The organism is bacterium, from assembly GCA_035307765.1.
GTDB lineage: Bacteria > Sysuimicrobiota > Sysuimicrobiia > Sysuimicrobiales > Segetimicrobiaceae > Segetimicrobium.
The window spans coordinates 1-57,671 of the sequence record DATGHU010000028.1 but is presented as its reverse complement, the minus strand read 5'-3'; the positions used below and the strand labels follow the sequence as shown (position 1 = coordinate 57,671).

The window sequence follows — 57,671 nt, the reverse complement described above, 5'->3', positions numbered from 1 at the left end:
TGCCGACGTCGATCGTCGCGCGGTCGGGGACGGCCTCGACCGAGCCCTGTCCGACCACGGCGATCGCTTGGCCGGGGGACGCCATCCCGCGACCGGCCGGCGCGGGTCCCTGGGCCCTTGCCGGCGGCACCACGGCTGAGGTCCCCGTGAGAAGGACCGCGACCGCCAGCGCCGCCAGGCGCATCCCTGTCGTGTTCATAGAACACCTCCGGAGAATGGGGCTCCCCCTCATACGGGGGGCTCGGACCACATGTTCCGCAAGACCGACCGAGAGAGGCCGGCACGGGTGCTGGAGGGAAGCGCGGCGGATGACACGAAGCAACGGCACGCCGATTCCGGTCCCCACGCCCGCATCGGGGGGAGCATTCCGGGCGGCCCGCCGCGGAGCCCCGCCCGACCGCGGCCGACGAGACCGGTAGGTCTGGTCCATGGAGGCAGGCATGTTCGCGCTCAATTTTTACTCGAGCGTCTTTACCCAGGCGCTTCGCGACGGCCGGAAGACGCTGACGATCCGCCTGGGTGACAAGCGCGACAAATACCAGGACGGGCAGCTGGTCTGGGTCACGGTGGGGAGCCGGTTTGGGACGAAGCAGCGGATCTTCACCGGGATGATCGATCGGGTGGAGATCAAGGCGCTGCGGGAGGTGACTCCGAGGGAGATCGAACGGGAGAACCCCGCGTCGAGGGAGCACGCCGGCCTGATGGAGTTTCTCTCCAAGATCTACGGGCGCCCGGTCGGCATGGACGATACGGTGACCGTGATCCACTTCTCGCGGGTTACCGAGCCCAAGGACGAGTAAGGCCGACGATCGCCCCAGGCGACGTTCGGGATCCCCTCCCGCTTGGCCCGTCCGGCACCCCGGGCCCAAACCCGATGATGGTGGAGTGCGTGCCAAACTTCAGCGAGGGGCGCCGGAGGGTGGTCCTCGACGCGCTGGCGGCGAGCATCCGGGCGGTTGCGGGTATCCGCCTCCTCGATGTGTCGGCCGACCCCGATCACAACCGGTCGGTGTTCACCTTCGTCGGCGCGAGCGCGGCCGTGCTGGACGCCGCGCTGCGCAGCGCGGCGGTGGCGGTGGAGCGGATCGATCTCCGTACGCACCGCGGCGTGCACCCACGCATCGGGGCCGTCGACGTGATTCCCATCGTGCCGCTGGTCGGGGGGGGGATGCCCGAGTGCGTCGCGCTGGCCCATCGATTGGGCGGGGTGTTGGCGGAGCGCCTGGCGCTGCCCGTGTTCCTCTACGGCCAGGCGGGCCCGCGCACCCTGGCCCAGGTGCGGCGCGGGGGATTCGAGCGCCTGCAGGGGGCGATCGCCGAGCCGGAGCGGGCGCCCGATCTGGGGCCGGCGCGGGTGCACCCCACCGCCGGCGCGGTGGCGGTGGGGGCGAGGGACATCCTGATCGCTTTCAACGTCGACCTTCACAGTCCCGACGTCGCCGCGGCGCGGGAGATCGCCCGCGCCGTGCGCGAGTCCTCGGGCGGGCTCCCCGCCGTCCAAGCGATGGGGGTGTTCCTCCGGACCCGTGGGGTGGCGCAGGTGTCGATGAATCTGCTCGACTACCGGCGGACTCCTCCGCTCGCCGCGTTTCAGCGGGTCGAGGCCGAAGCGGCGCGCCGCGGCCTCACCGTCGAGGCGGGCGAGCTCGTGGGGTGCGCGCCGCGGGAGGCGCTGCCCCCCGAGCCCTTGGCCGCGCTGCGCCTGCGCGGCCTGCGCCCGGGACAGATCTTCGACCCGCTGCGGATGGCGCAGGGGCTGGACGGATCCCCCGGCGCCGGCGCGCACGGGCGATGACCTCCCAGGCGGCGCGGGTCGGACCGCTGGGGCTGGAGTTCGGCCGCCGGACGTTCGTCATGGGGATCATCAACATGGCGCCGGATTCGTTTGCCGGGGACGGCCTCGCCGGCGATGCGGGGGCCGCGGAGGCGCGCGGGCAGGCGATGCGGGAAGCGGGGGTCGACCTGCTCGACGTCGGCGGCCGTTCGACGCGGCCGGGGGCGCCGCCGGTCGAGGTGGCCGAGGAGATCCGCCTGACGATCCCGGCGATTCGGCGGCTGGTCGGGATCGGCGTGCCCGTGAGCGTCGACACGTTCTCCGCGCGGGTCGCCGGGGCGGCGCTGGAGGCGGGGGCGGTGCTGGTGAACGATGTGTCGGCCCTGCGCGGCGACCCGGGGATGGCGCGCCTCGTGGCGCGCGCGGGGGCGCCGGTCGTCCTGATGGATTGGGACCAGCGGGCGGAAAGCGCCGACGCGGTCGGCGAGACCGTGGCGTTTCTCCGCGCGCGGATTGCGGCCGCCGCAGACGCGGGGATCGCGGAGGCGCAGACCCTGGTGGACCCGGGGTATGGGTTCGGGCTCACGGTGTCGCAGAACATGGAGATCCTGCGACGACTCCGGGACCTGACCGTGCTGGGCCGTCCCATCCTGATCGGGACCTCGCGCAAAGGGAGCATCGGGAAAGTGTTGAACCTTCCGGTGCATGAGCGCGTCGAGGGGACGGCCGCGACGGTGGCGGTCGCGATCATGAACGGGGCGGACATCGTGCGCGCGCACGACGTCCGGACCATCGTCCGGGTGGCGCGGATGACCGACGCCGTCGTGCGGGGGACGCCCCCGGCCGCGGGAGGCGCGTAGGCGGTGCCCGATCGGATCGTGCTGCGCGAGATGGCGTTCTACGCCTACCACGGGGTGAGCCCGGAGGAACAGGAGAAGGGACAGGTCTTCCTCGTCGACGTGACGGTGGAGACCTCGCTGCACCGCGCCGGGCACAGCGACGAGCTCTCCGACACCCTCGACTACCGGGACGTGTACGGGCGGGTGCGCGACGTGCTGGTGGGGGAGCGCTGCCGGCTGCTCGAGGCGGTGGCCGAGGCGGTCGCGCACCGCCTGCTGGAGGTCGCGCGGGTGGAGGCGGTGACGGTGCGCGTCCGGAAGCCCCACGTGCAGCTGGGTGGACCGCTCGCCTACGCCGCGGTCGAGGTCACGCGGCGGCGGCGGGCATGATCGCGGCCCCGGCCGCCGGGTCCCGCGCCCCCCTCCGGCGCGCGATCCTCCTGGAGTGGGTCTCCATGGCCTGGATGCTCGCGGAAGGCGGCGTGGCGGTCGCCGCCGGCGTGGCCGCCCGGAGCCTGTCCCTCGAGGTGTTCGGGCTGGACAGCTTGATCGAGCTGATATCCGGCGCGGCGGTGCTGTGGCGGCTGCTGGTCGAGGCCCGGTCCGCTTCCGATCAGGACGCCCGGCGCGTCGCCGCGGCCGAGCGCCTCTCGGCCCGTGTGGTCGCGGGATGCCTGCTCGCGCTTGCCGTCTACATCCTGATCGGGGCCGCCGAGCGTCTCCGGAGGCCGGTTGGGGTCGCACCCGGAGCGTGGGGGTTCGCGGTCTCGCTGGCGGCGCTGCTCGGCATGCCGTGGCTCTCCTCGGCGAAGCGGCGGGTCGCGCGCGTGCTGGGGAGCGAGGCGCTGCGCGAGGACGCGATGGGGAACCTGGCCTGCGGCTTGATGGCCGGGGTGGTGCTCGTCGGCCTCGCGGCGCAGCGGGTGGGGCTCGGGTGGGCCGACCCGGGGGCGGCCCTCCTGCTCGGGGCGCTGGTGCTGCGCGAAGGATGGGAAGCGCTGGGGCGCGCGCGGGAAGGGGACGAACCCGCCTCCGTGTTCCTGGGCCTCGGCTCCAACCAGGGCGACCGTGCGCAGATGCTGGCGCAGGCCAGGGCCCTCCTGGACACTCCCGACCTGCGCGTCGTCGCCGCCTCGCATCTCTACGAATCGCCTCCCTGGGGAAAGACCGATCAGCCCTGCTTCCTCAACCAAGTGGTGCAGGTCCGGACGGCCCTCCCCTCCGCGGCGCTGCTCGCGCGCTGCCTCGAGGTCGAAGCGAAGCTGGGCCGGGTGCGGACCGTCCGCTGGGGACCGCGGACGATCGACATCGACATCCTCGTCTACGATGCGCTCGAGCTGGCGACGCCGGACCTGGTGATCCCGCACGCCGAACTCCGCCGCCGAGCGTTCGCGCTCGTCCCCCTCGCCGAGCTGGTCCCCGGGTTGCGGCTGCCCGACGGCGCGTCGGTGGAAGCCCTGCTCGAGGCGCTCCCGGATCGCGAGGCCGTGCGCGTCTACCGCCCGAGCCCGACCGCGGCGGGGGGCGATCGATGATCGACCGGTTCGCCGACCTCGGCACTCGCCTGATCGGCCGCTACGTCCGCTGGCACGAGTCCCTCCCGTCGACGAACGACCTGGCGGTGCAGCTGACCGAGGTCTCAGCTCCCGAGGGCACCGTCATCCTGGCGGACGAGCAGACCGCCGGCCGCGGCCGCCGCGGGCGATCGTGGACGTCCCCCCGCGGCGGCATCTGGCTGTCCGTGATCCTCCGCCCGGAGCTCCCCCTGGAGCGCGTCCCGCTCCTGGGCCTTGGGGCGGGGGTCGCGACCGCCCGGGCGATCCGCGAGCTCACCGGGCTCCCGGCCCGCGTGAAGTGGCCGAACGATGTCCTCGTCGACGGCGGCAAGATCGCCGGCATCCTGGCCGAGGCGACCGCCGGCGCCGAGTGGGTGGTGGTGGGCGTCGGGATCAACGCGAACATCGCCCTCGCGGCGCTCCCGGTGATCGAGGGGTACCCCGCCACCTCGCTCCAGGCCCTGCTCGGCCACCCCGTGGATCGGGAAGGGCTGATCCGCGCCGTGCTGCGCGAACTGGACCGCGCGTACGCGGAGCTGAAGTCCGGCGGGACCGGGCCGACGCTGCGGCGGTGGCGCGAGACGACCGACACCCTCGGCCGGTCAGTCCGCGTGGAGATGCCCGACGGCGCGATCGAGGGGACCGCGCTCGATCTCGACGAGGCGGGAGCGCTGCTCGTGCGGCTCGACGGCGGCGAGATCCGGCGAGTCGTCGCCGGCGACCTGCGGCTGCGGGAGCCGGGCCGGTGACCGCCGGCGCCGCGATCACCGACGTGCCGGGGATCACCGTCGGCCACGCCACCGATCTGGAGCACCTCACCGGGTGCACCGCGGTGCTGTGCGGGGAGGGGGCCGTCGCCGGCGGGGCGGTGCTGGGCGGTGCTCCCGGGACGCGCGAGACCGATCTGCTGCGACCCGAGAACCTCGTGGAACGGGTTCACGCCGTGCTGCTCTGCGGGGGGAGCGCCTTCGGCCTCGCCGCCGCGGACGGGGCGGTCGAGTATCTCGGGGCCCGCGGGATCGGGTACCCGACGTCCCGGGCGCGGGTCCCGATCGTGCCCGCCGCGGTGATCTACGATCTGGACATCGGCAGCGCGGACACCCGCCCCGATGCGGCGATGGGGGCGGCCGCCTGCCGGGCGGCGCGGGCGGGACCCGTCGAAGAGGGGTGTGTTGGGGTCGGCACAGGGGCGATGGTGGGGAAGCTCTTCGGGGTCCGGGGGGCGATGAAGTCCGGCGTCGGGACCTGGGGCACCCGGGTCGCCGGCGGGGCGGTCGTCGCGGCGATCGTGGTGACCAATGCGTTCGGCGATGTCGTGGACGTCCGCAGCGGGCGGATCCTGGCCGGCGCGCGGGATCCCGACCGCGGGCGGTTCGCCGGCACGACCGCGTATCTGATGGCCCACGGCCTCGGGCGCGGCTCCGGCTTCCACACCACGTTGGGGGTGGTGGCGACGGACGCCGCGCTGACGAAGTCCCAGGCCACGCGGCTCGCGCTGCTCGCCCACACCGGCCTTGCCCGCGCCGTCTCGCCATCCCACACCTCGCTCGACGGCGACACGTTCTTCGTCCTGAGCAACGGGGAGGTCGCATCCGACTGGCTCGCCGTGCAGGCCGCGGTCCCCGAGGTCGTCGCCGAGGCGGTGATGCGCTCGGTGATGACGGCGCGGACGCTCGGCGGCGTCCCCGGCCTCGCCGGGTAGCACCGCCCCGCGACCTTCGGCCGGAGTCGGGGAGGGCGCCGCGCTTTGACGGGGGCGCGCCGATCGGCTACGCTACGGATGGCCGGCATCCCCCCGGGGAGCCGGACCCCCGAGTCTGCCGCAGGCTCTGTCCGGTACTGCCCTGCAGACTGGAACGGAGGATCCCCCGCATGCTGCTCGCCGTGAACGTCGGGAACACCCAGATTAAGCTCGCGCTCTACCGCGGCCGCGGCCGCGTGGCAAACTGGACGATCGCCACCGATCGGGATCGCACCGCCGACGAGTACGCCATGCTCTGGCAGCAGCTCTGCCGGCACGCCAGCGTCGACTTCCCGGACATCCGCGCGGTGGCGATCGCGAGCGTGGTCCCGCCGCTCGCGGCGACGTTCCGGCAGCTCTGCCAGACCTATCTCGGGTGCACGCCGCTGGAGGTCGGCCCGGGCATCCGCACCGGGATGCGGATCCTCTACGACAACCCGCCCGAGGTCGGCGCGGACCGCATCGCCAACGCCATCGCCGCGTACGCGGCGTACGGCGGTCCCACGATCATCGTTGACTTCGGCACCGCCACGACCTTCACGGCGGTCTCCCCGGACGGCGACTTCCTGGGCGGGGCGATCTGTCCCGGGATCGGGATTTCGCTCGACGCCCTCGTCCAGCACGCCGCGCAGCTGCGCAAGGTTGAGATCATTCGGCCGCCGTCGATCATCGCCCGGAACACCATCGCGGCGATTCAATCCGGGGTCCTGTACGGCTTCGCCGGTCAGGTCGATGGGATGGTCGGCCGGATGCGCCAGGAGCTGGGCGGACGGGCCACGGTCGTCGCGACGGGCGGCTACGCCGCGCTGATCGCCTCGGAGACGCCCTCGATCGCGCACGTCGATCCGCTGCTGGCCCTCGACGGCCTGCGCATCCTCTCCGAGCGCAACGCCAGCCCGGAGGGGGCAGGAGAGGCCGGAGGGAGGGTCTAACAGTCGACGGGATGAAGCGCGTGGTCAGTGTCAGTTTGGGCAGCAGCACTCGGGACAAGCGGGTCGAAACGGACATCCTCGGCGAGCGCTTCATCATCGAGCGGATCGGGACCGACGGGGACACCGCCCGCTTCCGGACGCTGGTGCGCGAGCTGGACGGGCAGGTGGACGCGATCGGCATGGGGGGCATCGACCTCTTCCTCCGCGCGGGCGGGTCGCGGTATCAGATCCGCGACGCCGCCCGGTTGATCCGGGGGGTGACCCGGACGCCGGTGGTGGACGGCGGCGGGATCAAGAACTCGTGGGAGAAGTACCTGATCCTCGACTACCTGCCCCGCGAAGCCGGGATCTCGTTCGCCGGTCGCCGGGTGCTGCTGGTGAGCAGCGTCGACCGGTACGGGATGGCCGAGGCGTTCGTCGAGGCCGGGGCGGTGACGCTCTTCGGGGATTTCTACTTCGCCCTCGGCCTTCCCATCCCGATGCGCACGTTGGGGACGGTGCGGCTGCTGGCCGCGTGCCTGCTGCCGATCCTCACCAAGCTGCCGTTTCAGCTGCTTTACCCCACCGGGGGGAAGCAGGAGCAGAACACGCCCCGCTACCCGCGGCTTTTTCAGTGGGCCGAGGTGCTCGCCGGCGACTTTCACTTCATCCGGCGATACATGCCCGCCGACCTGGCGGGCAAGACGGTCCTGACCCAGACGGTGACGCGCGAGGACACCGAGGAGTTGCGCCGGCGCCGGGTCCGGACGCTGATCACGGTGTCCCCGGAGATGGAGGGGCGCTCGTTCGCCACGAACGTGCTGGAGGGGATCGTGCTGGCGCTGTCCGACGGGCGGCGCGAAGAGCTCCGGCCGGAGGACTACGTGCAGTGTCTCCTGCGCGCCGGGTTCCGGCCGCGGATCGAATCGCTGCAGCCGGCGTAGGCGCGGGAGGGAAAGAGGCGATGAGCGGCAGGCGGGCGGCGCGCGGCGCATGACGGCTTCCCTCGGACGGTTTGCCTTCATCCTGCATCCGCTCTACGTCTCCCAGTATGCGCAAAAATTTCCGATCACCCGGTTCCTGCCCGCCCGCCTGGTGGAAGCCGCCTTCCGCGCCGTCCCCCCGTTCGAGGCCTCGCACATCACCGGGATCCAGTCGAGCACGGGGGCGGCGGCCGAGGGGTGGTTCATCGCTCTCCCCTGGACGCCGCGGGTGCTCCTGGCCGCTCCACCTCCATTGGTCTACCGCCGCCTGATTCAGGCCGGGCGCATCGCCGAACGCCTGGGGGCCGGCATCGTCGGCCTGGGCGCCTTCACGAAGGTGGTCGGCGACCGGGGGATCACGGTCGCGAACGCCCTCGAGATCGGCGTCACCACCGGCAACAGCCTCACCGTCGCCACCGCGATCGAGGGGGCGCTGCTCGGCGCGCAGCGGATGGGGATCGACGTCCCCGCGGCGGAGGTGGCCGTGATCGGCGCGACCGGATCGATCGGCACCGCCTGCTGTCGGATCCTCGCCCGGCAGGTGGGCGGGCTCGTCCTCGCCGCGCGCACGCGTCCCCGGCTGGACGCGCTGGCCGAGCGCCTCCGCGGGGCGGGGCGCGCCCGGGTCCGGGTGACCACCGACGTGCGGCGGGCGGTGGGGGTGGCCGACCTGGTGATCACGGTGAGCACCGCCACCGACGTCCTCATCGAGCCGGAGGACCTCCGTCCGGGGGCGGTGGTCTGCGACGTGGCGCGTCCGCGAAACGTCTCCCGGCTCGTCTACGACCGTCGGAGCGACATCCTGGTTATCGACGGGGGGGTGATCGAAGTCCCGGGGCCCGTGGAGTTCGGCCTCGACTTCGGGTTCCCGCCGCGCTCGTGCGAGGCGTGCATGGCGGAGACGATCCTCCTCGCGCTCGAGCGGCGTTACGAGGACTACACGCTCGGCGCGGATGTGGGGCTGGACAAGGTCGACGAGATCCACGCGCTGATGCGTCGGCACGGGTTCCGGCTCTCGGGGTTCCGGCGGTTTGAGCGAAAGATTTCCGACGATGAAGTCGACGCGATCCGCCAGGCCGCGCGGGCGGCGCCCGCCCCGGGGACGGTCTCGCTCGGACTTTGACAACCCTATCCGCTTCCGCTATACTACCTGGCGTCACAGACGATGCCGAGACTGAGGGGATTCCCTCAGTCTCGTCCCCTCTTCAGAGGGGCACGATTTCCACCTAGGTGGACCGACCGGTATGGGCGAGAAGGAAACCATCCTAACCCCGGAAGGGCTTCGCAAGCTGGAAGAGGAGCTTGAAGTCCTCAAGACGGTCAAGCGCAAGGAAGTCGCCGAGCGGATCAAGCAGTCGAAAGAGTTCGGCGATCTGATGGAAAACTCCGAGTACGAGGACGCCAAGAACGAGCAGGCCTTCATCGAAGGCCGCATTCTCACCCTCGAAGGCATGCTGCGGAACGCCAAAGTGATCCACAATCACGAGGTCCGCTCCGACTTGGTCACGGTCGGGAGCACCGTCCAGGTGACCGACGAGGGGGGAGAGGAGCTCACCTACACGATCGTGGGGTCCCCCGAAGCCGATCCCCTGCACGATCGGATCAGCAACGAATCCCCGGTCGGGCGGGCGCTCCTCGGCCGCCGTCGGGGGGAGAAGGTCACGGTCAAAGCCCCGGCCGGGACGATTCGCTACACGATCAAAGCGATCAAGCGCTGACCGACGTTCCACCCTCCCGACGTTCCGTCCCTCCGCCGCCACCGTCCCGTATCAAAGGGTTGACTTTCGCTATCGGAAGATAGGATCTATCGGTGTCCGGGCTCTTCGGCCGAGGGGAATCATAAAGAATGCGGGGGCCGCGTGGCGTCGGGCGGCCGCTTCCTGCAGGAGTCAGACCGGACACGAAGAAAAGAAGAGCACGGGCCGCCGCAGCTTGCGAACCGGCAGCGGGGAATGGTCGGGGGAGGGGCCAGCGTACTTCTTTATGAGCCGGTAACGTCGGTTCCGTAGAAGGGGACAGTCCTTCACGCTCTGCCGGGCCCCGGGGGTTCCTGCGGTCGCGGCCTCCGGGGAAGAGAACAGTCGGATGGCTGGATTCGTAGAAGCAGGAGGTCGTCGGGACCACCGGATCGCGTCGCACACAGCCTGGCAGGGAGGAGGTCAGCCGCGAGATGTTTGAACGGTTTACGGAGCGAGCCCGCCGCGTCATCATCCTCGCGCAAGAGGAAGCCAAGCGGCTGAACCACAGCGCGGTTGGGACGGAGCATATCCTGCTCGGCATCGTCCGCGAAGGGGAAGGGGTCGCCAGCAAGGTCCTGGAGTCCCTGAACATCAGCCCCGAGCGGGTGCGCGCCGAGATCGAGAGCGCGATCGGCCGCGGCGAGCGGACCCCGCACGAAGAAGTGACGTTTACGCCGCGTGCCAAGAAGGTCTTGGAGCTGGCGCTGGATGAGGCGCGCCGGCTCGGCCACAACTACATCGGCACGGAGCATCTGCTGCTCGGCCTGATCCGCGAGGGCGAGGGCGTCGCCGCGCGGGTGCTCGAGGCGATGGGCGCCGATCTGGAGCGCGTGCGCTCGCAGGTGGTGTACCTCCTCGGCGAGGAGGGGACCGCCTCCTACACCAAGCAGGCCAGCAAGACCCCGACGCTGGACGAATTCGGACGGGATCTCACCAAGCTGGCGCGCGAGAACAAGCTCGATCCGGTGATCGGCCGGGAGCGGGAGATCGAGCGGGTGATCCAGGTGCTCTCCCGCCGCACCAAGAACAACCCCGCCCTGATCGGTGAGCCCGGCGTCGGCAAGACGGCGATCACCGAGGGGCTCGCGCAGCGGATCGTCCGCGGCGACGTGCCCGAGGTCCTCCGGAACAAGCGCGTCGTGCAGCTCGACCTGGCCGCGCTCGTCGCCGGCACCAAATACCGCGGCGAGTTCGAAGAGCGGATGAAGAAGGTGATGGAGGAGATCCGCAAGGCGCAGGGCGAGGTCGTGCTCTTCGTGGACGAGCTGCACACCCTCGTCGGCGCGGGGGCGGCGGAAGGGGCGATCGACGCCAGCAACATCCTGAAGCCGTCGCTGTCGCGGGGGGAACTGCAGTGCATCGGGGCGACCACCCTTGACGAGTACCGCAAGTACGTGGAGCGGGACGCGGCGCTGGAGCGCCGGTTTGCCCCCATCCTCGTGGCCGAGCCCAACGTCGATCAGACGGTGGAGATCCTGCGCGGCCTGCGCGAGCGGTACGAGGCGCACCACGGGGTGAAGATCAGCGACGAGGCGCTCGTCGCGGCCTCGATGCTCGCCGACAAGTACATCTCGGACCGGTTCCTGCCGGACAAGGCGATCGACCTGATGGACGAGGCGGCGAGCAAGATCCGCCTCCAGGCCAGCTTCCTTCCCCAAGAGGTCCGTCAGGCGCTCGACAAGGCGGAGCGGGTGCGGCGCGAAAAGGAAGAGGCGATCAAGGGTCAGGATTTTGAGAAGGCGGCGAGCCTGCGGGACAAGGAGAAGGTCCTGCGGCAGAAGCTTGAGGAACTGGAGAGTTCCTGGAAGACCGACAAGGGGCGCGACATCACGACGGTCTCCGCTGACGACATCGCGGATATCGTCTCCAGCTGGACCGGCATCCCGGTGATGCGCCTGGTCGAAGAGGAGACCGAGAAGCTCCTGCGGATGGAGGACTCGCTCCACCACCGGATCGTCGGCCAGGACGAGGCCGTGCACGCGGTCTCGCGTGCGGTTCGTCGGGCGCGCGCGGGATTGAAGGACGCCCGGCGGCCGATCGGCTCGTTCGTCTTCCTCGGGCCGACCGGCGTGGGGAAGACCGAGCTGACGCTGGCGCTGGCGGAGTTCCTGTTCGGGGACGAGGGCGCGGTGATCCGGATCGATATGTCGGAGTACACCGAGCGGCACACCGTCTCCCGGCTCGTCGGGGCGCCCCCCGGGTACGTCGGCTACGAAGAGGGCGGACAGCTGACCGAGCAGGTTCGGCGGCGCCCCTACTCGGTCGTCCTGCTCGACGAGATCGAGAAGGCGCACCCGGAGATCTTCAACGTGCTGTTGCAGATCCTGGAGGACGGCCGCCTCACCGACGCGCAGGGGCGGACGGTCGATTTCAAAAACTGCGTGATCATCATGACCAGCAACGTCGGCGCGCCGCAGATCCAGCGCGACTCGGGGTTCGGGTTCCGCGGCACCGAGAGCGAGCAGCTGGAGGCCGACCGGAGCTACGACCGGATGAAGACCCAGGTCATGGAGGAGCTGCGCCGGACCTTCCGGCCGGAGTTCCTCAACCGGGTCGACGAGATCATCGTCTTCCGCCCGCTGACGCGCGAGCAGATCACCTCGATCGTGAACATCCTGATGGAGCGCGTGAAGCGGGAGATCCGGGGACAGGGGATGTCGCTCGTGATCACGGAGGGAGCGCGCGAGCTGCTGGCCACCGAGGGGTACGACCCGCAGTACGGGGCGCGGCCGCTCCGGCGGGCGATCCAGCGGCTGGTGGAGGATCCGCTCTCCGACGACATGCTGCGCGGGAAGTTCCACGCCGGGGACGAGATCGTCCTGGACGCGCGCGACGGCACCGTGGTCTTCGAGAAGCGGCGCGAGCCCGTGGCGGCGGATACGGCGACCTAAGGCGCACGTGGAGCACGAACCGACGGCGGCCCGGGCGGTGGCGCCCGGGCCGCTCTATATCAGAGGCGGGCGGGGGCGGCGGTGAGGCGGCGCAGGGACGGCGGCAGCGGGGGTGGGGGACGCGTCGCGTACGTCTGCCAGGAGTGCGGGTACGAGTCCACCAAATGGCTCGGCCGCTGCCCGGCCTGCGAGGCGTGGAACACGCTCGTCGAGGAGCCGACCGCCCCGTCTCACGGCGGCGCGGCGCGCCCGCGCCCCGGCCCCGCCGGAGCCCCCACGCCGATCGCGGAGGTGGCGCTCGACCAGGAGTCGCGGCTCGAGGTGGGGATCGGCGAGGTCGACCGCGTCCTGGGCGGAGGGCTGGTGCCGGGGTCGCTGGTGCTGCTCGGCGGCGATCCGGGGATCGGCAAGTCGACGCTGGCGCTGCAGGTGGCGCAGCGTCTCGCCGCGGCCCGCACGGTGCTCTATGTCTCGGGGGAGGAGTCGGTCCGGCAGACGAAGATGCGGGCGGCGCGGCTGGGCGTGGACGCTCCACGCCTGCTGGTCCTCGCCGAGACCAATCTCCAGGAGATCGAAATGCAGGTGGCCCAGGTCGCGCCCAGCCTCTTGGTGATCGATTCCATCCAGACCGTGTACCGCCCCGACCTGCCGGCCGCGCCGGGCAGCGTGGGCCAGATCCGGGAGTGCACCGGCGATCTGCTGCGGGTGGCCAAGGCGGAGGGGGGGCCCGCCGTGCTCATCGTCGGGCACGTCACCAAGGAGGGCGCGATCGCCGGCCCGCGGGTGCTCGAGCACATGGTGGACACCGTGCTCTACTTTGAGGGGGAGCGCCACCATGCCTATCGGCTGCTGCGGGTGACGAAGAACCGCTTCGGATCGACCAACGAGATCGGCATCTTCGCCATGAGCGGCCGCGGGCTGGCGGAGGTGTCGGATCCGTCGGCGCTGTTCCTGTCCGAGCGGCCGCTCGACGCGCCGGGGTCGGTGGTGGTCTGCGCGGTGGAGGGGTCGCGGCCGCTGCTGCTGGAGATGCAGGCGCTCGTCACCCGGACCCCGTTCGGCTTCCCCCGCCGGACGGCCGCCGGGGTCGACACCAACCGGATGCTGCTGCTCCTGGCCGTCCTGGAGAAGCGCGCGGGGCTGCACCTGGCCACCTACGACGTCTACGTCAGCGTCGCCGGGGGCGTGCGCGTGGAGGAACCGGCAGCGGATTTGGGGGTGGCGGCGGCGGTCGCCAGCTCGCACCGCGAGCGTCCGACGGATCCCGGGACGGTCGTGGTGGGCGAGGTGGGACTCGGCGGCGAGGTGCGGGCGGTGAGCCGGATCGGCAGCCGGATCGCCGAGGCGGCGAAGCTGGGGTTCCGGCGGGTGATCCTTCCGAGGGCCAACCTCGCCGGGGTCGACGACGCCGGGGGGGTCGAGCTCGTCGGCGTGGCCCAGATCCGGGAAGCCCTCGACCTGCTGTTGGGATGATCCCGCGCCCGGATGAGGCGGGCGCGCACGCTTAGGTGAGGTTGAAGATGCCGAGCGTCTTGATCCGGCTGTGCTGCTTCTCCTGGATCTGGTCCAGCTGGAGGTCGAGCAGGCTGCACAATCCGGCGGTGTAAAAGAGCGAGCTGCCGATCTCGGTTTCGAGCGCCTCTCGGCACCGGTCGCACAGCGCGCCGGTGAGATGGGTCTCCAGGTAGCCGCGGATCTCGGCGAGGCTGACTTCGGCGGGGAACTGCTGCTTGCTCGCGTCGATCGAAATGCAGCCGCACGTGGTCACGGCCTTGACGACGGCGCGGTTCACGCGGGCGGTGGATTCTTGCAGCTTGCTCAGAACGTCGAGAATGCTGCGGTGGCGGATCAGATACGCATCGACCTGGTCCTGGAAAGACGGCTTCGTCTCTTTCATCGATGCCCGCCCCCTTCCGGATCCCCGTACGACGAACGGCCCAATTATATGAACGTGGTTGCGCGGGTGTCAAGGAAAACCACCGCGGCGGCACCGCACCGTCGATCGTCGGTGCGGCGCTTGCGCGGCGAATGGGCGTGGTATAATGAAACGTCCTGCGCGACCCGCGAAAGCCGTACGAGCGTTGACACCGGTGGACGGCGATGATTCGATTTGTTCGATCAATCGGCCTGATCTTCGGCTCCGTCATTGGCTATCAGATCGCCGACTTCGTGTACCGCGAGATGGTGCGCGGCGGAGTGCATCTGGCGGGCGGGCAGGCGGGGGCGCACGCGGGCGGGACGCTGCTCGGCGCGCTGCTCGGCTGGCTGTTCGCGCCCCCGCTGCGGGGTTGGTTTGTGTCCACGATGACGTGGATCCTGCACCACCTCGGCGGGGTCCCGCTGCGGGATGTCTTTGCGGGCGCGGGCGGGCTGATCCTGGGGCTGGTGATCGCATTTCTCGTCAGCATTCCGCTCCTGCGCGTGCCGATCATCGGGCCGTACATCATCCCGCTCACCGCCGTGTTCGTCTTCGGATATTTGGGCCTCCATCTCGGCATCCAGCGGCGCGAGGACTTCCTCGCCGCGTTCCCCCGGCTCGCCGAGCGGCTGGGGTCGCGCGACCGGCGGCTTCGGTTGAGCAGCATCCCCAAGCTGCTCGACACGAGCGTGATCATCGACGGGCGGATCGCCGACATCGCGCAGACGGGGTTCTTGGAGGGACCGCTGCTCGTCCCCCGGTCGGTGCTGGCGGAACTGCAGCGGATCGCCGATGCCAGCGACCAGATCCGGCGGAACCGGGGGCGGCGGGGGCTCGACATCCTCAACCGGATGCAGCGGGACAAGCAGGGGGTCCAGATCTACGACGAGGGCGATGAGTTCGCCAGCGGGCCGGTGGACGCGCAGCTCGTCCGGGTGGCCCGGGCGACCGGGGCCTGGATCGTCACCAACGACTACAACCTGAACAAGATCGCCGAGCTCCAGGGGGTCCGCGTGCTCAACGTCAACGAGCTGGCGAACGCGATCAAGCCGGTGATGATCCCGGGCGAGGAGTTGTCCGTCCACGTCATCAAGGACGGCAAGGAAGCCGGCCAGGGCGTGGGATACCTGGACGATGGGACGATGATCGTGGTCGAGGGCGGCAAGCGGCACATCGGCGAGACCTTGGACACGATTGTGACGAGCGTCCTGCAGACCGTCGCGGGGCGAATGATCTTCGCGCGCCCCAAGGTGCTCGAGAAGGACGGCGCCGGTCGGTGAGCGGCGGGGTGCGGGCGGCGGCCGTGGTCCCGGCGGCCGGGCGCGGCGAGCGGTTCGGCGGGGCGGTTCCGAAATCGCTCGTGGTGTTGCGCGGACGGCCCCTCGTGCAGTATGCGCTGGCCACCCTGCAGGATGTGTCCGAGATCGAGGCGATCGCCGTGGTGGTCCCCGCCGAGGCGGTGGGCACCGTCTCGGAGATGACCCGGCGCGCGGGGTTGACCAAGGTCACCGCGGTGGTGCCGGGCGGAGCCGACCGGCAGGCGTCGGTGGAATGCGGCCTGCGGGCGCTCCCGCCGGGTCCGGATCTCGTCCTCGTCCACGACGGCGCTCGGCCGTTCCTCTCCCGCGCGCTGGCCGCGGAGGTGCTCGTCGCGGCGGCCCGCGACGGATCGGCGACGGCCGCGCTGCCGATCGGCGAGACCGTGAAGCGGGGGGAGGGGGAGTGGGTCCGGGAGACCCTCGACCGGGCCTCGCTCTACCGGGTGCAGACCCCGCAGGCCTTTCGCCGCTCGCTCCTGGAGCGGGCGCACGAGGCCGCGGCGCGGCAGGGGTTCCGCGGCACGGATGATGCGGGGCTGGTCGAACGGATGGGGAGCCGGGTGAGGCTCGTCCCCGGCGACCCCACCAACCTGAAGGTGACCGTGCCGGAGGATCTGCGGTTGGCCGAGGCGCTGTTGGGGGGGAGCGGGGACGCGGCGCGCGCGCCCCGCGTCGGCGTCGGCTTCGACGCGCACCGGTTTGGGGACGGACGCCGCCTGGTGCTCGGCGGGGTGGAGATTCCGCACCCCCGCGGGCTGCTCGGGCACTCCGACGCGGACGTGATCGTGCACGCGGTGATGGACGCGCTGCTGGGCGCGGCGGGCTGCGGGGATATCGGGTACCACTTCCCGCCGACCGACCCCACCTACAGGGACGCGGACAGCCTGGCGCTCCTGGCGAAGGTCCGCGCGCTGCTCAGCGAAGGCGGGTGGCGGCCGGTGCACGTGGATGTCGTCGTGCTCGCCGAGGCCCCCCGGCTGGCCCCGTACGTGGCGGCGATGCGCGCGGCGATCGGCGCGGCGGTCGACCTGCCCGCGGGCAGCGTGAACGTCAAGGCCACGACGATGGAGGGGTTGGGGGCGATCGGCCGGGAAGAGGGGATCGCGGCGCAGGCGGTGGCCAGCGTGGAGGCGCTGCCGTCTTCGGAGAGGGGCGGGTTCCGATGACGATTCGGACGCGGTCGGAGGGGGCGGCGCATCGGTCCGCGCACACCCACCTCGTCCTGATCGAGCGCCGGGCGCTCTGCGAGCCCATCGTGGTCGAGACCGACCCGGAGGGGCTGAGGTCCCGGCCCACCGGGTTCTGGAGGGGCTCCGTCTTCTACCGCATCGTCCGCGTCCTCGAGCGGCGGTGGGAGCGCGGCGAATCGTACCTGCGGGTGCTCGCGGACCGGGGGTGCTTCGACCTGCACCGCGTCTCCGACATGGATCCCTGGACCTGGCGGACGCAGGGCCGATGGGAACTGATCGCGGAGCTTGCGGCGGTGCCCGTGCACCGGTCGCTGTTCTAACCGGGACGGCCGATGGCGCTGCGAATCTACAACACCCTCACCCGGCGGGTCGAAGAGTTCACGCCCCTGCACGCGGGCGAAGTCCGCATGTACGTCTGCGGCCCGAACCTCTACGGACCGTCCCACGTCGGGCACGCGCTCTCCTTCCTGGTTTTCGATGTGATCCACCGCTATCTGGAATACCGGGGCTACCGGGTGAAGCACGTCCAGAACTTCACCGACATCGAGGACCGCATCATCCAGACCGCGCAAGAACAGGGGACGACGGTGGCGGCCCTGGCCGAGCAGTACGCCGCGCGATTCCTGCGCGAGATGGACCAGCTGGGCGTCCGTCGGGCCGACCATTATCCCCGGGCCACAGAGGTCATCCCCAAGATGCTGGAGATGATTCGCGGCCTCGTCGATCGGGGGGTCGCCTACGCCGTGGAGGGGGACGTCTTTTTTCGGGTGACGGCGTTTCCGGCCTACGGACGGCTCTCCGGCCGATCGCTCGACGAGATGCAGGCCGGCGCCAGGATCGACGTGGACCCCCGGAAGGCGCACCCCATGGACTTCGTTCTGTGGAAGGCGGCCAAACCCGGGGAGCCCTCGTGGGACAGCCCCTGGGGGCCGGGCCGGCCGGGATGGCACATCGAGTGCTCGGCGATGTCGATCTCCCTGCTCGGCGATCAGCTCGACCTCCACGGCGGAGGGCAGGACGTGGTCTTCCCGCACCACGAGAACGAGATCGCCCAGTCGGAGGCGTACACGGGCAAGGCCCCGTTCGTCCGGTTCTGGGTGCACAACGGCCTCCTCCGCCTCTCCGAGGGGCAGGAGAAGATGACCCGCCATCTCGGGAACATCGTGACGATCGAAGAGGCGCTCAGGCGGTACCACCCCGACGCCATCCGCGTGTTTGTGTTCTCTTCCCACTACCGCAGCCCGACGCTGTGGAGCGAGGAGTCACTGGCAGCGGCGACGCACGGCGCGGAGCGGCTGCGCACCGCCGCCGAGCACGTGGACACCACGCTGCGCCGGGCCGGGTGGCGGGGCGGGGGAGCGGTCCCGGCCCGCGCGGGCGATGCGGCGGCCGCGGGCGGTTCCGCAGAGGTAACGCGCGCGGCCGCGGCGGCGCGCGAGGCGTTCGAGCAGGCGATGGACGACGACTTCAACACGCCGCGGGCGCTCGCCGCGATCTTCGATCTCGCCACGGCCCTCAACCGGGGGGCGGATGTTCTGGCCAAGGCCGCCGCGCCGGCGCCCCCGTCGATGCTCGGCGCGCTGGCCGGGGGAAGTGCCTTGCTCTCGAGCCTCGCCGGCGTGCTCGGGCTGCGCCTTACCGTCGCGGTGACCCCGGAGCAGCGCCGTGCGCTCCACGGGCTGGCCCGGGAACTGGTCGCGAAGTGGCCCCAGCTTTTCCCCGCCGACCATCCGCTGCTCGCCGCGCTTCGGGCGGGGGACGGCGCCTCCGCCGACGAGCTGATCGAGTTCGTGGCCGGCGGCCGGACGCAGGCGCGCCGCCAGCGGGATTGGGCGACGAGCGATGCGATCCGCGCTCGCCTCCAGGCCCTCGGCATCCTCCTCGAGGACTCCCCGACCGGGGTGACGTGGCGGGTGCGCTGACCCCTCCACCCGCCGACGCCGACGCCTCGCTTCTCGGGCGGCGGGCGGTGCTCGAGGCGCTCCGCGCCGGGCGGCCGGTCTCGCGCGTGCTGGTCGCCCGCAGCGCGGACGTGCGGGGACCGCTGCGGGAGATCGTGCGCGAGGCCCGGGCCCGCCGCGTGGTGGTCCAGATCGTTGACCGGCGCCGCCTCGATGCCCTCGCGCACGGGATCGTCCACCAGGGAGTGGCCGCGATGATCGCCGCGGCGCCGACGGTCAGCGTCGACGACCTCCTCGCGCGGTCGCGCGCCCGCGGCGAGCCGCCGTTCCTGATCGCGCTCGACGGGGTCGAAGACCCCCACAACCTTGGGGCCGTGATCCGGACCGCCGAGGCCGCGGGGGCCCACGGCGTGATCATCCCCCGACGCCGCGCCGCCGGGTTGACCCCGGTGGTGGCCCGGGCGTCGGCGGGGGCGCTGGCGCACTGCCCGGTGGCCCAGGTCGGCAACCTCGTCGCCGCGCTCGAGCGCCTGAAGGGCGAGGGGGTCTGGGTGGTGGGGGGGGATGCCGCCGGATCCGAGCGCTACGATGCCGCCCCGCTCGATCCCCCCTTGGTGCTCGTCCTGGGCGGGGAAGGGCGGGGGCTGCACCGCCTGGTCCGCGAGCGCTGTGATCGCGTCGTGCGCATCCCGCTGCGCGGCCGGGTGGCCTCGCTCAACGTGTCCGTCGCCGCGGCGCTGCTGCTGTTCGAGGTGGCGCGTCGCCATCGTGCCTCCGGGGAGGGGGCCCGCGCGAACGATCGTGTTGACTTGACTTAGCCGCGTTCGTATAATATGAGTAACTTGCGGCAGCGGCCACAAGCAGCGCCCAGCGGGGCCGCCGTGACTGCTCGACACGATCGAGCAATCCAGCGCCCCGGCGAACACGATTCGATGCCACGGTCCGTGCTACGGTAGGGATCGTTTGTAACAGCGGAACACTCGGGGCGGAGGCGAGAATGGTAGTTGCCCGCAAGCCAGTCGTACCCATCTACCAGGAAATGGTAGATGAACAGCTTGTCGATTGCGCAAAGAGCGGAGACGAATTCGCCGCCGAGTTTCTCATCAATAAATACCGCAACTTCGTCCGGGTCAAAGCCAAGGCGTATTTCCTGATCGGGGCCGATCGCGAGGACATCATCCAGGAAGGGATGATCGGCCTCTACAAGGCGATCCGGGACTTCCGGCGCGACAAGCTCTCGTCGTTCCGGGCGTTCGCCGAGCTGTGCATCACCCGGCAGATCATCACGGCGATCAAGACCGCCACCCGGCAAAAGCACATCCCGCTCAACTCGTACATCTCCCTCAACAAGCCGATCTACGACGAGGACTCCGACCGCACCCTGCTCGATGTCATCAGCAGCATCAAGGTCTCCGACCCGGAAGAGTTGGTGATCAACCAAGAAGCATCGCTGATGATGCGCGAGCGCATCCGGAAGAACCTGAGCGACCTGGAGTGCCGGGTGCTGACGGCGTACCTCGAGGGCAAGTCCTACCAGGAGATGGCGACCGAGCTGCACCGCCACGTCAAGTCCATCGACAACGCCCTGCAGCGGGTGAAGCGGAAGCTGGAGCGCAACCTCGAAGGCGAAGAAGAATAGGTAGCGGCGCGTCGGTCACGCGGCCCCCCCAACCGGGGGGGGGCCGCGTGTGCGTTACCCGCCGATCTGCGACATGATCCGCCGCTGTGGGATGACGCCGCGCGCCAGCCCGTGTCCCCACGGCTTGCGGTAGGCGGCGGCGCGGAACCGCTCCCGGATCTCCTCGTAGCTCGCCCCGGCGCGCAGCGGCGTGCGCAGGTCCGCCTCGTCGTCCCGCAGGAGGCAGAGCCGCAGGCGGCCCTCGGCGGTGAGACGCACCCGCCCGCACTGGGCGCAGAACGGCTGGCTCACCGAGCTGATGAACCCGAGCGTCCCCGGGGCGCCCGCCAGGCGGTAGGTCCGCGCCGGGTCGTAGCCGGTGACGTCGATCGGGGTGAGCGGGCCGAGGGCGGCTTCGATCCGTCCCATTGTCTCCCGGCTCGGGACGTACGCGTTTGTCTGGAACCCCGCCACGCTGCCGAACGGCATCATCTCGATGAACCGCACGGCCCAGGGGCGGGTCAGGGTGAGCCGGGCGAGGTCCGCGACGGCGTCCTCGTTGAAGCCGCGGACGACGACGGCGTTGACCTTGACCGGCTGCAGCCCCGCGGCCTCGGCGGCGGCGAGCCCGTCCAGGACGTCGTCCAGGTTTCCCCAGCGGGTGATGGCCCGGAACTGCTCGCGGTCGAGGGTGTCGAGGCTGACGTTGATGCGCCGCAGCCCGGCGGCGGCGAGCGGCTGCGCGAGCTCGCGGAGACGGACCCCGTTCGTGGTCATCGCCAGATCCTCGATGCCCGACACCTGCGCGATCCTGGCGGTGAGGCCGACGATGTTGGACCGAACGGTCGGCTCCCCGCCGGTGAGCCGGATCTTCGTGACGCCCAACTCGGCCGCGACGCGGACGAGCACCAGGATCTCGTCGTCGGTGAGGATCTCGTCGCGCGGCTTGAACTCCACCGCCTCCGGCATGCAGTACACGCAGCGGAGGTTGCAGCGGTCGGTCAGGGAGACCCGCAGGTCGCGGATCTTGCGGCCGTACTGGTCGCGCATGCCTTCGCCCGGGGCTGCGGCCGGCTGGTGCGGATGTCGGGAAACGATCGTGGCCATCTCGGTAGTCATTATAGCAGTTTGCGCTCCGCCGCAGGCGCTCGATGGGAAGGACCCGTTGCGCGCGGCGCGAAGTGGGGGCCGTGACTCCCCCGGGCGTGCGCGTGCGGGATCTTCGGGTCGGCCAGCGGGCCAGCCTGTCCAAGACGATCACCCAGGCGGACATCGAGCAGTTCGCGGCGCTTTCCGGCGACCGCAACCCCCTGCACCTCGACGAAGCGTTTGCGCGCACGGGCCGGTTCGGCCGGCCGGTCGCGCACGGGATGCTTCCGGCGGGGGTGATCTCCGCCACCCTCGGCACGGTCCTTCCCGGCCCGGGGGCGATCTATCTCAGCCAGACCCTCAAGTTCCTCAGGCCGGTCTACCCGGGAGATACGGTCACCGCGACCGTGGAAATCACGGCGATCAGGGCGGACAAGGGGATCGTCACCCTCCGCACCGGGTGCGCCAATCAATCGGGGGAGGTCGTGCTGGAGGGCGAGGCGGTGCTGCTCGTTGGGCGTTGAGGAGATCCGCGCGGTGTACGCGCGGTTGGCGCCCCGGTACGACCGGGAGCAGTGGGTCGCCGAGCGCCTGCTGCTCGGCCGGCTGCGGCGGCGGCTGCTGTCCAGGGCACGCGGCCGAGTCCTCGATGTGGGGGTGGGGACGGGCGTCAACCTCCCGTACTACGCCGCGACATGTCCGATCGTGGGGGTAGATCTCAGCCGGCCGATGCTGGAACGCGCGCTGGCCCGGGCGGTCCGGCTGGGGCGCCCGCTCGCCGTGGAGGTGATGGACGCGGAGGCGCTGGCGTTTCCGGATCGGACGTTTGACACGGTCGTCTCGACGCTGACGGTCTGCACGACCCCTGACCCGGTGCGGCTGCTCCGCGAGCTGGCCCGGGTCTGCCGCCCCACCGGGCGCGTCCTGCTGCTGGAGCACGGGCTCGGGACGGTCCCGGCGCTCAACTGGGTGCTCCGCCGCTTCGCGCCCGTCCATCTCGCCCGCTGCGCCTGCCATCTGACCCTGGAGGTGTCGGCGCTCCCCGCTCGAGCCGGTCTCGAGATTCGCGGCCTGGAGCGCGCGTGGTTCGGCGTGTTCACGTTGATCGAGGCGGCGCCGGGGATTCTACCGCAGGAGGGCTGAGGGATGACGTCGCAGGGGCTTGTGGATCGGGTGGCGCTGGTGACGGGAGGAGCGCGCGGGATCGGTCTGGCCTGCGCGTCGGGGCTCAGCCGGGCCGGCGCGGCCGTGGTGATTGCCGACCGGCTTGACCGGGAGGGGGAGGAGGCGGCCCAGGCGCTCCGGGCGCACGGGGGAAAGGCGGCGTTTCTGACCGCGGACCTCGCGCGGACGGCCGAGATCCCCCGGGTCGTACGAGAGGCCCACCGCGCGTTCGGCCGGATCGACGTTCTGGTGAACAACGCCGGCATTCTCAACCAAACGGCGACCGAGGCGCTCTCCGAGGATCGGTGGGACCGCCTGATGTCGATCAACCTCAAAGCCGTTTTCTTTGTGACCCAGGCGGTGCTGCCGCTAATGGTCGAGCAGGGCGGCGGCTCGATCGTCAGCATCTCATCGCTCGCCGCCCGGGTCGGCGGGATCGCCGCGGGGATCGATTACGCGGCGAGCAAGGCCGGGGTAATCGGGCTGACCCGCACGTTGGCCCGGCAGTATGGGCCGAAGGGGATCCGGGTCAATGCCGTGGCGCCCGGCGTGATCGCGACCGAGATGACCCGGCCGTGGCCGGAGGAGGTGCGCCAGGACTTCGTCACCCGCACCCCGCTCCGCCGTCTGGGCACCCCGGAGGACGTGGCGCGCGTGGTGGTGTTTCTCGCGGGCCCCGAGTCGGCGTTTATCACCGGCACCACGATCGACGTGAACGGCGGATTGTTCATGGCCTAGGCGATGAGCCGGATGCCGATGGGTGTTTCGCCTGCCGATCGCCTGTCCTTGCCAGTCCCCCCGGGCGCTGTTAGACTACGGGTTGGAGCCGCCCTCGTAGCTCAACTCGGTAGAGCACCTCACTTGTAATGAGGGGGTTACCGGTTCGAATCCGGTCGAGGGCTCCAACAGAAACCAGGACGGACACGGCGTTGCGAGTTCCGTGGCCCTAACCCTGCCGCGACGCCTCTCGGGCGGAGGGCATCACCCCCGGTCGGCGGGTCGGCAGGATGGTCGTGGCGACACCGGCGAGTATTAGGGCCATGCCAGCATAGCGCATCGGGCTGAATACCTCACCTAAGATGACCGCGGACGACAACACTCCTGCGCAGGGAGCAAGGAGAGCGAACGGTGCCACCACCGCGGTCGAGTAGCGCTGGAGCAACCGGCCCCAGATGGCATAGGCTAGGCTGGTGGCCGCGGCCCCGAGGTACACGACCGCCGCGAGGCTCACCCATGATGCGCTAGAAACCGCCGCCAGCAGGGTCTTGTGCTGATCGGACAGGCCCGACACGATGATCGCGGGCAGCGGGGGAACAAGGCTACACCAGGCCACCAATGAGAACATGGGGACGGTAGGCGTGCGTTTCACGAGTACGTTTCCCACGGCCCAACTGAACGCCCCGGCGAGCGCCAGGCCGAGCCCCGCGATCTTGAGGTCAGATCCAACCGTCAGTCCGATCAATACCAAACCCGCACAGGCGATCGCCATGCCCGCGCACTGTCGAACGCCGGGGACATCCCGAAGGAACACCGCCGCGAGCAGGACGGTGAAGAACGCCTGCGTCTGCTGGGTCACCGAGGCGAGTCCCGGAGGCATCCCCTGCCCATAGGCGAAGAACAACAGCAGGAACTGTCCCGTGAATAGGGTCATCCCGATCAGCACGATCGATCCCCATGAGATCTTGGGTCGAGGCACGAGGAAAACGGGAAGGCAGGCGATGAGAAACCGGAGCGCGGTGAGTTGCGGGGCGGTGAAGCCTTCCAGCCCGAACTTAATCGCAACAAACCCGAACCCCCAAATCACTGACGTGAGGGTGGCCAGGGCCATGTCACTCCCGTTCATTGGCCACCCGCTGAACTCGAGGTTCGCGTACCCGGCTTGTTGGGATCCGCGCGAGGACGCGTGTCTCCTCGCCTCGCAAGACGCCGGGCCCAAGCCGTGGGTGCGCGGTCAACCGTGTCACGTTCGGGTAGAGGTGGGGAGGAGGTCACGCCGCGTGCACCTGGGGTTGGGACCCAACACGATCGCTCGCGGCCGGATTACGGGTGGCCGATGTAGTCCATACGGCCGCCGTCCACCGTGAGGATCTGAGCGGTAATAAAGCCGGAGTGCGGCGCCGCCAGGAACGCCACCGCGCGGGCGATATCGTCGGGTTCTCCTGGCCGGCCGACCATGGACCGCTCGCTGATCCGTGTGACGATGTCCCGGTACTCTTGCTCGGTGCGACCCTGCTTCACCATGTCGGTGAGGATGAACCCCGGGGCCACGGCGTTGACGGTGATGCCGGACGGTCCGAGTTCCATGGCGAACCGCCGCGTCAACATCGACACCGCGGCTTTGGTGGCCGCGTAGAACGTGCTGCCGGGCAGGGTCGTGCCGTGGCTGGCGATCGAGGTGAGGTTGACGATGCGTCCGTATCGGCGTTCCCGCATGCCCGAGGCCACGGCGCGCGTGACGTGGATCAGCCCGTCGACGTTGGTTCGGCGCATGCGCTCCATCGCGGCCGGGTCGAAACTTTCGAGCGTGGCGCGGTAGGACACACCGGCGTTATTGACCAGGATGGACACCGGCCCCAGCTCATCCGTGGCGCGGTCGATCATCTGTTGGACCTGCTCGACGTCGCCGACGTCCGCCCGCACCGCGACCGCTCGACTGCCCGCGGTGCGGATCGCGTCCACCACGGCAGCGGCCTCTTCGGCACGGGCCACATAGTTGACGCAAACCGCGGCACCCTCCCGTCCTAGGCAGCGCGCGATCGCCCGCCCCAGGCCGCGGGAAGCTCCGGTCACCAAGGCGGTCTGACCGCTCAGTCGCATTTGGGTGGTGACTATTCGTGTGCACCTGGAGCGGCGCCTGCTGGGGCCATGCGTCTGGCACCCGGCGAGAGCCAAATCGCCATGGCCTGTGAGACTCAATTGTGGGGCCGCGGCGTCGTGAATACATACCGTCCGGGCGGAACCCGGCGCCGATAACGGCGCGGTCACACCGGACAGAAGATGGCGATCGGAGAGCCGGCCCGCGCGGAGGAGAGGATCGGGTCTCATCGTGGGCGTATATCACCTGGAAGCGCCGGGCGGCCGCTCCGACCCCGATGTCGGCCGTCGGTGAGCTCAGGCGAGACGGGAAGCGGGCGAAGGTGATCCCCGGGGAAGGCTCTAGGAGGATCTGATGTTTCTCACGCGGGGGGCAACCCGCAACCCGATCTTCGTCCTGATGGCGAGCATCGCCGTCGTGGTGCTCAGCCAGATCGCATTTTCCCGCCTACCGACCGACCTCTTCCCGAAGATTACCATTCCCGTGATCACCGTGGTGACGAACTACAGCGGCGCGAGCCCGGAGGCGGTCGAGCGCACGGTCACCTATCCGATCGAGCAGGCCGTCACCCGGGTGGCCGGGGTCCAGCAGATCCTGGACACCACCCGGCAGGGGAACAGCGACATCGATGTGTGGTTCAACTGGGGGACCGATCTCAACACCGCTGAGGTCGAGATCATCCAGAACGTCCAGCGGGTGATGCGGTCGCTGCCGACCGGGGTCAGCCAGCCCTATGTCGCAAAGTTCGATATCTCCAACATCCCGGTCGTCCAAGTGGTCGTGGGGGGCGGGGGGCTCGACGCCCGGCAGTTGTACGATCTTGCCTTCAACACCATCGAGCCGCAGCTGGAGCGCCTCCCCGGGGTGTCCCAGGCGTTCGTTAACGGCGGCCTGGTCCGCCAGTTCAACGTCAGCGTGGACCCCCACAAGTTGGTCGCCACGGGGCTGACGCTGCAGAACGTTCAGGATGCGCTCACCCGGTACAACGCGCTGATCCCGTCCGGGAGCCTCCGGAACACCCGGATCGACTACCAACTGAACGTCCCCACGCTACTGCAGAACGTTCCCGCGATCCAGAACGTCGTGATCAAGACGCCGCAGGGGGTGCCGGTGCACATCCGGGATGTGGCGCAGGTCGCGGACGCGGCGGCCGACCAGACCCAGATCGTGCACGTCGACGGCAAACCCGGCGTGGTGATGTTCGTCAGCCGGCAGCCGGACGCCAACACCATCCAAACCGTCAACGCCCTCCGCGCGGCGCTCCCGCACTTGACCGGGCTGCCGCCCGGGGTAACTCTGTCCGTGAGCTTCGATCAGTCGCGCTACATCCGCGCGGCGATCACCACCCTCGGGCACGAGGCGCTGATCGGCGCGGGCCTGACCTTTCTCGTCGTGCTGGTGTTCCTGCGGAGCTTCTGGAGCCTGTTCATCGTCGGGCTGGGGATCCCGCTCTCCGTGGCCAGCGCGCTGCTGCTGCTCTATTTCACGGGCCAGACGCTGAATGTCTTCACCCTCGGCGGGCTGACGCTGGCCATGGGGCGGTTGGTCGACGACGCGATCGTCGTGCGCGAGAACATCACGCGCCACCTGACCATCCCCGGGCGGACCGTGCTCGAGGCGGTGGTCACGGCGACCCAGGAGGTGGGGCTGCCGGTCCTGGCCTCCACGGCTTCCACGATCGCGGTGTTCTTCCCGGTGGTGTTCCTGAGCGGCATCGCCGAGCGGCTGTTTGTGCCGATGGCGCTGACCATCGTCTTCGCCCTCGCCGCGTCCTATCTGGTGTCGATGACCATCGACCCGGTGCTGAGCACCCGGCTGCTCCGCGTGGCGGGCTCCGAACCGGCGCCCCTGGCCAACGGGCCCCTGGCGCGCTTCAACCGCTGGAGCGAGGGGCTGATGGAGCGGCTCGACGGGGGGTACCAGGCGGCCCTGGGGTGGACGCTGCGCCACCGGGGGCCGGTGCTCGCCGGGATCGCGCTGATCTTCGTGCTCTCGCTCGTGGCGGCCCGGGGGATCGGCACGGAGTTTTTCCCGGCGACCGATGAGAGCCAGTTCCAAATCAACCTCGAGGCCCCCCAGGGGACGGCCGTGGCGGTGACCTCCGTGCTCGCCGAGCAGGTCTCCGGGATCATCCGGGACATCATCCCCGCCCAAGATCTCATCACCATCTATACGAACTCCGGCATTCCCTCCTCCGGCGGGGGATTTGGCGGGAACGCCGGGTCGAACACCGCGAACGTCCAGGTGCGGCTGGTGCCGCCCACGCTCCGGCGGCAGTCGACCGATCAGCTGACGAACGCCGTACGGCGGGGGTTGCAGGGTAAGTTTCCCGGCGTGCAGATGTTCCTGCGCACCGGGGGGCTGCAGAACCGTGTCGTCAACTTCGGGTCCGCGGCGCCGATCGACATCCAGCTGCTCGGGTACGATCAGCAGGTCGGCGCCCAGTTCGCCCGTGAGGTGGCGAACATCGTGACGGCGATCCCGGGGACCGCCGACGTGCAGGTCACGCCCCGGGGAGCGTACCCGAACTTTACGGTCGGGGTGAACCAGGAGAAGGCGGCGCAGCTCGGGCTCTCGCCCACGGCGATCGCGAACATGATCAACACGGCGATGTCGGGGAACGTCGGTACCGCCAGCCAGTACATCGACCCGGTCAGCGGCAACGAATACAACATCGTCGTGAAGCTGCTGGACCAGTACCGGACGCACACCGAGGATCTCGGAAACGTCCCGCTGGCGGCGCTGGCGGATCCGGGGCCGGGGTCCACGCCGGCGCCCGGCCCCATGGTGCCCATCCGGCTGCGCGACGTCGCCCGAATCAGTTTGGGCAGCGAGCCCCTGGAGATCGACCGGAAGAACGAACAGCGTGTGATCGACGTCACCGCGAACGTCATCGACCGCCCGCTGGGGACGGTGTCCCAGGAGATCGTGGCCCGCCTGGGGAGCCTCCCGTTCCCCGCCGGGTTCTCCTACCACATCGCCGGACAGACCGAGCAGCAGGGGAGCGCTTTCGGCAGCCTGGGGTTGGCGCTGGCGCTGGCCTTGATGCTCGTCTACATGATCATGGCGTCGCAGTTCCAGTCGCTGCTGGACCCGTTCGTCATCATGTTCACGGTGCCGATGGGGATCATCGGCGTGATCTGGATGCTTCTGCTGACCCACACCACGCTCTCGATCATGTCGTTCATGGGCGTGATCACCATGGTGGGGGTCGTGGTGTCCAACGGCATCCTGCTCGTCGATTACGCGAACAAACTGCAGGATCGGGGGCTGGCGGTCGCGGACGCGGTGCTCAAGGCGGGCCGAATCCGGCTGCGCCCGATCCTGATGACCGCCTCGGCGACGATCCTCGCCATGATCCCGATGGCCGTAGGGCTCGGCGAGGGCAGCGAGACGAACATGCCACTGGCGCGCGCCGTGATCGGCGGGTTGAGCGTCTCAACCGGACTGACCCTGCTCTTGATCCCGACCCTCTACGTCATCTTCGAAGAGCGGTTCCCCCGCCGATCCCAAAAGGCGCCCCGCCCGGTCGACCCCCGGGCGTGAGACCTCTCGCGCCCCGCCCGCGCCCCTGAGACGGGTGGGGCGGTTTGATGGCTCTCGCGCCCTTACCTGTCCGCGCCGGAGCGATCGGTCCACCATGAACCATGCGGACAGGATCGGTTCAAATCCGCGGGTGCCGCGCACGTCTCCCTCGGGCTCGGACCCGTGACGGCCATGGGCTTTCGCGCCGTGGCGGCGTGGTGGGCGGTTGGGATCTGCCTCATCGCGGCCCACACGGCGTGGCAGCTCGACCAGGTGGTCCGGACGCCCATCCCGGCGCGGTACGATTACGATGAAGGAGTGTACGCCGCCACCGCCGATGCGGTCGCGGGCGGCGACCGCCTGTACCGGGACGTGTTCCTCAGCCAACCCCCGGTGCTGATCGTGGCGATGCGCGGGATGTTTCGCCTCCTCGGTCCTTCCTTAGTCGCGGCGAGGGGCACGGTCGTCCTCTCCTCGGCGGTTTACCTTCTGGCCATCCTGACGCTGCTCTCGACTCGTGGATCCCCCGGGGGAGGGGTCCTGGCCGTGTGTCTCCTCCTGGGGCGCCCGACCTTCCTGACCATGTCGCACACGGTCGAGATGGAACTCCCGGGGGAAGCACTCGCCTGCACGGCGCTCGCCCTGGCCGTGATGGGCCGCCGTCGTGGATGGGGGTGGTGGGCCGCGGCCGGCGGCGCCGCCACACTCGCCTCCATGACCAAATTGACGGCGGTGACCTGTCTGATCCCCCTCGCCGGTGCCGTGGCGCTGGAGCGTAGGGAGGGGCTCCCGGGGCGGTGCGCCGCGGTGGGGGTGGGAATCCTCGCCGCCGCGTTCATGCTCATTCCGGTGGTTGCCCTGCCGGGATTCCGGGATCAGGTCTTCGGCTTCCACCTCCTGCTGGCGCACGCGCTCCACCAGACGGCTTCGGCCCACGCCGCCGTGCTCGGGCGGTTCCTCCTGGCGGAGTGGCCGCTGAGCGGCCTGGGACTCCTGGGAACGTGGTGGGCGGTGAGGGAGGGCCGGTGGCTGGAGCGCGCCCTGGTCGTCTGGCTCGCGGCCGACTGCGGGGGCCTCATCGTCTTGACGCCGTTGTGGGATCATCACCTCCCGATCCTCTTCTCCCCGCTCGCGTTGCTGGCGGGCTTGGTGCTCGGTCGGGTCGCGGCCTGGGCGACCGCTGGGGGCCCGGCGTGGCGCCCCGCGCGGTATGCCGCCGTCGCCGTCGGGGGGATCGGGTTCTTGGCGGTTGCATTGGCAGCGATGCCGCCGATGCACGCCTCCGCGGAGCTCGGTCGGGCGGTGACACGGCTGGCGGGAGCCCTCCCCACGAACGGGAAAGTCCTGAGCGATGACCCGATGGTGGCCTTTTTGGCTCACCGCGCGCTCGCGGCCCGGTTGATCGATACGTCCCTGACGCGCATCTGGGTCGGCCAGATCTCCGAGGGGCAGCTGGCCGCGGCGCTCCGGGAGGAGCGGACCGCCGCGGTGGTCCTGTGGCGGGGCACCTTCAGGCAATATTTCCCCCGGTTCACCGCCGCGGCCGTCCGCCTCTTCCCCATTGAGGCTCGCAGCGGGCGCGGGCGGGTCGTCCTGCTGATGCGGGAGGCCGCGCCAAGCCGGCCCTGATCTCCTGCGATCCTCCGGCTAACTTCCGTCGGTGTTCCCCCCTCTGCATGACACCTCGTGGTCTAATCCGGCCACATCCGGGGCAGTGAATCTAGTGAGAGGGCTCAGGAGGTGAGCGTGATGCGGACGATGTGCGTGCTCGCGGCCTGCACGATGCTGTGGACGATGTCCGTCGGCGTTGTCGGCGCCCGCGCTGCCGGAGACGAGATTCCCCCAACGGTCGGAAGCACCATGTGCCTCACCCCCATGACGGCGGTCTTCCTGTCCGGGGGCGCCTGCCCCGGTCGTCCGGCCTCTCTGAACGGCGGCGGGCAGGGCCTCACCCGAGAGTAACGACCAGGGGCGCGGCGCCGCAGATCGTCGGCACTCGGCTCTCGAAGGTCTCGTGTCAACCAACGTTTCCAAGAACCCCGATCGCCCGGAGTCAGGCACAAGCGACGAACCAGGCACGTGATCACTGCAGGCCTCGCAAAATCAGGAGGTGGAGTGGATGCGGATTGTGCCGTTGGCACTCGCGGCGATGATCGCCGGTATGGGACTGGGATTGGGATTCGTCGGAACCGCTCAAGCGCACGGGGGCGGCGGCGGTGAGATCGTGGTGCCGGTGCTCCAGACGTACAGTGCCTGTCAGGTGCAGCCGGCCATCGTGGAATCCTCGGCCTGCAACGATTCGGAGGGCCATTAGGGCTCGACGTTTCGCCGAAAGGTTCCGCTAGATCACGCGGGGCCGCGACCCGGCCCGGCGTCGATGCGTCCGCAGGCCCTCAGGGAGATCCCCTGAGGGCCTGCGCTGCTCCTGCCGGGGGTGGGAGGGGCGAGGCAGGTGGCGTACAGAGATGCGCCGAACACGCCCGGTAGCAGATGCGCCCAGGGGGAGGTGGAGAATGAGGCGCTTCTTGGTCGGAACGTTGGTGTGTGTGTTGTTCGGTGCGTGGGCCGGGGTCCCCGGCGGATTCGCGGCGAACTATGGGCCTCAGCAGACGGTGGTCATCGCGCATGACATCACCGACGCGGTCACCCTGGATCCGAACCTCGCCTATGAGCTCTCGGGCACGGTGACGGACCACCAGCTGTACTCGAACCTGGTGACGTTCGTGCGCGGGAACCTCACCCAGCCGCGGCCGCAGGTTGCCCAGTCCTGGGACGTCAGCCCGGATTCTCGGACCTACACCTTCCACCTGAAGCACGGGGTCGTGTTCAGCAGTGGAAACCCGCTGACGGCGGACGATGTGATCTACACCTTCCAGCGGGTGGTGAACCTGCCCAAGGATCCCGCGTCGTGGCTGATCACCCAAATGGGGGTCGACGACAAGAGCGTGCTGAGCGCCGTTAAGGCGACGGACCCCTACACCCTGGTCGTCGCGCTCCCCAAGCCGTTCAGCCCGGGGGCCTTCCTCTCGATCATGGCGAACCCGGTGACCGGGATCGTGGACAGCAAGACGGTGAAGGCGCACGTGCAGAACAACGACTGGGGCAGCAACTGGCTCAACGACCACTCCGCCGGCAGCGGCCCGTACGAGCTCGTCAAGTGGGAGCGGCAGGTCACGATTGAAATTGAAGCCAACCCGCACTACAACCTCGGGCCCGCGCCTTCGATCAAGCGCATCATCTTCTCCAACATCATCGAGAACACGGTGCAGCGGGAGATGTTGGGGCGGGGGGACGTCGACATCGCCTGGGACCTCTCGGCGTCGCAGTTGGACGCGCTCAAGCACGAGGCGAAGTTCTACGTCGCCCAGACGCCGGACCTCTCCATGCAGTACCTGGGGATGGACGTCAAGAACGTGCCGGCGTTTGGGAAGCCGGCCGCCCGGCAGGCCGTGAAGTACGCGATCGACTACGATGGGATCATCCACGACCTGCTGAACGGAAACGGATTGCCCCTGCAGGGGGTGATTCCGAAGGGATTGTTCGGCTACGACGCCGCGCTCCCGTTCAAGCACGATCCGGCCAAGGCTAAGAGCCTTCTGTCGGAAGCGGGGTTCCCGAGCGGCTTCACCGTCGAACTCCTCACCGGGACCGGGACGGCGGCGGGTGGGGTCTCCCTGGGCGACCTGGCCGCCAAAATCAAGAACGACCTGGGGGCGGTCGGCATCAAGGTGAACGTCCGCCAGATCGCATCGAGCGAGATGCTCAAGACCTACCGGGCGCAGCAGGCGCAGATGGTCCTGCTGGGCTGGTACGTCGACTATCCCGACCCCGACGACTTCGCCAAGCCGTTCGGCGACTACACCCAGAAGTCGCTGGCCTGGCGGCTCAATTACGCGAACGACCCGCTGGCCAAGCTCGTCGATCAGGCGGCGGGGATGCAGAACACCCCCGAGCGGGCCTCAATCTATAAGAAGGTGAACGACATCGAAGCGCAGGACGGCCCCTTCGCCGTCCTCTATCAGCCGATGATCTCGTTCGGAGTTTCGAAGCGGATCCAGAATCTGGTGTTCGACCCGGTCAACTACTTCGACTTCCTCTCGATGACGAAGCAGTAGGGAGGCACCGGGGGGCGGGTGGCGGCACCCGCCCCCCTTGAACGCCCGTCCGATGAACCTCCTGCGGTACGTGGCGCGCCGCGCCGCGCTGACCGTGTTTGTCCTCTTCGGCGTCACCCTGATCACCTTCGTCATCTCGCACGTCGTCCCGGCTGATCCCGTCGTCGCCTACCTGGGTGAGCATGCGCCTCCCGCCTTGGTGGAAAAGGTGCGGCACCAGATCGGCTTGGACCGCCCGCTCCCGGTGCAGTACGCCTACTATCTGAGGGATCTGTTCCACGGGAACCTCGGGATCTCGATCATGGACAACCGCCCGGTCAATCAGGACCTCCGCCAGTATCTCCCCGCCACGATCGAGCTGTCGACCGCGGCGATCTTGGTGGCGATCGTGATCGGGATTCCCACCGGCACCATCTCCGCGCTGCACAAGGACCGGTGGCCCGATCAGATCGCCCGGGTCTTCGCGCTCGGCGGGACGTCGCTGCCGGTGTTCTACGTCGCGCTGCTGCTCCTCGGCCTCCTGTACTCGCGCTGGGGGGTGCTGCCGGGGCCGGGGCAGCTGGGGATCTACACCCAGACGCCCCCGCACATCACGGGCATGGTCGCGGTCGACGCGCTGCTCTCCGGCGATTGGGACGCCCTCCGCGACGCCCTGCGCCACCTGGTCCTGCCGGCGTTCGTGCTCGGCTACTACTCGGCCGGGCTGATCACGCGGATGACGCGGGGCAGCCTGCTCGAGGTCCTGCGCCAGGACTACGTGCGGACCGCCCGCGCCAAGGGGGTGGGAGAGCAGCGGGTGGTGCTGCGCCATGCCCTGCGGAACGCGCTGCTCCCGACCGTGACCGTGATCGGGCTGACCTACGGCAGCCTGCTGTCGGGGGCGGTGTTGACCGAGACGATCTTCTCGTGGCCGGGGTTGGGGCGCTACGCCACGAACTCCGTCACCAACGTCGACATCCCGGCGGTGCTCGGCGCGACGCTGGTGATCGCGATCATCTACTCGGGCGCGAACCTCTTCGTCGATATCCTGTACGCCTACCTGGATCCGCAGATCCGCTACACGTAACGTCCGGTCGAGGGGTGGCCCACGGAGCTCGTCTGGCAGGCATCGCGTAGAAGCCCGTTGACGCTGGCCGGCGGGATCATCGTCCTGTGCTTTCTCGCCATCGCGCTGCTCGGCCCGATCCTCGTGACGCAGGACCCCATCGCTCAAGACCTGGGGCACCGCCTCACCGGGCCGAGCCGGGAACACCCCTTCGGCCTGGACTCCCTGGGGCGGGATGTGTTCTCGCGGGTGATCAACGGCACCCGGATCTCGGTCGTCTCGGGTGCCGCGGTCGTGACCGTCGCCACGATTTTCGGCGTGGCGGCCGGCATGCTCGCCGGGTGGTCCGGCGGCTGGTGGGACGAGGCGCTGATGCGGATCACCGACATGTTTCTGGCCTTTCCGAGCTTGGTCCTGGCGATGGCCATCTCGGCGATCCTCCGCCCCAACCTCACCAATGCGCTGCTGGCGATCGCCGTGACCTCGTGGCCGGCCTACGCGCGGATCGCGCGGGCCCAGGTCCTGGCGCTGCGCGCCCGCACCTACATCGAAGCCGCGCGCGCGCAGGGGGCGACGGACGCGGTGATCCTCTTGCGCCATCTCATCCCCAACGCCGTCGCGCCGATCCTGGTGCAGTCCTCGCTCGACGTCGGCAACATCATCCTCACCACCGCCGGGCTGTCGTTCATCGGGTTCGGCGCGCAACCGCCGACGCCGGAGTGGGGGCTGATGGTGTCCGAGGGCCGCCGATTCCTGATGGATCAGTGGTGGATCTCGACCTTTCCCGCGCTGGCGATCCTCTTCCTGGTGCTGGGGTTCAACCTCTTGGGGGACGGGGTGCGGGACCTGCTCGACCCCCGCCTGCGAAAGCTGGCCTAGCCTCCCGCGTGCGGCGACGGCCGGGCGATCCCGCGGACCGGCGGTTCGCGGTTAATAGAAACTGTGCTGTGCGAGACGCTTGTCCGCGAGCGTCTCGTTGGCCTTCAGTCCGGAGTAGAGCATCACGAACGGCAGCAGGATGGCGCCGGAGAGCAACAGCAGCGTGGTCATGATGATCGCGTGGACCCAGAGCCCTTCCAGCAGGTACCAGATCGGCCCCAGGAAGAACGCCCCCCAGTTCCAGCTGAGCTTCGGCGGGGTGGTGGCGCCGGTCAGGTCGCGCGCCACCCGGCCCCCGGGGGACTGCGCGGCCTCATCCTGAGGGTACGAGGACAGCGCCCGCACCAGCCAGATCACCAGGGTCAAAACTCCTGCGGCGATCAGGATCAGCACAATGCGTTCCGTAACGCCCATGCTCGTGTTCACCTCGGTCAGGTCGTCTTTCCTCTGGAGTGGTTCGCCGCCGGCCGGCGATTTTCCTCACCGACGGTCGGGGCAGGGGGCCCCGGCCCCGGGCAGAATCCATAGCCGATGCTCGCACCGCGAGGGAGGCGCCCCCGGCGAATGCCGTTCTCAAGCGATCTCGGCACGAGGCCCGAATCGACTTCGCAGCCGCGTGGGATGGGGGCGTGCCGGCAGGGGAGGACGCGTGCCGCCCTCGCGGTTGAACCTTCGGTTCCTAACAAAGATCCGCACGTCCTGATCGGAGGCGTCCATGATTCGGCTCGGGGTAATGATCGAGGGGCAGGAGGGTCTGACCTGGGCCCGGTGGCGGCGCATCGCGGAGACGGTGGAGGCCTTGGGGTTCGAGTCGCTTTGGCGGTCCGACCACCTCTTCTCCCTGTTCGACGTGCCGACCCGCCCCGGGCTGGACGTCTGGACGTCTTTGGCCGCGCTGGCGACGATGACCCAGCGGATCCGCTTCGGCCCGCTGGTCTGCCCGATCACCTTCTACCATCCGTCCATGCTCGCCCGCCACGCCGCGGCGGTGGACGAACTCTCCGGCGGGCGGTTGGTCATGGGGGTCGGCGCGGGCTGGCACGACCGCGAGCATCAGGCGTTCGGGATTCCCTATCCCCGGGTCGGCGAGCGGATTCGGAGGTTGGAGGAGAGCGTTCACGTGATGCGCGCCCTCTGGGGAGAGGGTCCCGCGAAGTTCGCCGGACGATACTATCAGTTGGACGGTGCGGTGGGGTGGCCGAAGCCCGTCCAGCGACCCCACCTTCCCTTGATCATCGGCGGAAGGAAGCCTCGCGTCCTTGAGGTCGTGGCGAAACACGCCGACGAATGGAACTGCGCGGGCGCCCGGCCTCCCGCGGAGGTCCGGGCCATCACGGAAACCCTGGTGGCGGCATGTCGGAAGGCCGGGCGGGATCCCAACACGATCCGGCGCTCGTGGATGGGCGCGATCCTCATCGGCGAGACCGGCGCCGCGATTGAACGGCGGGCCCGGACGATCCAGGAGTACCTGCCTGCGCGCCGGGCCACCCCTGCCTCCCAATTGCCGGGCCTGCTCAGAAAAGAGGGCTGGCTCGTCGGTTCGCCGGCGGAGATCGTCGGGCAGATGCGGGAGCTCGAAGCCGAAGGCATGGAGCGGTTGATGCTGCAGGTCTTCGATCAGGACGACCTCGACGCGCTTCATCTGGTGGCACAGGAGGTCTTGCCGCGCCTGGCGTAGGCAGACGCCGGCCGGTCGCCGCGACCGGGGGACGTTCCTTCGCTTGGCTGCGCGGCTCTCGCGCGAAGCCCGCGTGCCCAGCGGGATCGTTGACAGCGCACGGCTGAGTGCCTACACTCGGAGAGGACCGGGGAGGTACCCAAGCGGCCAAAGGGGGCTGACTGTAGATCAGCTGGCGGAATGCCTTCGGAGGTTCGAATCCTTCCCTCCCCACCACCGATCCCCCCGCCGTCCCTGGCCATCGTCGGTGTGCTTCCCGCCCCGTCTATCGCGCGCGTGTTTGGGGCATCACCCAGAGCAGGACGGAGTCCGCGCTCCATCGGCACTCCGTCTACTTGGTCGTGTGCCCGCGGCATCAGGCGGGGCACGGGGTGGGGGCTCTCGGTGGTCGTCGCCACTGTACAGGTTCAGCACAGCCCCGCGCGATGCTTCAGGTGCCCCAAGGAACGCCGCCAGGGTGACCCGGGATGGTACTTCGTCGACCTGCAAGAATCCCGGAGGTTGCCGGGTCCCCCCCGACTGTTCGTCTGCCCCGACGACTACCTGGAATTTGCCACTTTCGAACGCGTTCGGTGGACTTTGCTGCTCGAACCCTCGAACGGCAGTGCCAGTCCGGACGACGCCGGGGGCGTTCCTGCCGTGGACGCGACGGCGCCGGCCTGTACCGCCGAAGATCTGATCGCCGCGCTGGCCGGCCGCGGCCTGGCCGGGTGGGCGTTCCTGGTCCGCGACGTTGCCGCCGGGCGCGTGCGTCGGGTCCATCTCCGCCAGCTGCCCGCGGATCCTGAGATCCGGCGATCGCTTGTCGCCTACCTTCACAGCGCCGGGGCGATCGTGACCGTCAGCCGGATTTTCAAGAACCAAGAACGACGGCTCCGGCAGGACGCGTAGCGCGCGACCGCGAGTCCCCATCTAACCCCCAGCCATCTATCCGCCGAGTCACCTCCGCACCCTCGCCGGCCCCGCGCCGCGAGGGGCGGTCTGCTTCCGGGCGGCGTGCCCCCGTCGCGGCGGCCGCTTTGTGTGGGAAACGGCGGGCCTGTCTGGTATAGTAGGCACTGGCACCATTCGCCGGGCGGGAGTAGCTCAATGGTAGAGTGCCAGCCTTCCAAGCTGGCGATGCGGGTTCGATTCCCGTCTCCCGCTCCATGTGGATCATCGTGCGGACCGTTGACGTCGACGGCCCCTGCGGCGCGAGTAACGAGATCACCCATGCCGCCCCCCGGGCAGGCGCGATGACGGCAATCTCGAACGAAAGGTCTCCACGGCCAACGCCCGGGAAGGATGATGCGATCGTGGTAGGATAGCACGGGACGCCTGCGGCGGGCCAGCCCCAACGGCCCGCTCATTTATGAGTGGAGCGGTGATGGCGGCGACGATTCTCGACGGCAGGGCGCTGGCGGAGACGCGGCGGGCCGCGCTCGCCGAACGGGTCGCAGCGTTTACGGCACGCCACAGGGTCGCGCCGTGCCTGGCCGCGGTTCTGGTGGGGGCCGATCCCGCCTCCCGGATGTACGTGGAGAGCAAGGCCCGGGCCGCCGGGCGGGTTGGGATCCGCTCGGAGACGTTTCACCTCCCCGGCGCCGCGTCGCCCGAGGAGTACCTCTCGCTGATCGACGAGCTCAATCGGCGCGGGGATGTCCACGGCATCCTCCCGCAGCTGCCGCTCCCCCCGCAGATTGACCCCCACGCCGTCTTCGAGCGGATCCACCCGGACAAGGACGTCGACGGGCTGACCCCGGCCAACGCGGGGCGGCTGGTCCTGGGACACCCCCGGCTGGCACCCTGCACGCCGCTCGGGATCCTCGCGCTGATCGACCACGCGGGCGCCCGCCTCGCCGGAGCGGAGTGTGTGATCGTGGGCCGCAGCAACATCGTCGGCAAGCCGACGGCGCTGTTGATCCTGGCCAGGCACGCGACGGTGACCATCTGCCATTCCAAGACCCCCGACCTGGGAGCCCACACCCGGCGGGCGGAGGTGTTGGTCAGCGCGGTCGGGCATCCCCGGCTGATCGGGAAGGAGCTGGTCCGTCCCGGGGCGATCGTGATCGACGTCGGCAACGGGCACATCGACGGGAAGCTCGTCGGGGACGTCGATTTCGAATCCGTGCGGCTGGTGGCGGGCGCCATCACCCCCGTGCCGGGAGGCGTGGGGCCGATGACGATCGCCATGCTCCTGGAAAATACCTTGACCGCCGCCCGGATGCAGCTGGAGGGCCCCCCGTGACCTACGCCGCGGCGCTCGCCTTCCTCGACGGCCTCATCACCGCGGGCCGCCCCCGGCGCCCGTACCACGAGGTGAAACTCGCCCGGATGGGGCGCCTCCTCGAGCGCCTGGGCGATCCCCACCGCCGGCTCCGGAGCGTGCTGGTCGCCGGGACCAAGGGGAAGGGGTCGACCGCGGCGATGATCGCCGGCATGCTCCACGCCCAGGGCCTCCGGGTGGGCCTTACGGTGAAGCCGCACCTCATCGACTACCGGGAGCGCATCCAAATCGACGGCGCGATGATCACGCGGGCCGACGTCGCCGCGCTCGTGGAGACCGTCCGCCCCGCCGTGGAGGCCGCCGGGGACGACCCTTGGGGGGTCCCCACTTACGTGGAGGTCACGGTGGCGATGGCGCTGCTGCAGTTCACCCGCCGCCGGGTCGATCTCGCCGTCGTGGAGGTCGGGATTGGCGGCCGTCTCGACGCGACGAACGTGCTCGATCCCCTGGTCTCGGTCGTGACGCCGATCAGCTACGATCACACCGAGATCCTCGGCGAGACCCTTACCGAGATCGCCACGGAGAAGGCCGGGATCATCCGCCCGCACGGGAGAGTGGTGTCGGCCCCCCAGCCCGCGGAGGCGGCGGTCGTCATCCACGACGTCTGCCGCGCGCGGCGGGCCCGGCTCATCCTTGTGGGCCGCGACGTCACGGTGCGGCTCGACAGTTTGTCCCTCGGCGGGATCCGGGCGACGGTGCGGGGGCAGCGCGCCACCTATCCGATCCAGGTCCCGCTTGTGGGTCGGCACCAGGCGACGAACGCGGCGACCGCGATCGCGGTCGCGGAGGTTCTGGCCGACCACGGCATCTTCGTCGGGCCGCGCGCCGTGCGCGAGGGGTTGGCGGCGGTGCGGTGGCCCGCCCGCATTGAGGTGATCGGGTCGCGACCCACGACGATCATCGATGTCGGCCACAACCCCGCCTCGATGGCGGCGCTGTGCGACACCCTGCGGGAGCTGTTGGCCGGCCGGCGCCTCGTCGTGGTCTTCGGCATGCTCGCGACGAAGGACTACCGATCGGTGACCGCGTTGATCGCTCCGCTGGCGGATGTCGTGGTCACGACCACCCCGGACAACCCCCACGCGCTGCCGGCGGCGGCCCTCGCCCGCGAGGTCAGGCGCCACACCTCCGCCGTCGTCGCCGTGCCTGACCGGCGCGAGGCCATCGCGCGCGCGCGTGCGCGTGCCGGGCCGGACGACGTCTTGGTGATCACCGGATCGTTCTACCTCGTCGGCGAGGCCCGGGAATGGCTGTGCCGGAGGAAGGCCCCCGTGCCGGCGAGAAGGTAACCCGACCATGTGGACCGACCTCCTCGTTGAGGACCTGCTGGCGCAGCGCGCCGGCCCGCAGATCGTCAACGACGCGAAGACCCCCTCCGGGCACGTGCCGGTGGGCAGCCTCCGCGGCGTGATCATGCACGACTGCGTGGCGCGCGCGCTCCGCGATAGCGGGTCGTCGACCGACTACCTCTACGGCTTCGACGACTACGACCCCATGGACGGCCTGCCCCCCGACCTGCCCGAGTACGCGCGCTACATGGGGATGCCGTTTTCGACCATCCCGTCGCCGGACGGCCGGGCGCCGAGCTACGGGCACTATTTCGCCGCGGAGTTTGCGGGGGTGTTCGAGCGGCTGGGTGCCCACCCCCACCTCTACCGCACCTCGGAGATGTACCGGGCGGGACAGTTCGATGAGGCGATCCGGCTCGCCCTCGACCAGGTCGAGGTGATCCGCGAGATCTACCGGGAGGTGACCCACAGCGCCAGGATCGACGAACGCTGGTGGCCGATCCAGGTCCTGTGCGAGCGGTGCGGGCGGATCGGGACCACCATCGTGCTGGCGTGGTCGGGCGGTGAGGTGGAGTACCACTGCGCTCCCGACAAGGTCGCCTGGGCGCAGGGATGCGGGCACCGCGGCCGGCGGTCGCCGTTCGGGGGCGGGGCCAAGCTGCTCTACCGGGTGGAGTGGCCGGCGAAGTGGTCGATCCTGGGCGTGACCGTCGAGGGGGCGGGGAAGGATCACATGACCCGCGGGGGGACCCACGATGTCGCCCGGGCGATCAGCACCAGGATCTTCAATCGGCCGGCCCCGTACGCGTTCCCCTACGAGTTCCTGCTCTTCGGCGGGAAGAAGATGAGCACGTCCGGCGCGGTGGGCGTGACCGCGGTGGAGATCCTCGAGGTGCTCCGGCCGGAGCTGGCGCGGTTTCTGATCGTCCGCCCGCTGCCGCGCCGGCAGCTGGATTTCGATCCGCGGGGGGAAACGATCCCCACGCTGTACGACGAGTACGACCGCGCCGCGGCGGCGTACTTTCAGGGGGCGGAGAGTCCCGACCTGGCCCGCACCTTCTACTTCGCCCGGATCGGCGGCGAGCCGCCCCGGTGCTACCGGCCGCGGTTCGCGAAAATCGCCTATCTCCTGCAGATGCCGACGATCGACCTGCCGCGCGCGGTGGCGCGCGAGAAGGGGGCGCCCCTCACGGAGGCGGATCGGGCGGAGCTCGATGCCCGCACCGCCGACGCGCGCCGATGGCTCGCCGCGTACGCCCCCGAGCACTACAAGTTTGAGATCCGTCCGTCGCTGCCGACGAGCGTGGCCGCGCTGACCCGGGCGCAGCGCCAGTACCTGGCGCGCGTGGCCGAGGCCCTCGCCTCGCGCAGCTGGACCGGGGAGGAGCTGCACGCTCACCTGCACGCGCTCAAGGCGGAGATGGCCCTGGGCCCCCGGGAGGCGTTTGGGGCGATCTACCAGGCGTTTTTGGGGAAGGACTCCGGCCCCCAGGCGGGATGGTTTCTGTCGTCGCTTGACCAGCAGTTCGTGCTGACCCGGCTTCGGGAGGCGGCGCAGGATGCGGCGTGAGGGGGGGGCGGGCCGCCGGCCGTGCGTCGTGGCGGTGCCCAAGAACACGGCGGACCGCCACGTGGCCCAGATCGAGGCGGTGGATCCCCGGGTGCGGGTCGTCCGCGTCGCCGACCGGAAGACGTGGCTTCGGGAGGCGCCGGAGGCGGAGGTGATCCTGGGGTTCCGGCCGCTCCGGGACGCCGCCCGCGAATCCCAACACCTGCGGTGGGTCCACGCCCTCGGGGCCGGCGTGGAGAATCTGTGTCAGGACGTCGCCGGCACGGAGATCCTCGTCACCAATAACCACATCCACGCGGACGCGATCGCCGATCACGTCTTTGCCTTCCTCCTCACCCACACGCGGCGGATGCGGGACGCGCACGAGTCCCAGACTGCCCGGCACTGGGTGCACACCGAGCTGGTGGGGACGATCCTGGCCGGGCAGACGATGGGCGTCCTCGGCCTTGGGACGATCGGCCGGGGGGTGGCCCGGCGGGCAGCGGCGTTCGGGATGCGGGTCGTGGGCACCAAGCGGCGGCCGGAGCCGATCCCGGGGGTGGCCGAGGTGCGTCCGCCCGAGGACACCGATGGCGTGCTCCGCCAGTCGGCCGTACTGGTGATCTCCCTCCCGCTGACGCCGGCCACACGCCGGATCGTGGGGGCGCGCGAGCTGGCGCTGCTGCCCGAGGGGGCCTTCGTCGTCAACATCGGCCGGGGCGGGCTGGTGGATGAGGACGCGCTGCTCGCCGCGCTTCGGAGCGGCCGGCTGGGCGGGGCCGGGTTCGACGTTTTCGAGCAGGAGCCGCTGCCCACGGACAGCCCCCTATGGGACGCCCCGAGGCTGATCATCACCCCACACGTCTCGGGCGACTTCCCCGGGTACCTGGACCGGATGGTGCCGATCTTCTGCGAGAACCTAGAACGATACCTTGCGGGGCAGCCGCTCCTAAACGTGGTCGATCAGGCCCTGGGCTACTAGGGTCTGCCGGGGGAGGAACGACGGTGAAACGATACCCAGCGGACAGGATTCGGAATATCGCGGTGGCGGGGCACGGCGGGACCGGAAAGACGTCGCTGGTCGAGGCGCTGCTCTTTGCGGCGAAGGCATTGGAGCGGCTGGGGCGGGTGGAGGACGGGACCACCACCACCGACTTCGATCCCGAGGAGGTCCGCCGCAAGATCACGGTGAACGCGGCGACCGCCCCGCTGGAGTGGAAGGACACCAAGCTGAACCTGATCGACACGCCCGGCTACCCGGATTTCATCGGCGAGGTGGTCGGGGCGCTGCGGGCGGTGGAGAGCGTACTCGTCGCCGTCGACGCCACCTCGGGCGCGGAGGTGCAGACGGAAAAGGTCTGGAAGCTCGCCGTCGAAGCCGGGCTGAGCCGGATCGTGGTGGTCACCCGGATGGACCGGGAGAACGCGGCGTTCTCCCGCACGGTTGACGATCTGGCCGAGCGGTTCGGCCGGCAGGTGGTCGCGCTGCAGTGGCCGATCGGGGCGGCGGGGTCGTTTGACGGCGTCGTCGACCTCATGACGATGACGGCCCACGGGACCTCGGGCGCCATCCAGGTCGAGAGCCTGCCGCCGGACGTCCAGGCCGCGGCGCGGGCGGCCCGGGATCGCCTGGTGGAGGCGATCGCCGAGACCGACGATAAGCTGACCGAGACGTACCTGGAACAGGGCGAGCTGGAACCGGCGGCCATCATCGCCGGCCTGCATGCGGGGGTGAGGGTCGGCGCGCTGGTGCCGGTGCTCTGTACGGCGGCCACGCACGGGGTCGGCCTCGGGCCGCTGCTCGACGCGCTCAGCACCCTTCTGCCGTCGCCCGTCGAGCGGGGAGGGATCGCGGCGCGAAGTGCCAAGGGGGGCGAGACGACGCTTGAGGCCGCCGCCGACGGGGTGCTGGCCGCGCAGGTGTTCAAGACGATGGCCGATCCGTACGTCGGTAAGCTGTCCTATCTTCGGGTGTTCAGCGGGGCCCTCAAATCCGATTCCCAGGTGTGGGACGCCAACAAGGGGAAGCTCGAGCGCATCGGCCAGCTCTTCCTCCTCCGGGGGAAGCACCAGGAGCCGGTCCCCGAGATCGGCGTCGGGGACATCGGCGCGGTGGCCAAGCTCAGCGAGACGGGCACCGGCGACACGCTGACGGACAAGGATCGGGCGGTCACCCTCGCCGCGATCGAGTTCCCCAAACCGGCGATCTCGATGGCGATCGAGCCCAAGAGCAAGGCGGACGAGGACAAGATGGGGGCGGCGCTGGCCCGGTTGGTGGAGGAGGACCACACCCTCCGAGTCCAGCGCGGTTCCGAGATGAAGCAGACCATCCTGTCGGGGATGGGCGAGTCCCACCTGGAGATCGTCACCGACCGGCTGAAGCGGAAGTTCGGCGTGGAGGTGGTGCTCTCGATCCCCCGTGTGCCGTATCGGGAGACCGTGCGCGGCCACGCCCGCGTGCAGGGCAAGTACAAGCGGCAGACGGGCGGGCGCGGTCAGTACGGCGACTGCTGGATCGAACTGGATCCGAAGCCCCACGGCGAGGGGTACGAGTTTGTGGACAAGATCTTCGGCGGGGCCATCCCCCGAAACTTCATCCCCTCGGTTGAAAAGGGGATCAAGGAGACGATGGAAGAGGGGATCATCGCCGGCTACCAGGTGGTTGACGTCAAGGTGACCCTCGTCGACGGCTCCTACCACGACGTCGATTCCTCCGACATGGCATTCAAGATCGCGGGGTCGATGGCGTTCAAGAAAGCGATGCAGGAGGCGAAGCCGGCGCTGCTCGAGCCGATCGTGCATGCCGCCGTCCAGGTCCCCGAAGACCAGATGGGCGACATCATCGGCGACCTGAACAGCAAGCGCGCCCGGATCCAGGGGATGGAGCCGGGGCCGGATGGTACCTCGATCGTTCGCGCGCAGGTGCCGATGGCCGAGATGCTCCGGTACGCTTCGGACCTCCGGTCGATCACCGGGGGCCGGGGGACGTTTGAGATCGAATTTTCCCACTACGACGAGGTTCCCGCCCACATCGCCGAGCGTGTGATCGCGGAGGCCAAGAAGCAGAAGGAAGCCGTCGAGGCCCACTGACCGGAGATCGCACGCAGATAAGGGGAACTGGATGAAGAACCTTTGGAGATCGTGGACGCTCATCTGGGCGGTGTGCGCCACGGCCGCCCTCGGGCTCTCGGTGGGATGGCCGGAGACCGCCCAGGTCGCCCTGCGCTCCGCGTCCCGCGCGTTCAGCGCAGTTCCCGCCCAGGCCCAGACGCCCGAGACGCCGGCGCAGCTGGAGTGGCTGGGGTGGCAGTTTTTCCGGGTGACCTCGCCCCGGGGGAAGATCCTGCTGTTCAACCCAGCGCTGAACGACCCGCGGGGGGTGTTTCTGAACCGGGAATCTCCTATGACCCTCGACGACATCACCGCCGCGGATCTGATCCTGACCGCCGACGGGCATGCGGACGATCAGGGCATGACGGTCGAGATCGCCAAGAAGACCGGCGCGAAGGTCATCACGACCTTTGAGCTCGCCGAATGGATGGTGGCGCGGGGGGTCAAATCGGACCAGATCCTCCGGGGCGAGCCCGGTACCCGGTTCGAGGTGGATGGGATCCGCATCCAGCTGGTCAACTCCGTGCACGGGTCGGGCGCGCCCCCCCTGCCGGGTCAGGCGGTGGCGGTGTACGGCGGTCCCGCCATGGGGTTCGTCGTGACGCTGGAGAACGGGGTCCGGATCTACCACGCCGGGAGCACCGCGCTGACCCAGGACCTGCAGTTGTACGGACGGCTCTACAAGCCGCACGTGGCCCTGCTGCCGATCGCTTCCGGGATGTTTCCAGACGAAACGGCGATCGCCGCCGAGTTCCTGCGGACGGACAACCCCAATCTGCACTCGGTGTTCCCGCAGCACTACGCCTCGTCCTCGCCGCCGACCAACCAGGCCAGCCTGTTCGTGAAAGAGGTGGCGGCGCGCCCGGCGTTGCGGGGAAAAGTCAGGGCTTTCAATCCGAGGCCGGGGCAGGTCTTTTTGGTGACCACGACCGGAACCAGGGCGAAGTAGGTCCCCCGGGCCTCTGGAAACGATCGACTTACTGGTAGAGGAGATACTTCGCCCGGATCTGGCGAAACCGCTCCAGGGCGGGTTCCCAGGCCTTCTCGATCTCTTCGGGCGATTTGCCAGCGGTGAGCATCCGGCGCACCTGGTCGGTGCCCATGTCCCAGTCGAAGACGTAGCTGCTCCCGTACGACCGTCCCCACCGGAACCCCGAGTAGTTTCGCCGCACGACGTCGAGGATCTGCAGCATGAGATCGAGAGGTCGGTAAGCTGAGCGGTCGGTGACCCGGATCTCGACCCCGGCGTACTGGGGGCCCCCCGATGCCGTCCAGGGCTCCCCGCGCCAGTAGGCTTCCCGGAACGCCACCCCTCCCACATGGCGGGCCTCGAGGGCGGCCCGCAGCTGCCAGGGCCGGATGAACGTCTGGCCGACGAACTCGAACGGCTTGGTCGTCAGGACGCCGACGGAGAGGTTGGTATCCCCGATCGCGCCCATCGCCGGGTACAGCACGGCCGTCCCGACGTGGGGGATCCCCGGTGAGGTCATAACCCAGGGGAGCCCGGTTTCGTCGAACCACATCGACCGCCGCCAACCCTCCATCGGGATCACCGTCAGGTTCGCGCCGATGCCGTACTCCCGGTTGAACAGACGGGCGAGCTCTCCGATCGTCATGCCGGGGACGATCGGGAGCGGGTACATTCCCATGAACGACGCCCACCGGGGGTCGAGGACCGGCCCGGCCACCATCTCTCCGCCGACCGGGTCCGGGCGGTCCAGCAGGACGAAGGGGATCCCCTTCGCCGCGGCCGCTTTCATCGCGAGCGCCATCGTCGAGATGTACGTGTAGAAGCGGGCCCCCACGTCCTGGATATCGAAGACCAGCACATCAACCCCTTTAAGCATTTGGGGGGTCGGGCTCATGGTCTTCCCGAACAGGCTGTAGACCGGGAGATGGGTCTTGGGGTCGACGGCATCTCGGAGGGGGGTGTCCGCATCCCCGCGGACCCCGTGCTCGGGTCCGAAGAGGGCGACCAGATGCATATCGGTGCGGGCGGCGAGGAGGTCTACCGTGCTGTGGAGGGCGGGGTCGACTCCGGTAGGATTGGTGATCAGGCCGATGCGCTTCCCGAGCAACATGGACGGGGGATTGTGGAGGAGGACCTCAAGCCCGCTTTTGACGACCTCCGGGGGGGAAGGCTCGATCTGTCGAGGGGCCGTGTTTTGGGAAAAGGCTGACGCGGCCGCGAGAAGCACAATAGCGAGCGATGCCGCGAACGCGCGAACTGGTCTCCTCATCCCCCCAACCCGTTCATCCGGTTTTGCCCAATTACATACCCACTTCGACGAAAGCCGGGACATATCTTGCTGCGCGTGTCCCTTGCATTTCATTACCGCGGCGGTCGGGCGCACAACAGGAACCGTTTCCTTACTGCGCACGGCAGGCAAAGGCCGAAGCGATTTGCTATAATTTCGCAGGCATCGTTCGGGCGCGTAGCTCAGGGGTCAGAGCGCTTCCTTGACACGGAAGAGGTCCGAGGTTCAAGTCCTCGCGCGCCCACCATGACACCCGGTGCACTGGACTGCACTCGGATACCTCCTCCGGAGCGCCGACCGCCAGTTATTTCCTACGCAGGTACAGTGATTGTTGCGACCTAATCTCAAGTTGGGAGCCTCATTCACCCGTCGATCGAGATTGCGAAGCAAGTGGGTACGCACCCGAATTATTGTGGCCCGCCTGTTCAGGCGTCAGCCGAAGTCAAACAGTGCTGGTTTAGGAGACGATGTCGACACGACAACCGGCCGACGACGCGCGGGTCGAATCCGTCAGAATCAGCCCCGAGGACCCGCAGTACCTCGCAGTTGTCGAGAAGCGTTTCAATAAGCGGTTCAGCGCGCGCCCGGACTACGTCCGGCTGGCCAGCTCGACCGAGCAGGTGGTATCGGCGGTAGAGGAGGCGGGAGAGAAGGACGGCGTCTCATCGCGACCAGTGGCGGGCACCGCCTCGAGGGATTCGTGTCGGATCCCGAGGTGCGGGTGATCATCGATGTCTCGCCCATGAAGCGCGTGTACTACGACGCCGAGAGGGGCGCCGTGGCCGTCGCGGCCGGCGCTACAGTGGGCGAGACATTCCGGGCACTGTTCGACACATGGGGAGTAGTGCTACCGCTCGGCGAATATCCGGAGATCGGTATGGGCGGGCATGTGGTCGGTGGCGCCTTTGGCTTCCTCTGCCGCCAGCTCGGCCTGCGATGTCAATTCGGGTGGGATGATTTTCGCAGAAATGCGATCATGTGCTTTGACTTATACGGTCCTCAGTTTCCCTCGGAGGTGTCATGTTGGCCGTCGGGCGATCGGGGCAGGAGCGGAATGGAAATTCCTTAATAATCAGGCACGAGGGCTGATATACTTGTGTGCGTGGACGCGGACGCCATCGTGATCGGCGCCGGCGCAGCGGGCCTGGCGGCGGCGCGAAGCCTCGCCGGCCGTTCGGTGCGGGTCGTTTTGCTTGACGCGCGGGACCGCATCGGCGGTCGCGTGTGGTCGCGTCCCGTAGCGCGGACTGCCGCGCCGGCGGAACTCGGCGCAGAGTTCATCCACGGCCGGGGCGAGCTGACGATGTTATTGTTTCGCGAAGCGGGGATAAGGGCCATCGACGCGGCCGGCGAGCTGTGGACGTGCTCCGAGGACGGCGAACTGCGACGCGAGACCAGTGGCTCATCGTCGGCTGCCGGCATCTTTGAGGCGGCCCGCACGCTCGCCAACGATGAGAGCGTCGACCGCTTCCTACGGCGTTTCGAGGCGGACGAGGCGACGCGCGAAACGGCGAGGGCAGCGCGTGCATTCGTCGAGGGATTCGATGCCGCCGATCCAGCGATCGCGAGTGCAGGTGCGATGGCAGACGAGTGGCGATCGGGAGTCGATTCTGCGATCGCGCGACCGCTCGGTGGTTACCGGCGGATGTTCGACCAGCTCCGCGATGCCTGTCTCGCCGCGGGCGTTCAGGTCTGCCTGTCGACAATCGTGTGTCGAATTTCGTGGCGCCATGGGTTCGTCGCCATCGATGCGAACCGTTGCGGGAGGTCGCAGACGATTCGTGCGAGAGCCGTGATCCTGACGCTTCCGGTAGGCGTCTTACGGCATAACGGTGACGAAACCGCGGTTGCGTTCGACCCTGACTTGCCGCGCGCGAAGCGCGAGGCGCTTCGAAGCATCGAAATGGGTCACGCGGTCAAGGTTGCGTTGTGGTTCCGGACGGCGTTCTGGGAGCGGGTTCAAAACGGGCGCTACCGTGACGCCGCGTTCTTTCGCTGCGAAGGGCAGCCGTTCCCGACGTATTGGACCCAGTTGCCGGTACGCAGCCGGGTCGTCATCGCATGGGTTGGCGGCCCGAAAGCGGTCGCGATGAGCGGCGTTGCGGAGGCTGACCTCATCGGGCGCGCGCTGAACGGTTTAGGGTCATTGTTCAACGCGCACGAGCTCGTGCGTGAGGAGTTCGAGGGCGGCCTCATGCACAATTGGAGCCGCGACCCGTTCGCACGCGGTGCGTACAGTTATGTCGCTGTTGGGGGCGGGGATGCGCGTGCGGCGCTTGCGGCGCCGGTCGATGACACGCTCTTCTTCGCAGGCGAAGCAACGTCGATTGACGGCCAAGGCGGCACGGTGAATGGGGCGCTCGAAACCGGCGAGCGCGCTGCTGCCGAGGCTGCGACATCGCTCCGCGCCAAGGCTCGGGAAGCGTGAGATGGGCGAAACCGCATCGTCGTTCCTCACCGCGTGGTCGAGCTTCTACGTCATGACCGGCTCGTCGGCTGCGGCGTTGACCGGATTGATGTTCGTCGTGATCACCTTGGTGACTGGGAAGGAACGTGCGGAAGGTACCCATGACGCGATCGCGGCGTTCACCACCCCGACGGTCATGTACTTCGCCGCGGCATTGCTCGTCTCGGCCGTTCTCCTCGCGCCGTGGCGCTCCCTGGTGCACGCCGCGGTGGCGGCCGCGCTCATCGGTCTTTGCGGCGTCGTGTCCGTTCTGCGCGTGATGTACCGAACCAGACGACTGACCGTGTACAAGGCGGATTTCGAGGACTGGACGTGGTACACGATCCTGCCCTTTGTAGGGTATGGGGCGATCTCGGTAGGCGCGATAGCCCTTGCTGCTGTCCCGGTGCAAGCGCTGTTCATCCTCGCGGGTGCGGTCGTGTTATTGATCTTTATTGGTATTCGCAACGCCTGGGACATCGTGACCTACGTCGTTATTGTACGTCCCTAAACTTACCTCTGCACGACAGACGATCGCGCCCCGATGTCATCCCAGTCCTCGGGCCCCACCACGGTTACGGAGAGTTTCGCCGCGACTCTTCCGCGCGATCCCCCAGTTCCTCCCGCGCTACCTCCACCATCGCGTCGAAGGCAGCTTGGCCTGCGGAGAAGTCAAAGGTGTCCACGGCTTCGTCGGGGATCGAGGGAGTCCCGGATGTGAGGCGGTTCAGCCCTGGCCAGCCGTCGCGCATCCACACAGTCCCGGGCGGGATCCTGACGGTGACACGCGCGCGCGCCCGGAACTCCCCCCGGTCGTTGAAGATGCGGATCGGTGCGCCTTCGTCCAGGCCCCGGGTCGCTGCATCCGCCGGCGAGACCCACAGCACCGGCTCCGGGTCGAGCCGCGCGAGTGTGGGGAGCGCCCGGCCGTGGTCGTAGAAGCCGTGAAACTGAGTCAGCGTCCGCCCCTGGCGGAAGCTCAACGGGTAGCGGTCGGACGCGGGCAGCGGCACGTAAACCGGCAGGGCTGGAAACCCAAGAGACTTCGCGCGCTCCGAATAGAACTCGACCTTACCCGAAGGGGTAGGGAAGGCGAGGTCGGGGTGGGCGACGTGGGAGATGCGGAGAGCCCGGATCCCGCCCTCGGCACGCAGCGCGGCCACGGTCGCGCGGCCTGTGGCTGGATGATCGAGGAGTGCGTCGATCGGTCCCTCGTCCGTTTCCCACGGGAAAAAGTCCGCAAGCTCCAAGCGACGTCCCAGTTCCCGGAGTATCCAGGTAATCGACCGCGTCTCGCCCGCCGGCTCAAGGATCTTCGGCATCAGGTAGAGGTGGGTGTTTGTGCTTTTGCAGCCCGTTTCCTCAAGCCACGCCGTCGCGGGGAGGACCACGTCGGCGAAGCGCCGGGCCGTTTCGTTCATGAAGAGGTCGTGCATGACGACCAGATCGGTCCGGGCCAGTCCCGCGGCGACGCGCTCGGCGTCGGCAAACGAGGAAAGCATGTCGGTCCCGAGGAGGAAAAGGGCGCGGATGCTGCCATCGAGCAGCGCCTCGGTGATCCGGGGCATCTGGTTGGGAATGTAGCGCCCCGGTGGCCGGCGCCCCACCGCCGTGATGTTCCCGAGGGCCTGTCCGTGGCTCGCGCCTCCGTGGCGCGGGCCGAGGCCCCCGCCAGGGACGCCGAGGTTCCCCGTGAGCGCGGGGAGACACGCCACGGCCCGGGCCCCCTGCCAGCCGTTCGCGCCCTTGTGCATCGAGCTTCCCCCGAGGAGGATCATCGCCGGCCGTACCGAGGCGTACCGGCGAGCGAGCGCCACGATCCGATCGGCCGCGAGCCCCGTTTCGCGCGACGCCCACTCGGGAGAATAGTTCTTGACGTGCTCGGTCAGCTGGCGGAATCCGACCGTGTGCGTTTCCACGAACTCGCGGTCGTAGAGCCCCTCGCCGACGATCACGTGCATCAGCGCGAGAGCGAGCGCGGCGTCGGTTCCGGGCCGGATCACGAAGACCTCGTCCGACTGCGCCGCCGCCTCGGTGTGACGCACGTCGATGGTGACGACCCCGGCTCCGCGCCGTTTCGCCGTAGCGAGCAAACGGGCGGTGTTCGGCTGACTTGCCAGGTTCGCCCCCCAGAGGAGGATGAGGTTGGCGTGCGCACCCATGTCCTCTTTTGTGTTCGTCTCCAGGGGGCCAGTAAGCCCGATGCCGAAGCCCCCCAGGCCCCAGCAGATCATCGTCGGACTCCACCACTGGCAGCCGTAGAAGTTGGCAAATCGTCGCAGGAGCTGAGAGGCCACGCGCACCCCGTAGTTGTTGGCGAAATGACCATGGCCCTGCCAGAACCCCACCGCCTCGCGCCCCGCCGACTGTATCCGCGCCATAATCAGCTCAAGCGCCTCGTCCCAGCTTGCCCGCCGCCAGGCGTCCTCCGTTCTCCGGTCGCGGATCAGGGGGAAAAGTAACCGCTTCGGATTCCCGATGATCTCGCGAGAGGCCTGCCCTCGGATGCAGAGGAAGCCGTGGCTGTCCGGGTTCTCGGGATCGCCCTTCACGCCGACGAGTCGCCCGTCGTCCACCTCAACCAGCATCCCGCAAAGCGTGGGGTGACAGTTCATGGGGCACATCGTCCGGATCGTGCGGTGCGTAGAGCCCATGGAGCGCCCCTCCCTTGGAGCGTTCTGACCGACCGTGACATCTGCGGCGCGACAAGCCGCGAGTTTGCGGCCAATGTTCGTCGGGCGCCGCATGCTTACCCGCTTTCTCTCGAATGTTAACGATCCAGCGGGGTTCGCGCAAGCGCAATGTGGGACGCGATGCCCCGTTACTCTACGGCGCGAGCGCTCGCCGAGAAATCGCTCGTGCGCCCGATACCAACCAAACCGTCCCGCATCAGGGGGTCGGCGGAGCGGGAAGAAGCCAGCCAAGCCTTGACCGCCTGATTTGCAGGAGTTCACTCCATCATTGACACTCACACCACCATTCCGCGGCCATAGGAAGGAAACGCTCGGGTCGCCCTCGCACCTAATGGCCACAGCTTGCGACTCAGACCGGGGAACCCTGCGACCTCAGGAGGCGCTGCGGCCGGATGTGGGGGCAGTTGTTGATGCCCTCGGCCTCGGGCGTTTCCCGTTCTGGCCGGGCGAAGTGCGGCGTGCGAGGGTGGCATGGCGCCTCAGCTCCCGACAATCTTCCGCGCACCACGCGAGGCGAGAGGAGCGCACCCTTTATGCGTGTTGGTCTGAACGTGGCCAACTTTGTCAACCCCGGCGGGCCGGCCAGCCTTGGCGCGGAACTGACTCAGGTGGCACGCCGTGCGGAAGCCATCGGGTTCGAGAGCTTCTGGGTTTGGGATCATTTCTTTTGGGACCAGTCGCCGGTGGGACCGGGGATCACCGACCGCGCGATGCTCGAAGCCTACACGACGCTGAGCTTCATTGCCGGCGTGACCAGTAAAATCAGACTCGGCACCATGGTCACCTCGGCCACGTATCGTCATCCCGGCGTGCTGGTGAAACAGGTCACCACCCTCGATCTGCTTTCGGGCGGCCGGGCCATCTTCGGAATTGGGGCCGGTTGGTTTGAGGAGGAGCACCGCGCGCTCGGCATTCACTTTCCGAACACGAAGGAGCGCTTCGAGCGCCTTGAAGAAACCGTTCAGATCGCGCGGCAAATGTGGGCCGACGCCGGGAAGTATGGGGAGGCCAAGCCATTTCTCGGCAGGTACTATCAGCTGGAGCGCACACTGAATGTCCCCCAGACCCTCCAGCGCCCACACCCACCGATTCTGATCGGTGGAGGCGGAGAACGAAAGACGCTGCGTCTGGTCGCCCAGTATGCCGATGCGTGCAACCTCGACGGCCGCCTATCCCCCGACCAACTCGCCCATAAGCTGGCGATCCTGCGCGGTCACTGCGAACGGTCGGGCCGCCCCTATGAGGCCATCGAGAAGACCTTGTACGGCAAGCTGCACGTGACCCGCGACGGGCGGCGCGGCTCGATGTCGATCCCGCAGGCCATCGCCTACTGTCGGACCCTGGCCGACCTGGGCTTCGATACCCTGGTGCTCGTCGATGATACCTTCAACATCTACGATCCCGCGGTGCTCGATCTTTGGGCCGCCGAACTGCTCCCGGCCATTCGCCGGATCTCCGTCGCCGGGCGTCCCGGCTCCATTTGACGGACTTGGTGTGACCGCAGATCCCCGGGTCATCCTCTCTCTACGTCTTGCAGCACCGCCTCCCGCACCACCCGAGCGGACTCTGGAGGTCAAATCCTCAGCAGGCCGTGCGGCGATGCCGGCTGCGGGAGTGGTTCGGGTTTCCTGGGACGCGTATCGTGGGCCGTCGAGCGGGCCGCGATACGGCCCCTCATTGCGATCTTTAGTTGGGGTGGGTGTGCGATTCCAACACCTGAAAGAACGTCTCGATCACCCGGGGGTCAAACTGACTGCCGGCGCAGCGCCGGAGCTCCGCGATGACCTCCTGGTGAGGGCGTCCCCGTCGGTACGTCCGGTCGTCAACCATCGCGCCATACGTGTCGACCACGGCCAGGATGCGGGCTCCCAGGGGGATCTGCTCGCCTCTCAATCCGTCGGGATACCCCGTGCCGTCCCAATGCTCCTGGTGGTGGCGGACCAGTTTCGCCACCGCCTTCATTCGGTCCACCGGAAGGAGGATCTCCTCGCCGACAGTGGGATGCTCCCGCATGATGATCCACTCCTCGTCGGTGAGGGCTCCCGGCTTTTTGAGGATCTCGTCGGACACCCCGATCTTTCCGATGTCGTGGAGCAGGGCGGCCCAGCGAATGTTCTGAATCTCGCCCTCCCTGCAGCGCAACCGCCTGGCGACGGCCTCGGCCCAGATGGCCAACTGTTCGCTGTGCGACCCGGTGTACGAGTCGCGGGCGTCCACCGTCCGTGCCAGCGAGAGGACCATCTGGATGTACGCTTGCTCCAGGGTCTCGTGCAATCGGGCGCCGCGAATCGCGGTGCCGCCAATTTCGGCAATCCCCTCGAGCAGCCGCACTTCCGCGTCGGTGAATGGCACGCCGGTCGGCCCCTTCGCCCGAGAGATGCCGAGCGTGCCGACGATCTCTTGTTCGGATCGGACGGGCACGATCACCAGGGGTCCCAGCATCTGATAGCGGGGCACCTGCAACCACAGCGGACGCTGTTCCTTGCCGAGCTCGGCGACGACGTAGGGCGTTCCCGTCTCCACGACTTGGCCGGTCGGGCTCCCGGCCACCGGGAAGGTCGATCCCGGGCCTTCGTCGACCAGGCCCAGCGTGCAGAGGCGGGTAAACGTTTGGTGGTCGGCATCAAGCAGCGCCAACATGCCGTATTCTGCCCGGAGGATGCGCATCGAATGCTCGACCAGAATCGGGTACATGTCTTCGGCCTTCTGCGCTTCTCGTAGCTTCCGGCCCACCTCGTAGAAGACCTCGAGTTCGGCCGCCCGCTGGTGGAGCTCTTCTTCCCCCCGCTTGCGCTCCGTAATGTCCACAGTCGCCCCTTCGACGTACAGGGGCTGGCCGGTCGCATCGCGGACCAGTCGGGCGCTCGCCCGCACCCAGATCAGCGTTCCGTCATGGCGGCGGAGCCGGCTCTCAACTTCCGCGGCCGCGTCCGTGCGCTCGAGCTGCGCGACCCAGCGGCGCCGCGAGTCGGGATCCACGTAGAGTCCGACGGCGCCCTCCGACTTCAGCGTTTCGAGATCGGGGTAGCCCAGCATCCGCAGGAAGGCGGGATTGGCGTCCAGGAATTCGCCAGCCGCGGTGCTCCGGTAGAGGCCGACCGGGACCCCTTCGAACAGGCTGCGGTAGCGTTCTGCGCTGGTCCGGAGCTCATTTTCGGCGAGGTGCTTTTCCCTTCGAAGTTGTTGCTGTTCGAGCGCTCGGCCGACGGCATGGCCGAGCCGTGTCAACCGATCCTTCAGCAGATAGTCGGTGGCTCCGGATTTCATGAGCGCCACCGCGGTTTCTTCCCCAATCGTGGCCGAGACCACGATGAAGGGGATATCGAGCCCGCGATCCTTGAGCAATTCTAGCGCCCGCGCCGCCCCGAACTCCGGCAGGGCGCAGTCCGAGAGGATGAGATCGGGGACGGGCGTGAGGTGGGCGAGGTACTCTTCCTCGGTTTCCACGCGCTGCCACTGCGGGGCGAACCCCGCGTGGCGGAGGCCGAGTGCCATCAGCTCCGCGTGGTCGGGTTGATCCTCGACGATCAGCACGCGCAGGGGTGCGGAGGTGGGCCGAGGGGGTCCGCTGCCGCGCAGATCAGCCGTCCTCGCCAGAGCCGAGGTGCGCTCGGCGCTCATGGCGCTGGGGCCGGCCGGCGGTCGAGCGAGACACGGGAAGAGCCCAACGACCGCTCGCGCACGCGGCCTGGTCCGTTAGTCGTCGGCATGGCCTCCGATCACCGCTACGCTCGAGCGGTCCGTGCTTCGCTATCTTCAGGGCCTTGTACTCAAGATCTTATGCCCAACTCCTCTCATCCTCAGACCGACCCGCGGGTAATGTTGAGGGAAACTGGCGTCGGCCGGTGGATCGGGCGGGCGGTGCCTCGGCGGCCCCCTACGTCTCACGGACATCGCGGTGGGATCCGAGCGTGCGCGGCCGAAGCTCCGGGATCACCCGGCAGAAGGCGTGCACCACCTGCGGGTCGAACTGCTTCCCGGCGTGCCGCTGGATCTCGCGGATCGCGTCTTCGTGGAGACGCGCCCGTTTGAACGGCCGATCATCGGTCATCGCGCTGTACGCATCCACGACGGCGAGGATGCGGGCTCCCAGCGGGATCTCTTCGCCCTGCAGGCCGTCCGGGTAGCCTGTCCCATCCCACGATTCCTGGTGGTGGCGGATCAGCGCCGCCACCGGCTGCATGCGGACCAGCGGCTTCAGAATATCAGAGCCGATGGCCGGGTGCTGACGCATCACGGACCATTCGTCGGTCGACAGCGACTCCGCCTTGTGCAGGATGCTGTCCGGGATGCCGATCTTGCCGATATCGTGCAGCTGCCCCGCCCTGCGGATATCCTGGATCTCACGCTCCGGACAGCCCATCGCCCGCGCGACCGCCTCGGCCAATCGGGAGAGCCGTTCGCCGTGGTCCGCGGCGTACGTGTCCCTGGCGTCGACCGCGGCGGCGAGCGACAGCACCATCTGGATGTAGGCCTCTTCGAGATCCTGGTGCAGGCGGGCGCGCTGGATGGAACTTGCGGCAATCTCCGCGATCCCCCCCAGCAGGCGGACCTCCTCATCGCCGAACGGGCGCCCCCCGGGGCTGCGCCTGCGGGCGGTGACCAGCACGCCGACCTGGCCCTCGGCCGTGCCCACGGGGGCGTAGACGGTGGGGCCGAGGACGCGTTCCGGGTCGCGGCGATCGCCGCCCTCGGACGGGGCGGCCTCGGTGGTTCCCTCCTCGGCGCGGATCGGGGTTTGCGAATCCATGACCCGGGCGGCGATCGAGTTGGGATAGGGGAGCGTCCCCCCCTCCAGGTCGGGGAGCAGTCCCGAGACGCTGACGCGGGTGAAGATCCTGCGGTCGGGGTCGGGGAGGAGGAGGGCCGCGTGGTCCGAGCCCGTCACCCGCATCGCTTCCGCGGTGACGACCGAGAACATGTCGTCGGTGCTCCTGGCGGCCCGCAGGTGCTCGCCCAGGCGATGCAGGGTTTCGAGTTCCGCGGTGCGCCGCGCTTGGGTCTGGTAGAGGACGGCGATCCACCGCTTCTCCTGGGTGAGCACCCCAAGGATCAGCGCCAAGAGGAAGCCGCCCGAGATGAACGTCCCGACCTCGAACCCCGGGGTGATCAGGGTGACTCGTCCCGTCGTCCGGATCCAGAGAAGCACGATGATCCCCGCCGTGGCAAACGACGCGGCAACGGCCTGGCGGATATTCAAGCGGGACGCCGCGGACAGGATCACTAGATAGTTCGCCATGAAAAATGCAGCTCGAACAACGGATCTGGTACAGATCCGGTAGCGGGCTGAAGGGATGAGCGGGTCCTTTCGCCCGAAACTACCGCGTCGCACCGATCGTCACCATTCGATCCAGATTGTAGGTCAGAAT

49 protein-coding genes, 4 tRNA genes and 1 pseudogene (1 of these 54 running past the window's edge) are annotated in these 57,671 nt (G+C 69.0%); 44 read left to right on the top strand and 10 right to left on the bottom strand.

Annotated features, from left to right (window positions below; all coding sequences use genetic code 11):
• Window positions 1-199, bottom strand: the start of a protein-coding gene (locus tag VKV57_09305; protein ID HLW60104.1) for an SIMPL domain-containing protein. Its footprint begins 527 nt before the window's first position; the window shows 199 of its 726 coding nt (coding positions 1-199); it begins with the start codon at window positions 197-199; its stop codon lies off the left edge, out of view.
• A gap of 241 nt (window positions 200-440) precedes the next feature.
• Here VKV57_09305 and VKV57_09300 point away from each other — a divergent pair, with 241 nt between their 5' ends.
• From VKV57_09300 to radA, 13 genes are all read left to right on the top strand, one after another.
• The gene (locus VKV57_09300; protein HLW60103.1) at window positions 441-800 is read left to right on the top strand and encodes an ASCH domain-containing protein; all 360 of its coding nucleotides are present in this window, start codon (window positions 441-443) and stop codon (window positions 798-800) included.
• Window positions 801-889: 89 nt separating this feature from the next.
• Window positions 890-1,795, top strand: coding sequence for a glutamate formimidoyltransferase (gene ftcD, locus VKV57_09295; GenBank protein HLW60102.1), 906 nt, complete (start codon window positions 890-892; stop codon window positions 1,793-1,795).
• The gene (gene folP / locus VKV57_09290) at window positions 1,792-2,634 is read left to right on the top strand and encodes a dihydropteroate synthase (protein HLW60101.1); all 843 of its coding nucleotides are present in this window, start codon (window positions 1,792-1,794) and stop codon (window positions 2,632-2,634) included. Before ftcD ends, folP begins: the two co-directional genes overlap by 4 nt.
• Before the next feature lie 3 nt (window positions 2,635-2,637).
• Window positions 2,638-3,003 carry a dihydroneopterin aldolase gene (folB, locus tag VKV57_09285; protein ID HLW60100.1) on the top strand — a complete coding sequence of 122 codons (366 nt, stop codon included), beginning with the start codon at window positions 2,638-2,640 and terminating at the stop codon, window positions 3,001-3,003.
• Window positions 3,000-4,148: a 2-amino-4-hydroxy-6-hydroxymethyldihydropteridine diphosphokinase gene (gene folK / locus VKV57_09280; GenBank protein ID HLW60099.1), complete on the top strand. Its 1,149-nt coding sequence runs from the start codon at window positions 3,000-3,002 to the stop codon at window positions 4,146-4,148. The genes folB and folK overlap by 4 nt, the downstream gene beginning before the upstream one ends.
• Entirely contained in the window at window positions 4,145-4,918 is a 774-nt protein-coding gene (locus tag VKV57_09275) for a biotin--[acetyl-CoA-carboxylase] ligase (protein ID HLW60098.1), read from the top strand. Before folK ends, VKV57_09275 begins: the two co-directional genes overlap by 4 nt.
• Window positions 4,915-5,871 carry a P1 family peptidase gene (locus tag VKV57_09270; protein ID HLW60097.1) on the top strand — a complete coding sequence of 319 codons (957 nt, stop codon included), beginning with the start codon at window positions 4,915-4,917 and terminating at the stop codon, window positions 5,869-5,871. Before VKV57_09275 ends, VKV57_09270 begins: the two co-directional genes overlap by 4 nt.
• A 170-nt stretch (window positions 5,872-6,041) precedes the next feature.
• Window positions 6,042-6,842 (top strand): type III pantothenate kinase, encoded by an 801-nt coding sequence (locus VKV57_09265; protein HLW60096.1) that lies wholly within the window; start codon window positions 6,042-6,044, stop codon window positions 6,840-6,842.
• Window positions 6,843-6,853: 11 nt separating this feature from the next.
• Entirely contained in the window at window positions 6,854-7,765 is a 912-nt protein-coding gene (locus tag VKV57_09260; protein ID HLW60095.1) for a quinate 5-dehydrogenase, read from the top strand.
• 49 nt (window positions 7,766-7,814) lie between these two features.
• A complete protein-coding gene (locus VKV57_09255) occupies window positions 7,815-8,927 on the top strand; it encodes a shikimate dehydrogenase (protein ID HLW60094.1) in 1,113 nt (370 codons plus the stop codon).
• 121 nt (window positions 8,928-9,048) lie between these two features.
• On the top strand, window positions 9,049-9,522 hold the full coding sequence (gene greA / locus VKV57_09250; protein HLW60093.1) for a transcription elongation factor GreA: 474 nt from the start codon (window positions 9,049-9,051) through the stop codon (window positions 9,520-9,522).
• A 452-nt stretch (window positions 9,523-9,974) separates the two neighbouring features.
• Complete coding sequence (locus VKV57_09245; GenBank protein HLW60092.1) at window positions 9,975-12,434, top strand: ATP-dependent Clp protease ATP-binding subunit; 2,460 nt, start codon at window positions 9,975-9,977, stop codon at window positions 12,432-12,434.
• 81 nt (window positions 12,435-12,515) lie between these two features.
• Window positions 12,516-13,907 carry a DNA repair protein RadA gene (gene radA, locus VKV57_09240; protein ID HLW60091.1) on the top strand — a complete coding sequence of 464 codons (1,392 nt, stop codon included), beginning with the start codon at window positions 12,516-12,518 and terminating at the stop codon, window positions 13,905-13,907.
• A gap of 31 nt (window positions 13,908-13,938) precedes the next feature.
• Here radA and VKV57_09235 read toward each other — a convergent pair whose 3' ends face one another.
• Window positions 13,939-14,331 carry a DUF1573 domain-containing protein gene (locus VKV57_09235; protein ID HLW60090.1) on the bottom strand — a complete coding sequence of 131 codons (393 nt, stop codon included), beginning with the start codon at window positions 14,329-14,331 and terminating at the stop codon, window positions 13,939-13,941.
• Window positions 14,332-14,534: 203 nt separating this feature from the next.
• Between VKV57_09235 and VKV57_09230 the strand changes: the two genes are divergently transcribed.
• The 6 genes from VKV57_09230 (at window position 14,535) to sigH (ending at window position 20,401) form a co-directional block, all read left to right on the top strand.
• A complete protein-coding gene (locus VKV57_09230; protein ID HLW60089.1) occupies window positions 14,535-15,632 on the top strand; it encodes a PIN domain-containing protein in 1,098 nt (365 codons plus the stop codon).
• Window positions 15,629-16,837, top strand: a complete 1,209-nt coding sequence (ispD, locus tag VKV57_09225; protein HLW60088.1) for a 2-C-methyl-D-erythritol 4-phosphate cytidylyltransferase — start codon at window positions 15,629-15,631, stop codon at window positions 16,835-16,837. Before VKV57_09230 ends, ispD begins: the two co-directional genes overlap by 4 nt.
• Window positions 16,834-17,181, top strand: coding sequence for a hypothetical protein (locus VKV57_09220; GenBank protein HLW60087.1), 348 nt, complete (start codon window positions 16,834-16,836; stop codon window positions 17,179-17,181). Before ispD ends, VKV57_09220 begins: the two co-directional genes overlap by 4 nt.
• A 12-nt stretch (window positions 17,182-17,193) precedes the next feature.
• Entirely contained in the window at window positions 17,194-18,783 is a 1,590-nt protein-coding gene (gene cysS, locus VKV57_09215) for a cysteine--tRNA ligase (protein ID HLW60086.1), read from the top strand.
• Window positions 18,768-19,580, top strand: coding sequence for a 23S rRNA (guanosine(2251)-2'-O)-methyltransferase RlmB (gene rlmB / locus VKV57_09210; protein ID HLW60085.1), 813 nt, complete (start codon window positions 18,768-18,770; stop codon window positions 19,578-19,580). Before cysS ends, rlmB begins: the two co-directional genes overlap by 16 nt.
• 179 nt (window positions 19,581-19,759) lie before the next feature.
• On the top strand, window positions 19,760-20,401 hold the full coding sequence (sigH, locus tag VKV57_09205; GenBank protein ID HLW60084.1) for an RNA polymerase sporulation sigma factor SigH: 642 nt from the start codon (window positions 19,760-19,762) through the stop codon (window positions 20,399-20,401).
• Window positions 20,402-20,455: 54 nt separating this feature from the next.
• Here the strand turns inward: sigH and moaA are convergent, their stop codons facing one another.
• Window positions 20,456-21,499 carry a GTP 3',8-cyclase MoaA gene (gene moaA / locus VKV57_09200; GenBank protein HLW60083.1) on the bottom strand — a complete coding sequence of 348 codons (1,044 nt, stop codon included), beginning with the start codon at window positions 21,497-21,499 and terminating at the stop codon, window positions 20,456-20,458.
• Window positions 21,500-21,531: 32 nt separating this feature from the next.
• Between moaA and VKV57_09195 the strand changes: the two genes are divergently transcribed.
• The 4 genes from VKV57_09195 to VKV57_09180 all read left to right on the top strand — a co-directional run bounded on the left by VKV57_09195 (window position 21,532) and on the right by VKV57_09180 (window position 23,538).
• Window positions 21,532-21,993, top strand: coding sequence for a MaoC family dehydratase (locus VKV57_09195; protein ID HLW60082.1), 462 nt, complete (start codon window positions 21,532-21,534; stop codon window positions 21,991-21,993).
• On the top strand, window positions 21,983-22,612 hold the full coding sequence (locus VKV57_09190; GenBank protein HLW60081.1) for a class I SAM-dependent methyltransferase: 630 nt from the start codon (window positions 21,983-21,985) through the stop codon (window positions 22,610-22,612). The genes VKV57_09195 and VKV57_09190 overlap by 11 nt, the downstream gene beginning before the upstream one ends.
• Window positions 22,613-22,615: 3 nt before the next feature.
• Window positions 22,616-23,371: a 3-oxoacyl-ACP reductase family protein gene (locus tag VKV57_09185; protein HLW60080.1), complete on the top strand. Its 756-nt coding sequence runs from the start codon at window positions 22,616-22,618 to the stop codon at window positions 23,369-23,371.
• A 90-nt stretch (window positions 23,372-23,461) separates the two neighbouring features.
• Window positions 23,462-23,538 (top strand) — tRNA-Thr (locus VKV57_09180).
• Window positions 23,539-23,579: 41 nt separating this feature from the next.
• Here the strand turns inward: VKV57_09180 and VKV57_09175 are convergent.
• Complete coding sequence (locus tag VKV57_09175; GenBank protein ID HLW60079.1) at window positions 23,580-24,476, bottom strand: EamA family transporter; 897 nt, start codon at window positions 24,474-24,476, stop codon at window positions 23,580-23,582.
• A gap of 197 nt (window positions 24,477-24,673) precedes the next feature.
• A complete protein-coding gene (locus VKV57_09170) occupies window positions 24,674-25,450 on the bottom strand; it encodes a 3-oxoacyl-ACP reductase family protein (GenBank protein HLW60078.1) in 777 nt (258 codons plus the stop codon).
• 352 nt (window positions 25,451-25,802) lie between these two features.
• Between VKV57_09170 and VKV57_09165 the strand changes: the two genes are divergently transcribed.
• From VKV57_09165 to nikC, 7 genes and pseudogenes are all read left to right on the top strand, one after another.
• A complete protein-coding gene (locus VKV57_09165) occupies window positions 25,803-28,994 on the top strand; it encodes an efflux RND transporter permease subunit (GenBank protein ID HLW60077.1) in 3,192 nt (1,063 codons plus the stop codon).
• A 171-nt stretch (window positions 28,995-29,165) separates the two neighbouring features.
• Window positions 29,166-30,602, top strand: a complete 1,437-nt coding sequence (locus VKV57_09160) for a glycosyltransferase family 39 protein (GenBank protein HLW60076.1) — start codon at window positions 29,166-29,168, stop codon at window positions 30,600-30,602.
• Window positions 30,603-30,713: 111 nt separating this feature from the next.
• Window positions 30,714-30,935, top strand: a complete 222-nt coding sequence (locus VKV57_09155; GenBank protein ID HLW60075.1) for a hypothetical protein — start codon at window positions 30,714-30,716, stop codon at window positions 30,933-30,935.
• A 157-nt stretch (window positions 30,936-31,092) separates the two neighbouring features.
• Window positions 31,093-31,287 carry a hypothetical protein gene (locus VKV57_09150; GenBank protein ID HLW60074.1) on the top strand — a complete coding sequence of 65 codons (195 nt, stop codon included), beginning with the start codon at window positions 31,093-31,095 and terminating at the stop codon, window positions 31,285-31,287.
• Between the two features lie 199 nt (window positions 31,288-31,486).
• Window positions 31,487-33,088 carry an ABC transporter substrate-binding protein gene (locus VKV57_09145; protein ID HLW60073.1) on the top strand — a complete coding sequence of 534 codons (1,602 nt, stop codon included), beginning with the start codon at window positions 31,487-31,489 and terminating at the stop codon, window positions 33,086-33,088.
• Window positions 33,089-33,140: 52 nt separating this feature from the next.
• Complete coding sequence (locus VKV57_09140; protein HLW60072.1) at window positions 33,141-34,154, top strand: ABC transporter permease; 1,014 nt, start codon at window positions 33,141-33,143, stop codon at window positions 34,152-34,154.
• Window positions 34,155-34,190: 36 nt separating this feature from the next.
• Window positions 34,191-35,012, top strand: a pseudogene (nikC, locus tag VKV57_09135) (nickel transporter permease).
• A gap of 51 nt (window positions 35,013-35,063) precedes the next feature.
• Here the strand turns inward: nikC and VKV57_09130 are convergent.
• Window positions 35,064-35,426: a DUF2628 domain-containing protein gene (locus tag VKV57_09130; GenBank protein HLW60071.1), complete on the bottom strand. Its 363-nt coding sequence runs from the start codon at window positions 35,424-35,426 to the stop codon at window positions 35,064-35,066.
• Window positions 35,427-35,727: 301 nt separating this feature from the next.
• Between VKV57_09130 and VKV57_09125 the strand changes: the two genes are divergently transcribed.
• The 10 genes from VKV57_09125 (at window position 35,728) to VKV57_09080 (ending at window position 45,854) form a co-directional block, all read left to right on the top strand.
• Window positions 35,728-36,690, top strand: a complete 963-nt coding sequence (locus VKV57_09125) for a TIGR03560 family F420-dependent LLM class oxidoreductase (protein ID HLW60070.1) — start codon at window positions 35,728-35,730, stop codon at window positions 36,688-36,690.
• A 129-nt stretch (window positions 36,691-36,819) separates the two neighbouring features.
• A tRNA-Tyr gene (locus tag VKV57_09120) sits at window positions 36,820-36,906 on the top strand.
• 285 nt (window positions 36,907-37,191) lie between these two features.
• The gene (locus tag VKV57_09115; protein HLW60069.1) at window positions 37,192-37,581 is read left to right on the top strand and encodes a hypothetical protein; all 390 of its coding nucleotides are present in this window, start codon (window positions 37,192-37,194) and stop codon (window positions 37,579-37,581) included.
• A 184-nt stretch (window positions 37,582-37,765) separates the two neighbouring features.
• Window positions 37,766-37,839, top strand: a tRNA-Gly gene (locus tag VKV57_09110).
• Window positions 37,840-38,056: 217 nt separating this feature from the next.
• Window positions 38,057-38,917: a bifunctional 5,10-methylenetetrahydrofolate dehydrogenase/5,10-methenyltetrahydrofolate cyclohydrolase gene (locus VKV57_09105; protein ID HLW60068.1), complete on the top strand. Its 861-nt coding sequence runs from the start codon at window positions 38,057-38,059 to the stop codon at window positions 38,915-38,917.
• Window positions 38,914-40,245 carry a folylpolyglutamate synthase/dihydrofolate synthase family protein gene (locus VKV57_09100; protein HLW60067.1) on the top strand — a complete coding sequence of 444 codons (1,332 nt, stop codon included), beginning with the start codon at window positions 38,914-38,916 and terminating at the stop codon, window positions 40,243-40,245. The genes VKV57_09105 and VKV57_09100 overlap by 4 nt, the downstream gene beginning before the upstream one ends.
• A 7-nt stretch (window positions 40,246-40,252) precedes the next feature.
• On the top strand, window positions 40,253-41,815 hold the full coding sequence (lysS, locus tag VKV57_09095; protein ID HLW60066.1) for a lysine--tRNA ligase: 1,563 nt from the start codon (window positions 40,253-40,255) through the stop codon (window positions 41,813-41,815).
• On the top strand, window positions 41,805-42,776 hold the full coding sequence (locus tag VKV57_09090) for a D-2-hydroxyacid dehydrogenase (protein HLW60065.1): 972 nt from the start codon (window positions 41,805-41,807) through the stop codon (window positions 42,774-42,776). The genes lysS and VKV57_09090 overlap by 11 nt, the downstream gene beginning before the upstream one ends.
• 23 nt (window positions 42,777-42,799) lie before the next feature.
• Window positions 42,800-44,884 carry an elongation factor G gene (gene fusA / locus VKV57_09085; protein HLW60064.1) on the top strand — a complete coding sequence of 695 codons (2,085 nt, stop codon included), beginning with the start codon at window positions 42,800-42,802 and terminating at the stop codon, window positions 44,882-44,884.
• 31 nt (window positions 44,885-44,915) lie between these two features.
• Window positions 44,916-45,854, top strand: coding sequence for an MBL fold metallo-hydrolase (locus VKV57_09080; GenBank protein HLW60063.1), 939 nt, complete (start codon window positions 44,916-44,918; stop codon window positions 45,852-45,854).
• 28 nt (window positions 45,855-45,882) lie between these two features.
• Here the strand turns inward: VKV57_09080 and VKV57_09075 are convergent, their stop codons facing one another.
• Window positions 45,883-47,145 (bottom strand): DUF1343 domain-containing protein, encoded by a 1,263-nt coding sequence (locus VKV57_09075; GenBank protein ID HLW60062.1) that lies wholly within the window; start codon window positions 47,143-47,145, stop codon window positions 45,883-45,885.
• 189 nt (window positions 47,146-47,334) lie between these two features.
• On the opposite strand from VKV57_09075, the gene VKV57_09070 reads away from it, so the two are divergent.
• The 3 genes from VKV57_09070 (at window position 47,335) to VKV57_09060 (ending at window position 50,120) form a co-directional block, all read left to right on the top strand.
• Window positions 47,335-47,410, top strand: a tRNA-Val gene (locus VKV57_09070).
• 849 nt (window positions 47,411-48,259) lie between these two features.
• A complete protein-coding gene (locus VKV57_09065; GenBank protein ID HLW60061.1) occupies window positions 48,260-49,591 on the top strand; it encodes an NAD(P)/FAD-dependent oxidoreductase in 1,332 nt (443 codons plus the stop codon).
• A gap of 1 nt (window position 49,592) precedes the next feature.
• On the top strand, window positions 49,593-50,120 hold the full coding sequence (locus VKV57_09060) for a hypothetical protein (GenBank protein HLW60060.1): 528 nt from the start codon (window positions 49,593-49,595) through the stop codon (window positions 50,118-50,120).
• Window positions 50,121-50,184: 64 nt separating this feature from the next.
• On the opposite strand, the gene VKV57_09055 is transcribed toward VKV57_09060, so the two are convergent.
• The gene (locus VKV57_09055) at window positions 50,185-52,263 is read right to left on the bottom strand and encodes a molybdopterin-dependent oxidoreductase (protein HLW60059.1); all 2,079 of its coding nucleotides are present in this window, start codon (window positions 52,261-52,263) and stop codon (window positions 50,185-50,187) included.
• A gap of 572 nt (window positions 52,264-52,835) precedes the next feature.
• Between VKV57_09055 and VKV57_09050 the strand changes: the two genes are divergently transcribed.
• Window positions 52,836-53,786: an LLM class F420-dependent oxidoreductase gene (locus tag VKV57_09050; GenBank protein HLW60058.1), complete on the top strand. Its 951-nt coding sequence runs from the start codon at window positions 52,836-52,838 to the stop codon at window positions 53,784-53,786.
• Window positions 53,787-53,988: 202 nt separating this feature from the next.
• Here the strand turns inward: VKV57_09050 and VKV57_09045 are convergent, their stop codons facing one another.
• Both VKV57_09045 and VKV57_09040 read right to left on the bottom strand, forming a co-directional pair.
• Window positions 53,989-55,923: an HD domain-containing phosphohydrolase gene (locus VKV57_09045; GenBank protein HLW60057.1), complete on the bottom strand. Its 1,935-nt coding sequence runs from the start codon at window positions 55,921-55,923 to the stop codon at window positions 53,989-53,991.
• A gap of 256 nt (window positions 55,924-56,179) precedes the next feature.
• Window positions 56,180-57,541, bottom strand: a complete 1,362-nt coding sequence (locus VKV57_09040; protein HLW60056.1) for an HD domain-containing phosphohydrolase — start codon at window positions 57,539-57,541, stop codon at window positions 56,180-56,182.
• Window positions 57,542-57,671 lie beyond the last annotated feature (130 nt).

Coding starts and splice junctions, on each gene's coding strand:
- VKV57_09195 (HLW60082.1), top strand. CDS start 21,532: ATGGGAAGGACCCGTTGCGCGCGGCGCGAAGTGGGGGCCGTGACTCCC.
- VKV57_09040 (HLW60056.1), bottom strand. CDS start 57,541: ATGGCGAACTATCTAGTGATCCTGTCCGCGGCGTCCCGCTTGAATATC.
- VKV57_09165 (HLW60077.1), top strand. CDS start 25,803: ATGTTTCTCACGCGGGGGGCAACCCGCAACCCGATCTTCGTCCTGATG.
- VKV57_09220 (HLW60087.1), top strand. CDS start 16,834: ATGACGATTCGGACGCGGTCGGAGGGGGCGGCGCATCGGTCCGCGCAC.
- VKV57_09145 (HLW60073.1), top strand. CDS start 31,487: ATGAGGCGCTTCTTGGTCGGAACGTTGGTGTGTGTGTTGTTCGGTGCG.
- VKV57_09060 (HLW60060.1), top strand. CDS start 49,593: ATGGGCGAAACCGCATCGTCGTTCCTCACCGCGTGGTCGAGCTTCTAC.
- lysS (HLW60066.1), top strand. CDS start 40,253: ATGTGGACCGACCTCCTCGTTGAGGACCTGCTGGCGCAGCGCGCCGGC.
- VKV57_09045 (HLW60057.1), bottom strand. CDS start 55,923: ATGAGCGCCGAGCGCACCTCGGCTCTGGCGAGGACGGCTGATCTGCGC.
- VKV57_09140 (HLW60072.1), top strand. CDS start 33,141: ATGAACCTCCTGCGGTACGTGGCGCGCCGCGCCGCGCTGACCGTGTTT.
- VKV57_09275 (HLW60098.1), top strand. CDS start 4,145: ATGATCGACCGGTTCGCCGACCTCGGCACTCGCCTGATCGGCCGCTAC.
- VKV57_09055 (HLW60059.1), bottom strand. CDS start 52,263: ATGGGCTCTACGCACCGCACGATCCGGACGATGTGCCCCATGAACTGT.
- VKV57_09245 (HLW60092.1), top strand. CDS start 9,975: ATGTTTGAACGGTTTACGGAGCGAGCCCGCCGCGTCATCATCCTCGCG.
- sigH (HLW60084.1), top strand. CDS start 19,760: ATGGTAGTTGCCCGCAAGCCAGTCGTACCCATCTACCAGGAAATGGTA.
- VKV57_09260 (HLW60095.1), top strand. CDS start 6,854: ATGAAGCGCGTGGTCAGTGTCAGTTTGGGCAGCAGCACTCGGGACAAG.
- cysS (HLW60086.1), top strand. CDS start 17,194: ATGGCGCTGCGAATCTACAACACCCTCACCCGGCGGGTCGAAGAGTTC.
- moaA (HLW60083.1), bottom strand. CDS start 21,499: ATGACTACCGAGATGGCCACGATCGTTTCCCGACATCCGCACCAGCCG.
- VKV57_09300 (HLW60103.1), top strand. CDS start 441: ATGTTCGCGCTCAATTTTTACTCGAGCGTCTTTACCCAGGCGCTTCGC.
- VKV57_09075 (HLW60062.1), bottom strand. CDS start 47,145: ATGAGGAGACCAGTTCGCGCGTTCGCGGCATCGCTCGCTATTGTGCTT.
- VKV57_09125 (HLW60070.1), top strand. CDS start 35,728: ATGATTCGGCTCGGGGTAATGATCGAGGGGCAGGAGGGTCTGACCTGG.
- VKV57_09185 (HLW60080.1), top strand. CDS start 22,616: ATGACGTCGCAGGGGCTTGTGGATCGGGTGGCGCTGGTGACGGGAGGA.
- VKV57_09170 (HLW60078.1), bottom strand. CDS start 25,450: ATGCGACTGAGCGGTCAGACCGCCTTGGTGACCGGAGCTTCCCGCGGC.
- VKV57_09130 (HLW60071.1), bottom strand. CDS start 35,426: ATGGGCGTTACGGAACGCATTGTGCTGATCCTGATCGCCGCAGGAGTT.
- VKV57_09265 (HLW60096.1), top strand. CDS start 6,042: ATGCTGCTCGCCGTGAACGTCGGGAACACCCAGATTAAGCTCGCGCTC.
- VKV57_09160 (HLW60076.1), top strand. CDS start 29,166: ATGGGCTTTCGCGCCGTGGCGGCGTGGTGGGCGGTTGGGATCTGCCTC.
- VKV57_09175 (HLW60079.1), bottom strand. CDS start 24,476: ATGAACGGGAGTGACATGGCCCTGGCCACCCTCACGTCAGTGATTTGG.
- VKV57_09150 (HLW60074.1), top strand. CDS start 31,093: ATGCGGATTGTGCCGTTGGCACTCGCGGCGATGATCGCCGGTATGGGA.
- folP (HLW60101.1), top strand. CDS start 1,792: ATGACCTCCCAGGCGGCGCGGGTCGGACCGCTGGGGCTGGAGTTCGGC.
- VKV57_09090 (HLW60065.1), top strand. CDS start 41,805: ATGCGGCGTGAGGGGGGGGCGGGCCGCCGGCCGTGCGTCGTGGCGGTG.
- VKV57_09080 (HLW60063.1), top strand. CDS start 44,916: ATGAAGAACCTTTGGAGATCGTGGACGCTCATCTGGGCGGTGTGCGCC.
- folK (HLW60099.1), top strand. CDS start 3,000: ATGATCGCGGCCCCGGCCGCCGGGTCCCGCGCCCCCCTCCGGCGCGCG.
- VKV57_09255 (HLW60094.1), top strand. CDS start 7,815: ATGACGGCTTCCCTCGGACGGTTTGCCTTCATCCTGCATCCGCTCTAC.
- VKV57_09230 (HLW60089.1), top strand. CDS start 14,535: ATGATTCGATTTGTTCGATCAATCGGCCTGATCTTCGGCTCCGTCATT.
- VKV57_09050 (HLW60058.1), top strand. CDS start 52,836: ATGCGTGTTGGTCTGAACGTGGCCAACTTTGTCAACCCCGGCGGGCCG.
- VKV57_09105 (HLW60068.1), top strand. CDS start 38,057: ATGGCGGCGACGATTCTCGACGGCAGGGCGCTGGCGGAGACGCGGCGG.
- VKV57_09235 (HLW60090.1), bottom strand. CDS start 14,331: ATGAAAGAGACGAAGCCGTCTTTCCAGGACCAGGTCGATGCGTATCTG.
- greA (HLW60093.1), top strand. CDS start 9,049: ATGGGCGAGAAGGAAACCATCCTAACCCCGGAAGGGCTTCGCAAGCTG.